Consider the following 56,575-nt stretch of genomic DNA (forward strand, 5'->3'; position numbering starts at 1 on the left):
ACGGCGTCGGCCAGGCCGCCGGGCCCACGCTCGGCGGCGGCCTGGCCACCTGGTTCGGCTGGCACGCCGTGTTCTGGCCGGTCGTGCCGCTGTGCGCCGCCGCCGCGGCGCTGGCCGTCCGGTTCGTCCCGGCCGGGCGGCCCCGGCGCGTCCCGCTGGACCGGCGCGGCGCGGCCCTGCTCACCCTCGCCGCCGGGCTCGGCCTCGGCGCCACCTCCTCCGCCGCGACCCTCGGCGCGGCCTCGCCCCTCGTCTGGGGCGGCGTGCTCGCAGGCCTCCTCACCGCCGCCGCTTACGCCGCGACCTCGCGCGGGCGGCCCGACGCGTTCCTGCCGCCGCGGCTGCTGCTGGAGACCCGCTACCTGCGCTCCTGCCTGAGCGTCCTCGCGCAGATGTTCTGCCTGGGCGCCACGCTGCTCGCCGTCCCCGTCTACCTGACCACCCAGCGGCAGGCCGGCACCCTCTACGCGGGGGCCGTCCTGCTGAGCCTGCCGGTCGTGATGTCGGTGCTGGGACCGGTCACGGGCGTCCTCATGGAACGGCTGTCGCCGCGCGCCGTGCTGCGCGGCGGCCTGCTCGTCCTCATCGCGGGCCAGGTCCTCGTCGCCGCGGTCCTCGCCGCGTCCGGGCCGGTCCCGTGGCTGCTCGCCGCGCTCGCCCTGACCGGCGCCGGCGTCGCGTTCGTCCAGACGCCCGCCGCGACCGGCGCCACCCGCTCGGACGCCGGCCGCCGCGGCGCCGGCCTCGGCCTGTTCAACCTGCTGCGCTTCGGCGGCTCCGCCCTCGGCGCCGCGTGGGTCGGGGCCGTGCTGGACCGGGCCCCCGCCTTCGGCGTCATGTTCGCGGTCTGCGCCGCGACCGCCGCGCTCGGGCTGCTGGCGTCCTTCGCCGGCCCCGACCCCGCCTGATCTGCCGGGAACCGGCGGTGCCTGATCTGCCGGAGAACCGGCGGTGCCTGATCTGCCGGGAACCGGCGGTGCCTGATCAGCCGGGCGCGGCGGCCGGCGGGGCCATCTCCTCGTCGAGGGCGCCGGTGACCGTGGTCAGCGTGTCGATGTGGTGCGCCAGCCAGAACATGAACTGCGCGTCCGCCGACCGGATGTCCATGCGCAGCGCGCGGGACGCCCGGTCGAGCTTGTAGAGCATCGTGTTGCGGTGCAGGCCGAGGTCGCGCGCCGCCGCGTTCAGGTTCCCCGACGTCCTGATGTAGGCGAGCACGATCCGCTCCAGGTCGCCGCCGTTCGCGCGGCGCAGCGGCGCCAGGGTCTCACGGGCGAACGACTTGGCCTCCGCGCTGCGCGCCACGTCCTTCAGCGCGGCGAACACCCGCAGGTCGTCGTAGCCGCAGACGGGCTCGGCGGCGGTGTGCCACGCGAGGCCCATCGTCAGCCGCGCCTCGTGGTACCCCGACGCGACCCCGGCGGCGCCCTGCCCCGGGCGGCCGTGCGCGACCCGCAGGTCGTCGCCGAGGTGCGGGCGCAGCGCCCGGTGCAGCCGCTCGGCGAACCGGGCGGCGTCCGCCCGCTGCCCGTTCGGGTCCGGCCGCGCCGGGACCTGCTGGATCACCACGATCGTCGAGCTGATCGCGGCGGTCAGCGCGCACCCGCCGGGTTCGAGGTTCTGCGCCGTCCGCGTCGCCGACACCGTCCGGCGCAGGTAGTCGCGGCCGACGGGCAGCAGCGACGCCGCCGCCACCACGTGCACGGCGAAGTGCCCGTCCACGTCGAACCCGTGGTGGCGGGCCCGCGCGCCCAGCTCGTGGGAGTCGGCGAACCGGCCGTGCACGAGCGCCTCGACGAAGTCGCCGCGCGCCCGCTCCTCGGCCGCCCGCACCGACCGCTGGCGCAGCATCTCCGACCCGACCAGCGTCGCGCCGTGCTCGGCGACCACGCGGTGCTGCGCCAGGTCGTGCGGGTCGGGCGGGCACGCCCGCTCCACCATCACCATCCGGCCGAACGCCTCCCCGCCCACCAGGACGGGCATGACGATCACGTGCACGGGAGGGCCGTCCGGGTCGGGCCGCAGGCGCGTCTCGGCGGCCTGCGCGTCCGGCCCGGGCTCCTCGGGCAGCGCGGCCAGCAGCGCGTCCGGGTCGATCGGCGCGGCGTCCGGCGCCTCCTCCCAGGCGAGGCGCTCGCCGTCCGCGTCGCAGATGAGGACGCCGCAGCGCGACAGCCCGACCACCGCGCGGGCCATGGCGGGCACCCCCGGGCCCCGCGCGAGGACCTCCGCGAGCGTGCGGTGCACCCGCGACCCGTACTCCAGGATGTGCGCGGACTGCGCCAGCGCCTTCTGCCCGACGAGCCGGCTCACCGCCCGGTAGTCGGCCTCCGCGGGCAGCGCCAGCAGCGGCACGCCCGCGGCCTCGGCGGCCCGCGCCGCCGCGTCGAGGTCGGAGTCGACGCCGGGCGGCCGCCACGCCAGCAGCGCGGCGGCGTCCCGCCGGACGAGGTCGCCCACCACGGCCGCCGCCTCCTCCGGCGCGGCCACCGCCGTCACCGGCAGATGGACGGCGACGCCGGCGAGGTCGCGGTCGGGGTCGCCGGCGCAGCGGCGGGTCTCCGAGAGCGGGAGGCACCAGCCGACGCCGCGCTCCAGCCCCGCCCGTCCGGCGACGAGCGTCCCGCGCAGCAGCGGCTCTGCCAGCAGCGCCCCGACGGGCAGATGCCCGCCGGCGGTCGTGACGATCGCAGGGTGATGTGCCATGTGCCCACATCCCGTCGGGTTCGTTCGGCGAAGTGTACATAGCCCCGATGGACGCGGTCCTTCGAGACTGACGGGGTGGGAAGAGGTACGTGGCGGACGGCGTGACCTGGAGAAACCGTCCCTCACATCCTGCTTTACCGACCTGAATAGGGCAATACCCCTCTGGAGGCCCCGTGCACACCGTCCACCGGCTCACCCTGGAAGACGCCCTCGTCATGCTCACCGCCGCCGAGGCGGAGGCGCGCCGCATCGGCGTCAAGCAGACGATCTGCATCGCCGACGACGGCGCGCACCCGATCGCGGTCCACCGCATGACGGGCGCCCGCCTCACCGGCGTGGACATCGCCATCGCCAAGGCGTTCACCGCCGCCGGCCACCAGCGCGACACCCACACGTTCAACGAGCCGCCCAACGGCCCCGCCCTCCCGGGCAACGAGGCCTTCGGCATCAACCAGATGCACCCGGGCAAGTTCGCCATCTTCGTGGGCGGCTTCCCCATCGTCCACGAGGGCGAGGTCGTCGGGGCCGTGGGCGTCAGCGGCGGCAACGGCGAGCAGGACAAGGCCGTGGGCGCCGCCGCCCTGAAAGCCTTCAGGGAAAAAGTGGCTGTATAGGATTGCTTTTCTCTCCTCCGCCAGGCCCGACGGAGGAGAAAAAGGCATTCAACACAGCCGTTCGTAGGTTGCCGCGGCCGCCAGGGTGAGCAGGTCCTCGTGTCTGCGGGCGACCATCTGGAGGCCGGTGGGGGTGCCGCCTGCCCGGCCTGCGGGGACGGAGATCGCCGGGTGGCCTGAGAGGTTGAAGGGGAAGGTGACGGCCAGGGCTCCCCAGTGGTCCACCGGGCGGCCCGCTATCTCGGTCGGCATCGGGCCCTCGGCCGGGAACGCCGGTGCCTGGGTGGCCGGGGTGAGCAGGAGGTCGAAGCGGGCGAAGCCCTCGGCGAGTGCGGCCACCAGGCGGGCGCGGGCCTCGTGGGCGTCGACGAGCGCGTCGGCGTCCAGGGCGCGTGCGGCGTCGCCGTAGCGGCGGACCGTGGGGTGGACGGACTCCAGGCGGTCGGCCGGGGCGTCGCGGAGTTCGGCGTGGACGTCCGGAACCGACAGCGTCCGGAAGGCGGCCCCGCAGGACTCCAGCGTCAGGTCGGCGGGGACCTGGCGGGCGCCGGTTCCGGCGATGAACGTCTTGGCCGCGTCCTCCACGACGGCGGCCACCTCCGGGTCGCAGGGCGCGTAGCCGAGGTCGGGCGACCAGGCGACCCGGAGGCCGCTCAGGTCGATGCCGTCGAGGGACGTCTCGAAGGGCGCGGCGGGGGCGGGCAGGGAGGCGCGGTCGTACTCGTCCGTCCCGCAGACGCAGTCCAGGAAGCGGGCCGTTTCGCGCACCGTGCGGGTGAGGACGCCGTAGTGGTCGTTCTCGGCCGTGCCCCGGTGCCGGGGCCCGCGGGGGACGCGCCCGTAGGTCCCCTTGAATCCGACCAGCCCGCAGTAGGAGGCGGGGATGCGGAGCGAGCCGGCGCCGTCCGTGCCCGTCCCGAGTGGGACCATCCCGGCGGCCACGGCCGCCGCGGATCCGCCGCTCGACCCGCCCGGCGTCAGCTCCGGGGCGTGGGGGTTGCGGGTCACGCCGTGCAGGGCGGACGCGGTGAACGACGCGCGCCCGAACTCCGGCGACGCGGTGAGCCCGACGGGGACCGCCCCGGCCGCCATCGCTCGCGCCACCATCGTGGAGGTGTGGTCGGCGATCCGGCCGGCGTGCAGGACGCTGCCCATCGCGTACGGCCATCCGGCCACCGCGTGCAGCTCCTTCACCGCGAGCGGCACCCCGGCCAGCGGCCCGGGGTCCGCGCCGCGCGCCACCGCCGCGTCGATGGCCCGGGCGCGGGCGAGCGCGCCTTCGGCGTCCACGTGGACGAACGCGCCGACGGCGCCGTCCGAGCGCTCGATCCGCGCGAGGGCCTCCGCCACCGCCTCGCGTGCCGAGAGCCGTCCGGCGCGGACCTCCTCCGCCAGCTCGACCGCGTTCACAGCGCCACCGCCGCGACCGCCGTCGCCACCACCAGGCCCGCCACGACCGGGAGGAACAGGCGTCGCGCCAGGTCGATGACGGAGACGCCGGTCAGGCCCGCGACGACGATCAGCGAAGACCAGATGACGAGGGTGCCGCCGCCGGTCCAGCTCGCGCCGTTCTGGGCGATGGCCGCGAGCGTCGCCGGGTCCGCGCCCGCGCTGTGGCCGAGCTCCCCGGCGAGCGAGCCGGTGAACGGCAGCCCCGGCCAGCCGTTGCCGTCCAGGCCGATCACCATGCCGACGAGCAGCATCGCGAAGGAGGCGAACACCGGGACGTGCGGGATGTGCGGCTGGACCTTGGCGATCGCGTCCAGCAGGAGCGCCGGGCCCTGCTCGCCGTCCGGCAGCCCGAGGATCTGCCCCGAGTAGTCGGAGAGCCCGACGTAGACGAACCCGGCGATCGGGATGACCACCCCCATCGTGCGGAACGCGAACGCGATGCCCTCGGTGAAATGGTCGGCGCAGTCCTGCAGCCAGGTCCGCCGGTTCGCGATGACGCAGATGGCGACGAGCGCGAGCGACGCCGTCCCGCCCACCAGCGGGGCCCCCGCGCCGTCGTCGATGTCGGGGACGAGGGAGGTGAACCGGCCGAGCAGCATCACCACCAGGAGCGCGGCGAACGCCAGCGGGACGGCGAACGCCACGAGCCGCGTCCGGCCTGAGGGAGCCTCCGCGTCACCGTGACCGTCGCCGCCGGTGGCGGTCAGGGTCGCGGTGCCGCCGCCGGAGGGCTCGGCGCTCACCGCCTGCGTCCCGTCGTCTCCGGCCGCCGCGTGCGCGGAGCCCTCGCCGACCGCCGCCAGGTCGACCGCCTCCGCCTCGGCCTCCGCCGGGTCCAGCAGCCTGCCGCGCACGTCGCGCAGGTAGCAGAAGGCCAGCGCGACCACGCCCGCGATCAGCGAGATGACCAGCGCGCGGCCGGCGATGGCGTCCGCGGGGACCTTGGCCCCCTGCGCGGACAGCCCGGACGCGACGCCCATGACGTAGTCGGAGCTGAGCGCCATGCCCTGCCCGGTGATGGCGATCGCGATGGCGGCGGCCATCGGCGGCAGCCCGACCCGGACGGCCGCGGGGAGCAGGATCGCGGCGATCAGCGGCAGTACCGGCGTCGGCCAGAACGACATCGACAACAGGTAGGTGACGACGGCGAGCACGAGGTAGGCGACGTGCCCGTTGCGGACGAGCCGCTGGAGGGGCCGCACCATCATCAGGTCGGAGCCGAGGGTGCGCATGGCGCCGAGCATCGCCGTCACCACCGCGATGATGACGAAGATCGGCAGCAGTTCCTTCGCGGCGGTGATGGCGGCGTTGAACACCGCGCCGAGGCCGGTCGTGACGCTCCCGCTGTACACGAGGGCGGTGAGGAACGTTCCAAGGAGGGCGAGGGCGACGACGTTCCTCCGCGCGACCACCGTCGCGATGAGGGCGGCCAGGCCGAGCAGGTAGATCCAGTGGGCAGGGGACAACGCGTACCTCCCACCTCCGGGACGCGGTGGGTCCGCGTCCGTGCACGAGGGTTCTGGTGAATGTGCACGATGCCTCCCGGCGGGAGCAATGACGAAACCGCACAGCGCGGGGGCCGTGGATTGTGCAGGGTGTCGCCGTGCGGGGGCGCCGCTCCGGTGGTCTTTCTCTCTGGCGACATGCGTGCGTTGTGGTCAGAACGGTCCCGCTGATCTGTTCCAATGAACTGTTGTGCCGTCTGCTTCCTACCGTCTCGTGCGACGCGCGGGTCCCGCGCGGAGCGTCCCGCCCGTGCTCGACGAGCAGCAGCGGCGGGTGGTCGAGCATGCCGGCGGGCCGATGCTCGTGCTGGCGGGGCCGGGCACCGGGAAGACGACGACGATCGTCGAGGCGGTCGTCGACCGCATCGAGAACCGCGGCGTCGACCCCGAGCGCGTGCTCGTCCTGACGTTCAGCCGCAAGGCGGCGGGGGAGCTGCGGGAGCGCATCACCGGCCGCCTGCACCGGACCACGCGGACGCCCCTGGCGCTCACCTTCCACAGCTACGCGTACGCGCTGATCCGGCGGGACGCCGTGCTGAACGAGGAGCCGGCGCCCCGGCTGCTGTCCGGTCCGGAGCAGCTGCTGGAGGTGCGGCGGCTGCTGGAGGGCGAGCTCGCGGACGGCGCCCGCGACTGGCCGGAGCGCCTGAGGGCCGCGCTGGCGACGCGGGGGTTCGCCGAGGAGCTGCGCGACTTCGCCCTGCGCGCGGTCGAGCGGCAGTACGCCGCGGAAGACCTCGCCGCTCTCGGACGCCTGCGGGGCCGCGACGACTGGGCCGCCGTCGGCGGGTTCATGGAGCGGTACGTCGACCGGTTCCTGCTCGACCCCGTCCCCACCTACGACTACGGCGAGCTGATCCACATGGCCGCGGGCATGCTCGCGGACGAGGAGGTGCGGATCCGGGAGCGCGACGCCTACGACGCCGTGTTCGTGGACGAGTACCAGGACACCGACCCCGCGCAGGAGGCCCTCCTGCACCATCTCGCGGGCGAGGGGCGCGACCTGGTCGTGGTCGGCGACCCGGACCAGTCGATCTACGGGTTCCGGGGCGCCGACGTGCGCGGCATCCAGGAGTTCCCGGACCGCTTCCGCACCCTGGGCGGCGACCCGGCGCCCGTGGTGGCGCTGCGGACGTGCCGCCGGATGGGGCCCGAGATCCTCACCGCCTCGCGCCGCATCGCGCGGCGGCTGCCCGCCGGGTCGGCGGGCGCCGCCGAGCACCGCGCGCTGCGGCCGGTGGAGGAACTGGACGAGGGCGAGGTGCGCGCGGTCATCGCCGACTCCGAGAGCCAGGAGTCCGCGCTGGTGGCCGACGAGCTGCGCCGCGCCCACCTGCTCGACGGGGTGCCGTGGTCGCGGATGGCGGTCCTGGTGCGCAGCGCCGTGCGGCAGGTCCCGGTGCTGCGGCGGGCGCTCGCCCAGGCCGGGGTGCCGGTGGTGGTCGCCGGCGACGAGGTGCCGCTGGTGGGGGAGCCCGCCGTCCGCCCGTTCCTCGTCCTGCTGCGGGCGGCGCTGAAGAAGGGCTTCCTGGACGAGGTCGTGGCCGAGGACCTCCTGACCGGGCCGCTGGGCGGCGCCGACGCGCTCGCCATGCGCCGCCTCAAGCGCGCCCTGCGCGATCTGGAGGAGCTGTCGGGCGGGCAGCGCCCACTGGGGGAGCTCCTGGTCGCGGCGGTGAACGACCCCCGCGAGCTGGTTCTGGTCCACGAGAGGGTCCGCGCCCCGGCGGAGCGGATCGCGAACCTGATCGAGGTGGCGCGGCGGAGCGTGCACGACGGCGGCACCGCCGAGGACGTGCTGTGGGCCGTCTGGCAGGAGAGCGGCCAGGCCGACGTGCTGCTGGAGCAGAGCGTCAAGGGCGGGACGCGCGGCGCGGCGGCCGACCGCGACCTCGACGCCGTGGTGGCGCTGTTCGACCATGCCGCGCGGTTCGTCGACCGGCTTCCCCAGGCGGGGCCCGAGCTGTTCGTCGACAACATCGCGTCCCAGGAGATCGCCGGGGACACGCTGGCCGAGCAGGCGCCCGAGGGCGAGGCGGTCCGGATCCTCACCGCGCACCGCTCCAAGGGCCTGGAGTGGGACGTGGTCGTCGTCGCCGGCGTCCAGGAGGGCGTGTGGCCCGACGTCCGGCTGCGCGGGTCGCTGCTCGGCGTCGAGGAGCTGGTCGAGCACGCGGCCGGGGCCGAGCCCGACGGGGACGCCGCCGCCGGCGCCTCGATGGCCGCCAAGATGCTCGACGAGGAGCGGCGCCTGTTCTACGTGGCGGTCACGCGGGCGCGCCGGCGGCTCGTGGTGACGGCCGTCGGCGGCGACGACACCGAGGAGCGCCCGTCCCGCTTCCTGAACGAGCTGCTCCCCGGCGCGATCGAGCAGTCGCAGCTGGACGAGAAGACCCGCTGGCTGTCGCTGTCCGCGCTGGTGGCCGACCTGCGTTCCGTCGTCGGCGACCCGGCCCGGCCGGAACCGCTGCGGCGCGCGGCGGCCGGGCACCTGGCCCGCCTGGCGCGCGCGGGCGTGCGCGGCGCGCGGCCGGAGAACTGGTACGCGATCACCGCGCTGTCCGACGGCGGGCCCGCGTTCGCCGAGGACGAGCCCATCACGATCTCGCCGTCCCAGGTCGAGGCGTTCACCACGTGCGGGCTGCGCTGGCTGCTCGCCTCGGCGGTCGGCGCCCAGGAGGGCGGGCCCAACGAGTACAGCACCATGGGCAAGGTCGTCCACGCCGTCGCCGAGATGGCGGGCGCGGACGACGGCGTCGACGAGGTCCACGTCGCCCAGCGGCTCGACGAGATCTGGAAGGACCTGGAGTTCCGCAGCTCGTGGTATTCGGAGAAGCAGCGCGAGCAGGCCGCGAGGATGGTCGACAAGTTCCTCGCCTGGCACCGCGACAACCCCAACGAGGTCGTCGCGCTGGAGGAGTCGTTCAAGGTCGACCTCGGCCGCGTCGTCATCAAGGGCCGCATCGACCGCGCGGAACGCGACGACCAGGGCCGCGCGGTCATCATCGACATCAAGACCTCCTCGACCGCCGTCCCGAAGGACGAGCTGGCCCGGCACCCCCAGCTCGGCGTGTACCAGTACGCGGTGATGCTCGGCGCGTTCGAGCGGCACGGGCTGATCGAGCCGGGCGGCGCGAAGCTGATCCAGGTCGGCAAGGCCGCGTTCACGGCGAAGGCGCGCGAGCAGGAGCAGCCCCCGCCCGCCGAGGACGCCGACCCCGAGTGGCCGAAGAGGCTCGTCGAGATCGTCGCCACGGGGATGGCCGGCGACGTCTTCCAGGCCAGGGCGAACGACAAGTGTCGCACCTGTCCCGTACGCTCCTGCTGCCCCGTCCATGACGAGGGCGGGCAGGTGGGTGACTGACTAGCTCGGGGGGAGCGAGGTGATCACGCCGGGAGAGCTGGCCCGGCTGCTGGAGATCCCGGCGCCGACGGAGGAGCAGGCCCGGGTGATCGAGGCGCCGATGGCGCCGATGGCGGTGATAGCCGGCGCCGGGTCGGGCAAGAGCGAGACGATGGCCGCCCGGGTGGTGTGGCTGGTCGCGAACGGCTTCGTCCGGCCGGAGCGCGTCCTCGGGCTGACCTTCACCCGCAAGGCCGCCGCCGAGCTCGGCGTGCGCGTGCGCAAGCGGCTCGACCGGCTCCGCGAGGTCCTGCCGGGCGACGAGCTGGAGCGGCTGGGCGGCGAGGCCCTGTTCGACGGCGAGCCGATGGTGTCCACGTACCACTCGTACGCGGCGCGGCTCTTCGGCGACCACGCCCTGCGCGAGGCCCTCGAACCCACGATGCGGCTGATCTCCCCGGCCGTCGCCTGGCAGATCTGCTCCCGGGTGGTGGACGCCTACCACGGCCCCATGGACCGGATCGACTGGCAGCCCGACACCGTCACCAAGGCCGTCATGGAGCTCTCAGGCGACCTGTCGGAGCACCTGCGCACGGCCGAGGACGTCCGCAAGGTCGGCGCGTGGCTCGACGAGCGGCTCGCCGTGGTGAAGAAGCCGCTCAAGGCGCAGCGCGACATCCTCGCCAAGCACGCCGTCCGCGAGCAGCTCATGCCGCTCGTCGAGGCGTACGGGCGCGCGAAGGCCGACCGCGAGGTCATCGACCACGGCGACCAGATGGCCCTGGCGGCCCGCATCGCCCACAGGCATCCCGAGGTCGGGATGATCGAGCGGTCCCGGTTCTCCGTCGTCCTGCTCGACGAGTACCAGGACACCAGCCAGGCGCAGCTCGTCCTGCTCAAGTCGCTGTTCGCGGGCGGGCATCCCGTGACGGCCGTCGGCGACCCGTGCCAGTCCATCTACGGGTGGCGCGGCGCGAGCGCCGGGAACCTGCTGCGCTTCGCCTACGACTTCCCCTCGCAGCCCGCGGCGGCCCCCGGCGGACGTCCCGTGGCGGCTCCGGTCGTCCAGCTCAGCCGCTCGTTCCGCAACGGCGAGCAGATCCTGGAGGCGGCGGCCAGGGTGCAGGAGGAGCTGCGCGCCGAGACGAAGGCCGTGCCCCGCCTCGTCCCGGGCGCCGGGCGCGAGGGGCGCGGCCGCGTCGAATGCGCCCTCTTCCCCACCGTCGAGGACGAGGCCGACCGCATCGCCGCGCGCATCGCCGGGCTCATGGCCGCCGACCCCGGGGCCGCCCCGGACGGCGGCCCCCAGACCGAGCCGCTCCGCTACTCCGACGTCGCCGTCCTCGCCCGCAAGCGGTCCCAGTTCCCGCTGATCAGGCGGGCCCTGGAGGCGCGCGGGATCCCGGTCGAGGTGGTCGGGCTCGGCGGCCTGCTCACCGTCCCGGAGGTGCAGGACGTCGTCGCCACGCTGCGCGTCATGCACGACCCGACCGCCGGCGCGTCCCTCGCCCGCCTGCTCACCGGCCCGCGCTGGCGCCTCGGCCCCCGCGACCTCGTCGCCCTCGGCCGCCGGGCCCGCGCCCTGGCCCAGGAGACGGCCCGCGACATCACCCGCCCCGAACCCGCCGCCGCGCCCGAGGAGGACCCTGGCCCCGCGCCCGGCGTCGCCGAGTCCGGCGCCGCGCCCCGCGAAGAGGCCGGCCCCTCGTTCGACATGACGTCCGCCTCCGACATCGCGCCTGGTGAGGGGGGCGAGGAAGGCGCCGGGGACGATCCCCTGCGGCAGCTCGTCAGCGAGCTGAACCAGGAGACCGGCAGCCTCGTCGACGCGCTCGACGACCTCGGCCCGCCCGACGCGTTCTCGCCCGAGGGCCACGGGCGCCTGCGCCGCCTCCGCGACGAGCTGCGCGCCCTGCGCGGACAGGTCGGGCTGCCGCTTCCCGACCTGGTCAACGAGGTCGAGCGCACGCTCGGCCTCGACATCGAGGTCGCGGCGCGGTCCGGGCTCGACCCCGTCACCGCCCGCGCCGACCTCGACGCGTTCATCGACGCCGCCGCCACCTTCGCGGGCGACGCCGAAGACCCGACGCTCGGCGCGTTCCTCGCCTACCTCAAGGCCGCCGAGACCGAGGAGTTCGGGCTGGAGGCCGGGCGGGTCGGGGAGACCGACAGCGTCAAGCTCCTTACCGTGCACGCCTCCAAGGGCCTGGAATGGCCGGTCGTCGTCGTCCCCGGGCTGGCCTACACGCCGCAGAAGAACGGATCCCCCGCCAAGGGGTCGATCTTCCCTTCGCCGCCGCAGAACGCCACCCGCTGGACGGCGAACCCGCGCGTCCTGCCGTTCATGCTGCGCGGCGACCGGGCCGACCTGCCCGCGCTGACCGGGCTGGAGAAGGACGACCTCTCCGCCTTCGACCAGGCGTGCTCCGAGCGCGACCTGCGGGAGGAGCGGCGGCTCGCGTACGTCGCGGTCACCCGCGCGTCCAGCCTGCTGATCACCACCGGGTACTGGTGGGGGTCCTCGGGGCGGCCGCTCGGCCCGTCGCCGTTCCTGGAGGAGGTGCGGGCGGTGTGCCTCGCCGGGGCCGGGTCCGTCGCCGTGTGGGCCGACCCGCCGGAGGAGGGCGCCGCCAACCCGCTGCTCGCCGACCCCGACGAGGCGCAGTGGCCCGTCGCGCCGGGGGAGCGGGGCCGGTCCGACCTGTCGGCGCGGGCGCGCTACGAGGCGGTCGTGGAGGGCGCCCGCATGGTCGAGGACGAGATGGCCGGGCGCACCCGCCACTGGGCCGGGGACGCCGGGCTGTCCGACGCCGACCGGGGGCGCATGACGGCGTGGGCGCGCGACGTCGAGCTGCTGCTCGCCGAGCGCGACCGGGGGCGCGGGGGCGACGGCCTGCTCGTCGAGCTTCCCGCGCACCTGTCGGTGTCGTCGCTGGTGTCGCTGGCCCGCGACCCGGTGGCGCTCGCGCGGCAGATCCGCCGTCCCATGCCGCGCCCGCCCGCCCCGTACGCTCGGCGCGGCACCGCCTTCCACGCCTGGCTGGAGGGCCGCTGGGGGCAGCAGCGCCTCCTCGACCCCGACGAGCTGCCCGGCGCCGCCGACGAGGGCGCCGCCGACGACGCGCACCTGGCGACGCTGCGCGAGCGCTTCGAGCGGTCGGAGTGGGCGGCGCGCGAGCCGCTCGACATCGAGGTGCCGTTCGAGACCGTCATCGGCGACCGGCTGGTCCGGGGCCGGATGGACGCCGTGTTCCGGTCCCGGGACGGCGGGTACGAGGTCGTCGACTGGAAGACCGGCTCCCCGCCGCGCGGGGACGAGGCCCGGTTCGCCGCCGTGCAGCTCGCCGCGTACCGGCTGGCGTGGGCCGAGCTCGCCGGGGTGGGGGTCGATCGGGTCAGCGCCGCGTTCCACTACGTCTCCGCCGAGGTCACGGTCCGTCCCGCGGACCTGCTCGACGCCGCCGGGCTCGCGGCGCTGCTGGACGGCGTCCCCGCCGCCTGAGGGTTTCGCCGCCGCCCCCTGTTCACCGTGCGTGGTTTCGGGGATGATCCGGGCAACCATCCGAGGAGGCGACGTGTCGGTGACCCATGACGAGAAGGTGGTACGGGAGTTCTCCAAGCAGGCGGCCGGGTTCTCCGACCCGAGGCTGAACGCGGCCTTCACCCGCCACCTGGACCGGCTCGTCCGGTTCATGGACCCCGAGCTCGACCTGGAGGACGTCGTGCTGGAGGTCGCCGCGGGGACCGGGATGGTGGCCCGCGCGATCGCCCGCCGCGTCCGGCACGTGACGGCGCTGGACCTCACGCCCGCGATGCTCGCCGAGGGCAAGCGCGACGCCGACCACGCCGGCCTCACCAACGTCACCTTCGCGCACGGCGACGCCACCGCCCTGCCCTACCTCGACCGGTCGTTCACCCTCGTGGTCACCCGCTTCTCATTGCACCAGGTCGCCGACCCGGAGGCCGTCGTGCGGGAGATGGCCCGGGTCAGCCGCCCCGGCGCGGCGCTGATCATCGCCGACCTGGTCCGGCCCGAGGGGCTGGACGGCGACCCCGACCGCATCGAGCGCCTCCGCGACCCCTCGCACGGCGAGGCCCTCACCGAGGCGCGGATCGCCGAGCTCGTGGCGGCGGCGGGCGCGGAGGTCAAGCGCGCCGACCGGTTCGACCACACCCGCCCGCTGGACCCGTGGCTGGAGTTCTCGCACACCCCCTCCGACACCGCGGAGCAGATCAGGCGGGAGCTGCGGGACGAGCTGGCGGGCGGCCCCGCGACCGGCATGCGCCCGAGCATGGTCGACGGCGTCCTGCACTTCACGCACTCCTACGTCTTCCAGCAGGCCATCGCCGGGTAGACGTTTTTTCGAGCAAACTTTCGACGCGTGTGACGCGTGTGGTCTATGTTGTCGAACATGGGTTCTAGCACCGCGCGTGCTCTCGACCGCGAGCCGGCCGCGCTGGCGATGCGCATCGGCGTGGTCGCGGCCGAGGCCGCCCTCGCCACCTTCGCCCGCAACCTCGACCTGGACGACCTTGAGGACGGCGTCGACTTCCAGGGCGCCATCGGGCCCGCCGAGTGGCCGGTGTTCTCCCTGGTCATCGACACCCTCGCCGAGGCCGGGCCGGGCGACTTCCGGACGCTGGACGAGCGCCGCGCCGACGCCCTCAACGACCTCGCCCGCATCTGCATGGCCGCCAAGCGGAGCGCCGGCGCCGCCTGACCCTCGGGACGGGGCACGCCCGGGACCTCGCGGCCCTGGGCCCGGGCGTTTCCCTCATCGGTCGCCGGCGGCCGGCCGCTTGACCTTGCCTGTGCTGGTGCGGGGCAGTTCCCGGACGAACCGGATGTCGCGCGGGACCTTGTACCGGGCCAGGTGCGCGCGCACGTACTCCTTGAGCTCGTCCTCGGTGACCGACGCCCCCTCGGTCCTGACGACGTGCGCGGCGAGCCGCTGCCCGAACCTCTCGTCGTCCACCCCGGTCACCGACGCCTCCGCGACGTCCGGGTGGCCGCCGAGGAGGTCCTCCACCTCGGCGGGGAACACGTTCTCCCCACCCGAGACGATCATGTCGTCGGCGCGGCCGTCGATGAACAGCCGTCCCGCCGCGTCGAAGTGCCCGAGGTCGCCGGTGCCGGTCAGGCCGTCCCGCGTCCGCCTGCCGCCGCCCCCCGTGTACCCGGCGAACCGCAGGCCGCCGCCGGTGTAGACCTCCCCGGTCTCGCCGGCGGGCAGCTCCCGCCCGTCCTCCCCGAGCACCTTGATCGTGAGCCGGAAGGACGGCCTGCCGACCGTGCCGGGCGCGGCCCGCAGGTCCTCGGGCGTGGCGATCGTGGCCCACCCGGTCTCGGTCGCGCCGTACACGTTGACGAGCACGTCGCCGAACGCGTCCATGAACGCCTCGGACAGGTGCGGGTGCAGCGCCGCCCCGCCGCAGACGACCGCCCGCAGCGCCGGGGTCGGCGGCGCGTCCCGCACGTCCAGGATCCGCTGGAGCATCACCGGCACCGCCACGAGCGCCTCCGCCCGGCAGTCCGCGATCGTCTCCAGCACCTGCCGGGGCTCGAAGCGGCGGGACAGGACGAGCGGCATCCCCATGGCGAGCCCGACCGTGGTGTAGGCGAAGCCGAGCAGGTGGAAGAGCGGGGGCCCGATGACGATCGGCGCGCCCGACCGGACGGGGACGCGCATCAGGTGGCTCAGGGCCGCGGGCAGCAGCGACGAGGCGGACAGGTCGTGCCGCGCCCCCTTGGGCGTGCCGGTCGTCCCGGACGTCATCAGGACCACCCGGCTCGCCCGCTCGGGCTTGACGGGCTCGGGAGCGGTCTCCGCGACGAGCGAGTCGAGCGCCCCGCCGCCGTCGGCCCAGGCGACGACCCGTTCCCCGCCGAACCCCGACTCCTCGACGGCCGGCCCGAACTCCTCGTCATGGACGAGGAGTTCGATCTCCTCGCGTTCGACGACCTGGCCCAGTTGCCTGCCGGAGAAGTCGGTGTTCAGCAGCACGACGTCGTTGCCGAGCCGCGTCGCCGCGAGAACCGTCTCGACGAACCCCCGGTGATTGCGGCACAGGATCCCGATCTTCCCGTCGCCCGCACGGCCGGCGAGCGCCGTGGCGAGCGACGCGGCCCGCCGTTCGAGCTCCGCGTAGGTCAGCGCCCCGCGCTCGTCGATGAGGGCCGTCCGGTCGGGGAACCGCAGCGCGGCCATCGCGCCGAGCGTCGCGGGGACGGGCCCGTACCGCGCGTACGGGAACAGCAGCCGCGCGGCCCGATCAGGCCGGACGGGCCGCACCAACCCGGCGTCCCGCACCGCCCGAGCCGCCTTGACTCCCGCCTCCGCAGCACCCCGCACCCGCTCAAGCAACAGCACGTCACTCCTCCGATGACCCGGCTTCGCTCCCCGCATACCCGGCTCTCGGCCGAGCAAAGGCCTCTTCTAGCGATGGCCAACGTCGAGTGTGCCGCAGGGCGACGTCGGTCAGGAGGGGAGATCCAGGGCCGCGGGCGGGTTGAAGCGGGACGGGACGGGGTCGCTCCACCGCAGCGGTGACGCTCCGGCCGTCTCGACGACGTCGGTGACGGTGAACTCGACCAGCCGTTCGGCGCCCGGCACCGCGGCTGCGCGCGCGGGGTCCCAGTCGGTGCGGGCGGTGCCGGTGAGCTGGAGGACGCCGCCGGTGCGCCAGTCGCAGAAGAGCAGTCCGGCCCGGGGCCGGACCTCCAGGTTGCCGAGCGTGTTGAACATGGCGTTGCCGGCGTAGTCCGGCCAGCGCAGCACGGTCGGCGACGGCGCGTGCACGAAGCCGGGAGCGCCGCCGCGGTGGGAGGCGTCGGCGTGGCCGTCGGGGCCGGCGGTGGCGATGAAGAAGGTGTCGGCGCCGGTGATCCACCGCTGCTGGTCGCCGGTCAGGGCGCGCGACCGGCGCGGCGCGGACGGCGTGGCCTGCTCCCAGCGGGGCTGCCGCTTCTGGATGTACTTGGGGCAGTTGGAGTACACCTGGTCGAGATCGACGCGCAGGCCGCGCGCGGTCGGGACGGCTCGGCCGTTCATCCGCATCCGGCGGTGCCGGGCCGGTTCGACGGCCAGCATGCCGACCGGGGCCGGTTCGGTGAGCCGGTCGTGCAGCGGGTCGCCGGGCGCGGGACGGGCGTCGATCGCGAGGGTGCGGTCGTCCTCGGCGTGCAGGAAGCCGGGCCGCCCGGTGAGCAGGGTGGCCCACATGCGTTCCCGGTCGTCGGCGGCGCCCAGGACCAGCATCGGCTGCTGGAGCAGGAACCCGCGCGCGACCTCGGGGACCTCCGCGCGGACGGCGCGGGAGGAGAACGCGCCCTGGTCCAGCAGCCCGGCGCGCCGCTGGGCGGCTCGTTCGCCTCGGTGGTAAACGTCGGCCGCCACGGCGGCCTCCTTTCGACGTGCCGGTCGGTCAGAAGAATCCGCAGGTGGGGGCCGCTCCGCTGGGCGCGGGTGCGGTGTCGGCGCCGGAGGGCGCGTAGATCTCCAGGCGGGTCCCGTCGGGGTCGGTGAAGAAGACGCCTCCGGAGGAGGCGCCCTCGCCGTGCGGGACGACGCCGTCGTGGGCGAACGCGGCGTCCAGGTCGCGCAGCACCTGCTCGGCGGCCCCGACCTCCTCGATCGTCTCGACCTGGAAGGACAGGTGGTGCAGGCCCGCCGAGCGGGTCGCGAAGACGGTGTCGCTCTGCTCCCACAGGGTCAGCACCAGCCGCCCGTCCCGGCCGAGGAAGGCCCAGCGGCGGCCAGGCTCGTCGCCCCGGGCCTGCACCTGGAGTCCGAAGACGCGCAGGTAGAAGGGCAAGGACCGATCCAGGTCGTTCACGTTCAGCCCCACGTGCCCCGTCTGCAGGGACTTGATGGCGACCGTCTCCATGACACACCTCGCAAACCCGGGCCGTCGCGCCCGGTCTCGATCTAACTGGCAAACTGAAGATAAGAGGTTAGAGGCGTGGCGTCAACCGGCTAAGGCGGGATAGGCGGGTAGAATCGAGGTGTGCAGCCGGAAGACGGAACCGCCAGGCGGGACGCCGCGGACCCTCGTCCGCTGGTCGGGGAGCCGCTCTGTCTCGACCTGCTCAACACCCGGTGGGTCGAGGACGGCGTCCGGCGCGACCTGCTCGACTCCACCGACGGCCTCGCCGTCTGGCTGCGGTCGGCCGGGCTGGACGGACGCGCGGCGGCCACCCGGGCGGCGCTCGACGCCGCCGTTCAGACCCGCGACATCCTTCTGACGCTCGTGGACGAGGGCCCGTCCCCGCAGGCGGTGGCCGCGCTCAACGGCGTCCTGGAACGCGGCGCGCTGCATCACCGGCTCGGGCCCGACGGCCCGGAGAGCCATCCGCGGACCGACGACCCGGCCTGGCTGCCGTCCTGGTCGGCCGCCGCCGACTACCTGCGCCTCATGGCCGACAGTCCCGAGCGGATCAAGCCCTGCGCGCATCCCAGCTGCGTGCTCCACTTCCACGACACGACCAAGAACGGCACCCGGCGCTGGTGCTCCATGGCGGTCTGCGGGAACCGGGCCAAGGCCGCCCGGCACTACGAGCGCGCGAAGACCGGACGTTAGGCGCGCGGCGGTGGAGCGGGCGTGCCCGGCCTGATCGAGTCGATCAGGGCGGTGCGCACGGCGTGGACGGCGGGGGAGCGCCAGCGGGAGGCCGGTTCGGCGAGCCAGAGGTGGTGCCGGGACAGGCCGGCGGGCAGGGGCAGCTCGACGAGCGCGCCGGCGGCGAGTTCGTCGGCGACCGTGACCGTGGGCAGCAGCGTGACGCCGAGGCCCGCCGCCGCGCAGCGCTTCGCCGTCTCGACGCCGCCGAAGCGGGGCGGGTCCGCCGCGGGGTCGGCGGCCTTGACGAGGGCGGCGAGCTCGTCGCTGTAGGAGCAGCCTTCCTCCAGGAGCAGGACGCCGGTCGCGGCCAGCTCCGCCGGGGTGGGGGGCCGGTCCTGGGGGAGGACCGTGGCCGCCGCCCCGACGAGAGACAGGGGCCGGGCGCCTAGGTCGACGAGGTCCGCCCCGGACGGGTCCGGCGAGGGGTCGAGGACGAGCGCGAGGTCGGCGCGGCGGTCGGCGAGGGCGGTGAGAGCGGTCCGCGTGTCGGCGGGGAACAGCGACAGGGTCACGTCCGGGAGCCGCGCCCGCAACCGGGGCAGGAGGGGCGCGAGCCAGTAGGCGCACACGGACTCCGGCGCCCGGACCCGCACCGGGCCGGACGGCTCGGTGGCGGCGGCGCCGACCTCGGCGAGCATGCGCTCCTGGAGGTCGAGGACGCCCCGGGCGTGCTCGGCGAGCAGCGAACCGGCGCGGGTGGGGGAGACGCCGCCGGGGCGGCGGTCGAGCAGCGGCGTCCCGGCGAGGCGCTCCAGCGCCTGGACGTGCGCGGTGACCGTGGACTGCACGAAGCCGAGCTCCGCCGCGGCGGCGGTCATCCCGCCGGTGCGCAGGACGGCCAGGAAGGTGGTGAGAAGGCGCGTGTCCATCGAGTTTCCCGATGTGCTCGATCAATAACCATCGTTGGACGCGATGCTAGTCCTTGGAGCAGACTGCCCGCATGAGCGACAGCGCACAAGTACTCCGCTACACCGCATTCGACGTGGACGGCGAGGGCGGCAACCCCGCCGGGGTCGTCCTGGACGCCCGGGGCCTGGACGACGCGCGCATGCAGGAGATCGCGGCCGAGGTCGGGTTCTCCGAGACGGCCTTCCTCGTGGACGAGGGCGGCGCGCCCGGCCGGTTCGCGATCCGCTACTTCAGCCCGCTGGCCGAGGTCGCCTTCTGCGGGCACGCCACGATCGCGACCGCCGTCGCGCTGGCCGAGCGCCAGGGGACGGGGACCGTGAGGCTGAGGACCCCGGCCGGCGAGATCGGGGTCGAGACGAGGGAGGCGGGCGGCCGCGTCCTCGCCACCCTCACGAGCGTTCCGCCCACCGTCCGGGCCGTGGAGGAGGCCGATCTCGCCGCCGCGCTGGCCGCGCTGCGCTGGGAGGCCGGGGAACTCGACCCGCAACTGCCGCCGCGCATCGCCAACGCGGGCAACGACCACCTGGTCCTGGCGGCGTCCACGCGCGCGCGGCTCGCCGACCTCGACTACGACTGGGAAGCCCTCGGCGAGCTCATGGCGCGCCGCGGCTGGACGACCGTCCACCTCGTCTGGCGGGAGAGCGAGACGGTCTTCCACGCGCGCGACCCGTTCCCGCCCGGCGGGGTCGTGGAAGACCCGGCGACCGGCGCCGCCGCGGCGGCCTTCGGCGGGTACCTGCGCTCGCTGGGCCTCGTCTCCGCCCCCGCCGAGATCACCGTCAACCAGGGGGAGGACATGGGCCGTCCCAGCCGGCTGCTGGTGGACGTCCCCCCGGGGGACGCGGGCGTCGGCGTGAGCGGCACCGCCGCGCCGATGGGCTGACCGGCGGCGTCCAGTAGCGTCGGGCCATGCCGAACTCGACCGCTGCCGTGACCGCAGACGATCTCGACCTCGCCGTCCAGTTGGCCGTCGCCGCTCTGCGGGAGGCGCCGCCGGAGGCCTGGGACGGGAAGGCCGGGTCGCTCGAATGGAGCTGCTGGGAGACCGTCGAGCACCTCAGTGACGACCTGTTCGCCTACGCCGCCCAGATCGCGCCGAGGACGCCGCCGGCGGACGGCGAGGTGCCGTTCGTCTGGGAGAGCCGGCGTCCCGGCGGGCCGGCCAACGCCGTCCACGCCGACAGGAGCGCCGGGCCCGCGGGGCTGTTGCAGGTGCTGGACGCGTGCGGCGGGATGCTGTCCGCCGTGGTCCGCCGCACGCCTCCGGACGTCCGCGCGCACCACACCTTCGGCGCATCGGACGCCGAGGGGTTCGCCGCGATGGGGATCGTCGAGACCCTCGTCCACATGCACGACCTCGCGGACGGCTTGGGGCTGTCGTGGGAGCCGCCCGCCGACCTGTGCGCCCGCGTGCTGGGACGCCTGTTCCCCGGCGCGCCGCAGGACACCGACCCCTGGTCGACGCTGCTGTGGGCCACCGGTCGCGGGGACCTGCCCGGCCACCCGCGCGTGACGTCCTGGCGCTGGTACGGAAGCCCCCGCGGCTGACGGCCGTCTCGCTCAGCGCCGGTAGTGGAAGGCCGGCTTGGGGTGCATCAGAAAGTCGTGGTGGGAGATGTTCCAGGCGTAGGCGCCGGCCATGGCGAAGGCGATGACGTCGCCTGGCGCGAGGGGCGGCACGAGGACGTCGCGTGCGAACACGTCCTTCGGGGTGCAGAGCTGGCCGACCAGGGTCGCCGGGCGCTCCGGGCCGTTCGCGGTCAGAACCTCGAAAGGCTGATCGTGGCCCTTCGTCACGGGAGTCCGCAGGTGGTGGGTGCCGCCTCTGAGAATGGCGTAGGTCTCTCCGCGCGTGGTCTTCACGTCCAGGACGTCGGTGACGTACCAGCCGTGGTAGGCGGTCATCGCCCGTCCCGGCTCTATGCGGACTTTCGCTGGAATGTGCCTTAGGCCTGCCCCGTAGGTCTGCCAGTCGAAGCGGGCCTCCGGGGAGGTGTAGTCCACCGCCATTCCGCCGCCGACGTTCAATTCGGGGTCGTCCACTCCTCGGGAACGGAGCCAGGGGATCGCCCATTCCGCTATCCGGTGGGCCAGTTCGAGCATCACCGGAGCGTCCAGGCCGGATGCCAGATGGGCGTGGACGCCTCGAAGCGTGAGGTGCGGGTGCTCGGTCAAAAGGCGGGCGCAATGGTCGAAGGCGTCCTCGTCCATGCCGAAAGGGCCGCTCATGGTGAGGGCGGCGTCCGGCACGTTCACGGGCAGATTCGCGCGGAGCAGGACGTCGGCGGGCCCCATACCGGCGAGGCGGACCAATTCGTTAGGGCTTTCCACGTGGATCCGGTCGGCCTTCAGCGTGCGTGCGGACTCCAGTTCGTCAGCGGTCTTCCCTGGGCCGCCGAAAGCCACGGGCTTGCCGGGGAGGGTCTCCCGGACGTGGGCGAGTTCGCCGCCGGACGACACCTCCAGGCCGTCGACGTGGGGCGCGAGAGTCCGGAGGATCTCGGCGTCCGGGTTGGCTTTGACGGCGTAGAAGACCTCCGTGCCGTGCAGCGCGGCACGGATGCCGCGGACGTGGGCTTCGAGGCCGGGAAGGTCATAGACGTAGGCGGGGTACCGGTCGAGGCCGAGCGCGAGGTCGTTCACAGCGGTCGGGACGCGGCGAGCGGGTTGGGGACGGGGACGTAGGCCGCGCCGCGGTCGGCCGTCCGCGACCAGCGGGTGCGGAGGTTGGCCTTGGCGGGCAGCGGCACACCGGCGAGAAGAGCCCTCACCTGCGGGTGGCGGTCATAGGCGGCGAAGTGCTTGCGCGCGGTGCGCCAGAGGGTCTCGTCCAAGGGCGGGTGGAGGTCGGCCACGGCGGCGGCTATCTCGGTGAGGTGGTTGACGAGGAGGCAGTAGACGACACGGTTCCAGCCCTCGTCGGGGGAGTAGGTGAGCCCCTCGGCCACGCGGGAGGGGAGATGCGACAGATCCCACTGGCCGGCGGTCAGTTTGGTGCCCTCCATGTCGCGGAAGACGGCATGGACCGGCATCCCGTCGGCGCCGACGCAGACGAGGACGTTCTGCAGATGAGGTTCCAGGACGACGCCGTGGTCCAGATAGGTGCCCAGGACAGGCGGTGCCACATGGGCTACGTACGCGTCCCACCAAGCTTGGGCGCCCTCCAGAGACGAGAGGGCGGGCAACCCGGCGAGGACCGCGTTATAGGGATCGGCCAGGGCTCCCGCAAGGAGAGGCGTGCCGGGAAGGGATCTGACGCCCTGCCGCAGGATCACCCCTAGGCCCTCGTACAGGCGTCGGTCAGGGAGGGCCACGCTGCGGTAGGCGGGTTCTCTGAGAAACGTGGCGTTCAGCTTCTCCAGGATGGGCGGCAGCACTTCGTCGAGCGTCATCGCCCCGGTCAGCTCGTACCAGGCGTTCTTACGGACGCAGTTGGTGATGCGCACGTCGAGGCTGAACTTGCAGAACACGTCGGCGTCCGGCAGGTACGCGGTCCGGACGGACGAGGTGGGCACCGCCTCCATGCCGGATGGACCGAGATTGACCAGAGAGCCGTTCGCCAAAGCCTTCTGCAAGACGGGATTGTCCGCCAGCAAGGAGAACTGCCACGGGTGAACGGGAAGCAGCCGACGTCCGGGCGGCGCCGAGGGGCCGTGCGCCTCCAAAGCCGCGAACGCCTCCGCGGCCCCCTCCTCGGCGACGAGTTCCGCAGCAACGGCCAGCCACAGCGGACGGAATCGAGCCCTCGCCTCAGGCGCGTAGGCCAGCCACTCCTCCGGCGACCCTTGGCGGGCCTTGGGGGACGGGTGGAAACGGTGCCCCGCGACAAGGGACTGCTCTGACCCGATGTAGTCGATGGAGCGGTCCTCAGCGGACTCGCCCCTGGCGGCGAGGATCGCGGTGAGCGCGGTGTGGCTGTCATCCACCTGGACGAGGAACTCCGCGTTAGGGGAGCCGGTCGCCAGTTCCAGCTCGCCCGCGACCAGGTTCGCCAGCCTGCCCCAGGCGGTGGGTATCCAGTCGTCCTCGCGGCGCTCCTCGTAGGGCGGCGCCAGGCGGTAGGTCGCCCCGACCGGAGGGCGCGCCAGTCCCGCACGCAGCACGACCCCCGCGCGGGGCAGTCGGAACACCAGGCGGGCGCCGTCCGGCCAGACCTGCTGCTCCGGCCCGCACACCTCCCGGATCAGGCAGTTGAGCAGGGCGGTCGCGGTCGCGTCGTCGGCCGTGACGGCCGGTTCTGTCAGCAGCACGTCGTGTCCAGTAGGTAGTTGGGCCCCGGCGGGCCGTAGTGCTTGTTGATGTCGGCCGCGCCCGTCCTCGCCTTGTCGACGAGGGTCCCGGCGGTGACCATGGCCTTGCCGGGCAGCGTGCCGGCGTCGAGCGTGCGGGCGCGCAGGAACGCGTCCTCGGGCCCGAGGGCCGCGTCGAGCCGTTCGCGGATCATCCGGCGCCCGGCCCGCCAGGGGAGCAGGCCGCGCTCGGCCAGGCCCAGCGCGGGCGCCGCGGCGCACAGATGCAGGGTGATGGTGACGAAGACGCGGGCGAGCGCCTCAGGGTCGGACGTCGTCATCCGGTGGTCGACGAGGTCGCGAGGGTCCGTGTCAGGGGTGGGCGTGACGCGCTCGCGGAGGCGGGACGGGTCGATGAGCGCACCGTCGTTGTCCTTGATGAGGAGGCGCAGCGGAGACTCGTCCAGGACGAGCGCCACGTTCTGCTGATGCGCCTCCAGCGCTATGCCGTACCGGAACAGCGTGACGTTCCAGGAGAGCAGTGCCGACAGGTAGGCGCCGAACAGTTCCTCGACGTCCCAGCGCTCGATGACGTGACCGCGGTCCGGTGCCTCGGCGAGCAGGGCAGCGACAGGGACGATGTGTGCGCGCGCGGTCTCGGACGGGAAACGGCGCACGAGATAGCCGAGAAGCGGGTCGTCGGCGTGGCCGTAGGTCTGTTCGTCGGCGAGGAGCACGGCAAGCGACGGCTCCTGCAGAAGTACCTGGCGCAGAATCCGCTCGACGAGCGCGCCGTCCGGGAGGGTGCCGGGCATGATGGTGCGCCGGTTGCGCAGCCCGAGGGTGCTCGTCGGCAGCGGCATCTTCACGTGGTCGAGCGGTGCCGCGGCGACCGTCCGCATCGACAAGGTGGGCGTGACGTGCAAGTACGGCTCGGGCGCGAGGGAAACGCCGGGCCGGGAGCGCACCTGCCGCGCCGCCAGCGGATGGACGGGAAACAGCGCTCCGGCCGCGTCGTCCAAGCGCAGGCCGACGTCGGACGGCCTGGGCCACCATGCGGGGAGCGTCCCGGCCAGCGTCGCGTTCGGCACGGCCGCCCAGCGCAGCGGGAACGACGGCGCGAACTCGGGTGCGTAGCGGCTCAGTTCGCCCAGGGAGAGTCCGGAACGGCTCCGGCCCGTCGGATGCACGGGGTGGTCGTTGTAGGCCGCCAGCGTCTCGTAGAACGTGCCGGGGCCCTTGCGCAGCTCGGCAGGGAGGCGGCCCAGCCGCCTGTGGACGGCCGGACGCGCGTCGTCGTGCAGCTTGATGGTCGCCAGGGCCTCAAGGCACTCGCGCTCGAAGGACGCCGTGTCGTCACGCGGGTCGGAGACCAGGCGAACGGCATGGAAGACGTCGTTCAGCCTCAGGCCCTGCCCAGGATCCACGACGAGTTCCGAGAGGAAGGCGGGCCGGGCCTCCAGAAGACGCACTGTACGGCCCGGAAGCTCCAACGCGTGGCCCCGGACGAATCGCCTCAGGCCCGCGTAGTCCTCCCTCAGCAACGCGTCCAGAACGCGGGCCGCGAGCGGGCCCTCGCCATCGTCGCCCGTCACGCGATCGTCCAGTCGTGGGTCGCGCGGAACCGCGCCAGGGCGGCGTTCACTTCGTCCGGTCCGGGACCGATGGCGCGCACGGTGCCGAGGTAGTCGCGGTTGGTCCGGGTGAGGGAGACCGTGTCGCCCACCGCGCGCTGAGGACGGTACGCCAGCCGCACCGGGCCGTCCTCGAACCGCAGGGGGCCGGGAGCCGCGGTGAGCGTGCCGCAGCGATCGGCGATGACCGGCTCGGCGACGGCATGGCGCGGACGGGGGACCCACCGCCCCGGAAGGGCCGCCCCGAGATGGACCCGCAGGATCTGCTCGAAGAGGGGCGCATCCAGCAGATCGGCCAGCAGGAAGTCGCAGTGGTCGCCGATCAGCCGGTAGTTCACCTCGATGACGCGGGCGCGCCCCTCATGGACGACGAACTCGGTGTGGCACGCCCCGAAGCCGACCCCCAGCGCCTCCAGCTGCCGCAGGACCTCCCCGGTCTCCGGGGGAGGGGGCGCCCACTCAAGCCGTTCCTCCACGAAGAACGGCGGCGGCGAGAGCGTCGTGCGGAACGAGCCCAGCACCCGCAGTTCCCGCCCGTCGCCCAGCGTCTCCAGCGTGTGGAGACGGCCCGGCAGGTACTCCTCGGCCACGAGCGGATCGCCGCGGCGGGCCCTGATCTCCTCCACCCGGGCGGCCAGTTCCACGGCGTCGTGGACGAGGAACACGTCCTCGCTCGCCACGCCCTCGCGCGGCTTGACGACGAGCGGATACGGCGCGTCCGCCGGGACCCGGCCCGCGTCCGCCGAGAAGACCGGGTCGAGGGACGCCAGGTGCCGCCGCATGAGCGCCTTGTTCTTCGCGCGGGTCGCCGCCCGCCAGTCCTTGGCGGGCAGGCCGAAGTACGCGGCGGCCAAGGCGGCGGGCGCCTGCAGGAAGTCGCTGTTGGAGAACACGGCGGCGGGCCGGCCCCCGCCGCGCGCGGTGGTGTCCTCGACGCGCGCGATGATGTCGCGGAAGTCGGAGACGTCGCACTCGACCACCGGCACGCCGGCGTCGTGGTCGGCGGGACGGTCGGTGAGGAGCGTGACGTCGAGGCCCAGGCGCGCGGCGGCGGGCAGGAACCCGTGCGTCACCGAGTCGGTCGCCTTGCCGGCGACCAGGTAGAGAGAGGCGGCCACGACCGGCCCTTCCAGTGAGTGAGGTAAGCCTTGCCTAACTCGCAGTGATCAACCATAGTGGCCGGGGCGCCCTCCGCACGCAAGAACGATGGCACCGCGTGTCCCGGCCCGTCCCGCGATCCGCCAGGATGGGCCCATGGATCTTGTCGACCGGTGGGTGGCGCTGGCGGGGCCCCACACCCGGCACATCGGGACCGAGCTCGACCAGCGCTACGGGGAGCCGCACCGCCGCTACCACACCCGCGCGCACCTCGCCGCGGTGCTCGATCTCGTGGACGAGCTGGCCGGGCACGCCGAGGACCCCGACGCCGTCCGGATCGCCGCCTGGTTCCACGACGCCGTCTACGACCCCGAGCGCGCCGACAACGAGGAGCGCAGCGCCCGCCTGGCCGCGCGCATGCTCGCCGACACCGACCTCCCGGAGGCGGTCGTCGCGCGGGTCGTCCGCCTCGTCGAGCTGACCGCCACGCACGCCCCGGAGGAGGACGACCGGGACGGGCAGGTGCTCTGCGACGCCGACCTCGCCGTCCTCGGCGCGGAGCCCGAGCAGTACGCGGCCTACGCGGCGGCCGTCCGCGAGGAGTACGCGTTCGTCCCCGACGAGTTCTTCCGCGCCGGACGGGCCGAGGTCCTCAACGGCCTCCTGGCCCTGCCCCGGCTCTTCCACACGCCCGCCGCGCGCGAGCGCTTCGAGGAGCGCGCCCGCGGCAACATGCGGACCGAACTCCTCCTCCTCAACGCCTAGACGCCGAGCCGGCCGTCCGGCACCGGCCGGGGCCGGGACGCCTTGCGGCGGCGCAGGCCCGCCTCGGTCAGCCGCAGGAGCAGCTCCTGGCAGCCCACCGCTTCGGCGCCCTGGAGCAGCGCCGCCTCGTACAGCTCCGACGGGACGTCGTAGTGGTCGCGCTCGAACGCCCGCGGCGGCATGCCCAGTTCGGCGGCGAAGACGTGCAGTTCCTCGTAGGACACGTCGCTGACCATGTGCGACCACACGCGGCCCCGCGCGGGCCACAGCGGCGGGTCGATGAGGATCAAGGCCACTCCCGCGATCGAGGCAAGGGGATCCCCTACTGTGATTCTCCAGTCTCGGGGAACCCGAGGGGTCGGGACGTCCGGAGACCCCGGACAGAGGTAACTCAGCCCGACATTACGACATGCGAAGGGGCATGCAGGTGAACGATGTAGTCGCCTACATCCAGGCGGACCGCGACCGGTTCGTCGCCGACCTCAAGGAGTGGCTGGCGATCCCGTCCATCTCCGGGGACCCGGCGCACGCCGAGGATGTGCGCACCTCCGCCGGATGGCTCGCCGAGTACCTGCGAGGGCAGGGCTTCCCCACCGTCGAGGTCTGGGAGACCCCCGGCCTGCCGGCGGTGTTCGCCGAATGGCCCGCCGAGGACCCGGAGGCTCCCGCGGTCGTCGTCTACGGGCACCACGACGTCCAGCCGGTCGAGCCGCTGGAGGAATGGGAGACCGACCCGTTCAAGCCCGTGGAGAGGGGCGACCGGCTCGTCGGGCGCGGCGCCTCCGACGACAAGGGCCAGGTCTTCTTCCACACCCTCGGCATCCGCGCGGCGCTCGCCGCGTCCGGGCGGCAGGCCCCGCCCGTCACCGTCAAGCTGCTGGTCGAGGGCGAGGAGGAGTCCGGCTCGGTGCACTTCGCCGAGCTGCTGCGCACCCACCGCGACCGGCTCGCCTGCGACGCCGTCGTCATCAGCGACACCACGATGTGGGCGGCGGACGTGCCGTCCATGTGCACCGGCATGCGCGGCCTCGCCGAGGCCGAGGTCACGCTGCGGGGCCCGGACGGCGACCTGCACTCCGGCTCGTTCGGCGGCGCCGTCCCCAACCCGCTCCACGCGATGGTCTCGCTGCTCGCCGCCCTGCACGACGACGACGGCCGCGTCGCCGTCCCCGGCTTCTACGACGACGTCGTCCCGCTCAGCGACGAGGAGCGGGAGCTGTTCGCCAAGCTGCCGTTCGACGAGGCCGAGTGGCTGCGCACCGCCGGGAACAGCCGCGCCGCTTACGGCGAGAAGGGCTACACCACCCTCGAACGCGTCTGGGCGCGGCCGACCGCCGAGATCAACGGCATGTGGGGCGGGCACACCGGTCCGGGCGGCAAGACGATCGTCCCCCGCGAGGCGCACGCCAAGATCTCGTTCCGGCTCGCCGCCGGGCAGGACCCCCGCAAGATCCAGGAGTGCTTCGAGGCGTGGGTCGCCGAGCAGGCGCCGCCCGGCGTCGAGGCCGAGGTCCGCGTGTCCGGCGGCGGCGTCCGGCCCTGCTTCTCGCCGATCGACTCGCCCGGCGTGAAGGCCGCCCGGCGCGCCATGGAGCGGGCGTTCGGCACCGAGGTGCTGTTCACCCGCGAGGGCGGCAGCGGCCCCGAGGCCGACATCGCCGACATCCTTGACGCGCCGCTGATCTTCGTCGCGGTCGGGCTGGACGGCGACCGCATCCACGCCCCCAACGAGAAGGTCGAGATCCCCCTGCTGCTCAAGGGCGCCGAGACCGCCGCCTACCTGTGGGAAGAACTCGCGGCCGCGCTGCGCTGAACACGCAGGAGAGGAGCACGATGACCGACGCCCCGACGGACAGTCCGCACGCCCCGCTGGAGTGGCTCGCGCTCGCGCGCGGCACGCTCGACCGCGTCGCGCTGAACCGGCGCGACGAGGCCTGGCTGGACGAGGCGTGGGCCGACCCCAGGACGCGCGTCCTGGTCATCGAGGACGGCCGGTCGCCGGTCGCCTTCGAGCCCGTCCCCGCGCTCGTCCTCGTCCCGCCGGACCAGGCGCCGGACGGCGACCGGTGGCTCCTCGGCGTCGACGGCGACGGCGTCGCCCACTTCGGGGTGAGCGGCCCGCTGCCCGTCATCGAGGGGGCGGAGCCGGCCGGGCTCCGCCGCGTCGGCGCCCTTCTCGGCGACCAGGACTCCGGCCTGCTCACCCACGCCGTCGCCCTGGAGCACTGGCACGCGACCCACCGGTTCTGCCCGCGGTGCGGCGCGGAGACGCGCGTGGCGTCCGCCGGGCACGTGCGCGTCTGCCCCGAGGACGGCTCGCAGCACTTCCCCCGCGTCGACCCCGCCGTCATCATGCTGGTGACGGACGAGGCCGACCGCGTGCTGCTGGCCCGCGGCCCGCAGTGGCCCGCCGACCGCCGCTCGATCCTCGCCGGGTTCGTCGAACCGGGCGAGTCCCTCGAACAGGCCGTCGCGCGGGAGGTGCAGGAGGAGGTCGGGCTGCCCGTCCGGGACGTCCGCTACCTCGGCAGCCAGCCGTGGCCGCTCCCGCGGAGCCTCATGCTCGGGTTCACCGCGAAGACGGACGGGGACCTCCCGCTGCGCCCCGACCCCGAGGAGATCCTGGACGCCGCCTGGTACACGCGCGAGGAGCTGCGCGCGGCGATCGACGCGGGCGAGATCGTCGCGCCGGGCCCGCTGTCCATCGCCGCCCAGATCATCATGCGCTGGTACGGCGGCGAGCTTCCCAAGATGCCGCCGTTCTAGGGGCGTGCGAAAGGCCCGCCGACCGTCCGGTCGGCGGGCCTTTCTCGTGGGTCTCAGCCCGCGTCGGCGATCTGCGCGAGGCGGCGCTTGACCTCCTTGGCGCTGGGGTTGGTCGCGGCCGTGCCGTCGGGGAACACCAGGGTCGGGACCGTCTGGTTCCCGCCGTTCACGCTCATCACGAACTCCGCGGCCTCGGGGTCGCGCTCGATGTCGATCTCCACCATATGGATGCCGTCGCGGGCCAGCTGGCTCTTCAGCCGCCGGCAGAAACCGCACCAGGACGTCGTGTACATGGTGAGCTGGCCGGCCGCGCCCTTGGCCCGGTCGGTCGTCGGCGTCGCCATCGCTTCCGCGTCTCCTTGCGCTCGGGGGTGTACCTCCGGAAGAACAGTAGACAGCCGTTTCGCATTCCGCGCCGTCCACAGGCGGCGGGATGGCCGATGCAGGTGAGGCGGGCTGCGAGTATGGGGGAATGTCAGCTGAGTCGGTGCTGGAGGGACTCGACCCCGAGCAGCGGGCGGTCGCCGAGGCGGTGAAGGGCCCGGTCTGCGTCCTCGCGGGCGCCGGGACGGGCAAGACCAGGGCCATCACCCACCGGATCGCCTACGCCACGCTCACCGGCGTCGTGACGCCGCAGCGGGTGCTCGCCGTGACGTTCACCACCCGGGCGGCGGGGGAGCTGCGCAGCCGGCTGCGGCAGCTCGGCGCGCCCGGCGTGCAGGCCCGCACGTTCCACGCGGCCGCGCTGCGGCAGCTCGGCTACTTCTGGCCGCGCGTCGTCGGCGGCGAGCCGCCGAAGATCGTCGATTCGAAGATCGGGCTCGTCGCGGACGCGGCGCGGGCGTGCCGGCTCTCGCTCGGCCGCACGGAGCTGCGCGACGTCGCGAGCGAGATCGAGTGGGCGAAGGTCACCCAGAACCGCCCCGAGGACTACCCCGCCGCGGTCGTGAAGGCGAGCCGCCGCCCGCCCGCCGAGATCGTCGACGTGGCCCGCGTCTACGCGATGTACGAGCAGCTCAGGCGCGAGCGCAACCTGCTCGACTTCGAGGGCATGCTGGAGCTGACCGCCGCCGTGATCACCGAGCACCGCGAGGTCGCCAACCAGGTCCGCGAGCAGTACCGGTACTTCGTCGTCGACGAGTTCCAGGACGTCAACCCGCTGCAGAAGATGCTGCTCGACGCCTGGCTCGGCGACCGCGACGACCTGTGCGTCGTCGGCGACCCCAACCAGACGATCTACTCCTTCACCGGCGCGTCCCCCTCCCACCTGCTCGACTTCACCCGCGAGCACCCGGACGCCAAGGTCGTCAGGCTCGTCCGCGACTACCGCTCGACGCCGCAGGTCGTCCGGCTGGCGAACGGGGTGATCGGGCAGGCGCGGGGCGCGCGGCACAAGCTGGAGCTGGTCGCGCAGCGCGAGAACGGGCCCGAGCCCGTGTTCAACGAGTACGACGACGAGGTCGCCGAGGCCGACGACGCCGCGCGGCGGGCCCGCAAGCTGATCGAGGAGGGCGTGCCCGCGCGGGAGATCGCGATCCTCTACCGGATCAACGCGCAGTCCGAGACGTACGAGTCGGCGCTCGCGGCCGTGGGCGTCCCGTACGTGCTGCGCGGCGCGGAGCGCTTCTTCGAGCGGCCCGAGGTGCGCGAGGCCGTCGTCCGGCTGCGCGGCGCGGCCAGGGCGGGCGCCGACGCCGAGACCGACGGGATGGGGCTGATCCAGACCGTCCGCCACGTGCTGAGCGGGGCGGGGTTCTCCGACCGGCCGCCCGAGGGCGCGGGCGCGGCCCGCGCGCGCTGGGAGTCCCTCGCGGCGCTGGCGCAGCTCGCCGAGGACATGGCCGCCGACGACCCCAGGGCCGGGCTCCCCGAGTTCGTCGCCGAGCTGGAGGAGCGCGCCGCCGCGCAGCACGCGCCGCCGCTGGAGGGCGTCACCCTCGCCTCGCTGCACGCCGCCAAGGGCCTGGAGTGGGACGCGGTGTTCCTCGTCGGGCTGGCCGAGGGCACGCTGCCCATCGTCTACGCCAAGACGTCCGAGCAGATCGAGGAGGAGCGCCGCCTCCTGTACGTCGGCGTCACGCGGGCCCGCGTGCACCTGAACCTGTCGTGGGCGCTGGCGCGCTCGCCCGGCGGGACGCAGGCGCGCCGCCCGTCCCGCTTCCTCGACGGCCTGACCGGCAAGACCACCACGCACACGCCCGCGCGCGTCGACCGGTCGAAGCGGCGCCCCGCCAAGGGCCCGCAGCCGTGCCGCGTCTGCGGGCGCCCGCTGACCGCGGCCGTCGAGCGCAAGCTCGGCCGCTGCGAGGACTGCCCCTCCGAGCTGAACGAGGAGCTCCTCCTCGCGCTCAGGGACTGGCGCGCCGGTGTGTCGGCCGAGCAGAAGGTGCCCGCCTACGTGGTGTTCACGGACGCGACGCTCCAGGCGATCGCCGAGCACGCCCCCGAGTCCATGGAGGAGCTGGCGCGCATCCCCGGCGTCGGCAGGGTGAAGCTCGACCGCTACGGCGACGCCGTCCTCGGCCTGTGCGGGCACTAGCGCCGCGGGCGTGGCGGGGCGGCGCGGAGGCGCCGGTGACGCGGGGTGAGACCTGGCTCACTCGCACCGATAGGGAAGACTGGCCGCCGTGAAGGAATCGCTGAAGGCACTGCTGGACCTGCTCGACCTGGAGCAGATCGAGAACGACATCTTCCGCGGCCGCAGCCCCGAGGAGCGGCGGCAGCGCGTGTTCGGGGGGCAGGTGGCGGGGCAGGCGCTCGTCGCCGCCGGGCGCACCGTCCCCGCGAACCGGCCCGTCCACTCGCTGCACGCCTACTTCATCCGCCCCGGCGACCCGCTGGTCCCGCTCGTCTACACCGTCGACCGGGTCAGGGACGGGCGGTCCTTCACCACCCGCCGCGTCACCGCCGTCCAGCACGGCAAGGCGATCTTCACGCTGTCGGCGTCGTTCCAGATCGTCGAGGACGGCCCGTCCCACCAGGCGCCGATGCCCGAGGCCCCCGCACCGGAGTCGCTGCCGGACGGCCTGACCCGCCTCACGCCGCTGTTCGGCGAGGTCGGCGCGCGCGAGTTCGTCACCCGCCGCCCGTTCGACATCCGGCACGCGACGCCGCTGACGTGGGAGGCGGCCAAGGACCCGGCCCTCGCCACGCCCGAGTCGAAGGTGTGGCTGAAGGTCGACGGCGAGCTCCCGGACGACCCGCTCCTGCACGTGTGCCTCATGACCTACGCGTCGGACATGACGCTGCTCGACACCGTCCTGCTCAACCACGGGCTGGCCTGGGGCGACAAGCGGACGATGGGCGCCAGCCTCGACCACGCGATGTGGTTCCACCGGCCGTTCCGCGCCGACGACTGGCTGCTGTACTACCAGGACACGCCGTTCGCCGGCGGCGCCCGCGGGCTCGCCCGCGGCCAGGTGTTCACCCGCTCGGGGGAGCTGGTCGTGTCGGTCATGCAGGAGGGCCTGGTCCGGGTCTCCGACACCGGACGCGAGGCGCCCGGCGGCCCGTCCGTGAAATGATCGTTCCGTAAGGGGCGCCCGGGAGTTTCGACGCTCGCGGGGCGCCCGGGGTTCTGCGGAATCCGGGTGAGGTCGCCCACGAAACCGCAGGTCAAAAATATCTTGCTTGATTCGGCGGAGTCCCCGTACGCTCGACGCGAGCAATCAACCGGCCGACCGGTGTGGATCTTGGATCCGCCGGACACGGCCCGAGGAGCCCGAGAGGTGGTGTGCAGTCCGGTGAGCAACACGTTGATCAAATTCGCGTCCTGGACCGCGGCCTGCCCCGGCACCTCGATGCTCGGCACCTCCGTGCCCGCCCCGATGACCCGTGTCTCGAAGCCCGGCGAGTCCGCCGCGTATGTCGAGGCGTCCGTCTTCGAGGCGTCCGCCCTGCGGCAGCGTGAGCGCGGCATGTGGCGGCGCGACGAGCGCGGGCTGCGCGGCACGAATCTGTGCGATCTGCGCTTCGAGCAGCGAATCCAGGACGACCAGGGGCGCAGTGTCTTCGAACACCTTCTCGAGGACATGAGCGTTCCGGCTCCGGCCACGGCCCACACGGGCGTCACCTTCACGGGTGGCGTGTCGGGTCCGTACCCCTGGAGGCGACGACCGGTCTAGAACAAGGCCGGCAAGCCCCCAGGCCGCGGATCCGACACCGGATCCGCGGCCTTCTTCTTTGTCCAGACCCACCGACACGCCCGTTGAGATCCAACGAGAGGAACAAGGGTGACTGTGATGCAGGGGGCTCTCGCAGTAAGCGAGGAGGACCTCACGCTTCCGTGCCGGACCGATCCGGAGCTGTTCTTCGCCGAGGCTCCCGCCGACGTCGAGCTCGCCAAGGCCCTGTGCCTGGAGTGCCCGCTCCGCAAGGAGTGCCTCGCCGGGGCGCTGGAGCGCAAGGAGCCCTGGGGCGTCTGGGGCGGCGAACTGTTCGTCCGCGGTGTGATCGTGCCGCGCAAGCGGCCGCGCGGCCGCCCGCGCAAGCACCCGCGGCCCGACGAAGTGGCCGTGTGAGGCGACGATGCCCAGCACGCCGGTGATCGGCCGAATCGAACCCGTGGACGCGGTCCCCGCGCGGGGACCGCGCCCACGGGCGGCCGGGGAGAACGAGATGACACCGCTCAGCGAGATGACGTTGCTCAGCCAGGACCTGTCCCGGGAGCGACCACCCGTGCCCGACGAGCTCGCCGCCCGCGTGGTCGCGCTCAGGCGCGCCCGCCGGGAGGCGCGGACGAGGGCGTCGCGGGTGCGGCGCGTCCTGCTGGCGCCCACCGCGGCCGGCGAGGCGTACGCGCACCCGCAGCGGCCGCGGCACCGGGACTGACCGACGGACCGGGCCCGGATCCCGATCCGGGCCCGACCGCCCACCGTGCCCGGCGGACGAGCCGGGGCCGGGAGACGGCACAGGCTCGACGGACGACGCAGGCTCGACAGACGGCGCAGGCTCGACAGACGACGCAGGACCGAAAGGCTTCAGACCCGCCGGTCGCAGGCCGCCGTCCGTCCTTTCTTGGATGGTTTGGCGGACGGCACGCCTCCCGGCGGGCGCGTGGAGCGCGTCCGGTGACCCACTCGCCGGCCGCGCGAAGAGCGGGGCCCCGCGCACCTCATCAGTGCGCGGGGCCCCCGAGCTTTTCCGGCGCCTCCCGGACGGGGCCGTCAGCCGCCGACCAGCTCGCCGTCCGCGTCGTCGGCGAAGCCGGGCACCCACTTCAGCGACTCGGCGCGGGCCGGGATCTCGCACTCCAGCTGGCAGAGCACGCCGGTGCCCGCCGACAGCACCCGGTGGATGATCACGTACTCGGGCGGCAGGTTCAGCTGCCGGACGACGTTGGACGGCCGCAGGTCGGTGACCTGGGCGGCCATGTCGCGCAGCCACTCGCGGTTGAACTTGAACGTCTCGGTGACGAACGGCTCGGTGATCGGCGCGAGGAACGCCTGCAGCGACTCGGCGTCGATCTCCACGCCCTCGCGGATGAAGTCCTCCCGGCGCAGGGCCTCCTCGACCTCGTCGATGTCGGCCATCGTGCCGATCCGCAGCAGCAGCCCGAGGCGCCGCTGGAACCCGCCGGGGATGCGGTCGACGGCGCCGAAGTCCAGGACGCCGAGCCGCCCGTCCTCCAGCAGCCGGAAGTTGCCGGGGTGCGGGTCGCCGTGCAGCATCCCCGACCGCTTCGGCCCCGACAGCAGGAAGCGGCAGTACAGCAGGGCCGCGTGGTCGCGGGTCTCCTGGTCCCCGTCGCTGATGATCTTCGAGAGCGCGGTGCCGTCCATCCACTCGGTGATCAGGATGTTGCCGGACTGCGCGACGACCTCGGGAATGGCGAAGTCGGGGTCGTCCAGGTAGGCCTCGCGGAACCGGGTCTGCGACTCGGCCTCGATCGTGTAGTCGAGCTCCTCGACCACCCGCTCCTTGAGCTCGGCCAGCATCGACTTGACGTCCAGGCCCGGCATCAGCACCCCGAACAGCCGCCCCAGCCGGGCGAGCTGGTTGAAGTCGCTGATCAGCGCCTTGCCCGCGCCGGGGTACTGCACCTTCACCGCGACGGCCCGGCCGTCGTGCCAGACGGCGCGGTGCACCTGGCCGATCGACGCGGCGGCGGCCGGCCGGTCGTCGAACGACTCGAAGTAGTCCCGCCAGTCCTCCCCGAGGAACTCCTCCAGCACCTTGTGGACGGTCGACGCCGGCAGCGGGGGAGCGGCCTCCTGAAGCTTGGTCAGCGTGGCCCGGTACGGGCCGGCGATCTCCGGGGGCAGCGCCGCCTCGAAGATCGACAGCATCTGGCCGAGCTTCATCGCGCCGCCCTTGAGCTCGCCGAGCACCTTGAACAGCTGCTCGGCGGTCCGGGTCTGGATCTCCATCGCGACCGTCTCCGCCGGCCGGCCGAAGGTCCGCTTCCCCACGCCGAGGGCGGTGCGTCCCGCGAAGCCGATGGGGAGGGACGCCAGCTTTGCTGACCGCGTCACCGCGCGGCGGGGAAGATCGCTCACGACGACCATTGTCGATGATCCACTGTCGTTCACGCCACAACCATCCCGAACTCTCCCCGCAGCCGGAACCGGTCCACCGATCTGACCTGCTCAAACACGGTAAGTGTGCGCTTTCTCACGCGGGTCCGGGGCCGCGCGCCGCGCGCCGCGGCGGGCACGGTACGGTGCCGGACATGTCCGCGGAGCCTGCCGATGTGCTATTGATCGACCGCCGTCCCGACGGGATCGCCGTCCTCACCCTGAACGACCCCGGCCGCCGCAACGCGATGGCGGACGAGCTCACCGCCGCCTGGAAGCGGGCCGTCGAGGACCTGCGCGCCGACGCCGCGCTGCGCTGCGTCGTCGTGACCGGCGCCGGCACCGCGTTCAGCTCCGGCGGCGAGCTGTCCTGGCTGGCCGGAACCGGCGACGTCGCCGTCCCGCCGCTGCGCGACCGGATGCTGGAGTTCTACCGGACGTGGCTCGCGATCCGCGGCCTGGAGGTGCCGACGATCGCCGCCGTCAACGGGCACGCCGTCGGAGCCGGCCTCTGCCTCGCGCTGGCCTGCGACCTGCGGTACGCGGCGCGGGACGCCAAGCTGCTCGCCCCGTTCACCGCCCTCGGCCTGCACCCCGGCATGGCCGCGACCTGGCTGTTCCCCGAGGTCGCCGGGCTGCCGCTGGCCCGCGAGATGCTGCTGGCCGGACGGGTCCTCACCGGCGCCGAGGCCGCCGGGCACGGCCTGGTCAACCAGGCCTTCCCGCGCGAGGACGTGCTGGCGGAGTCCCTCGCCGTCGCCGAGCGGATCGCCGCGCAGGCGCCGATCGCGACCCGGCTCACCAAGGTCGCCCTGGCGAACGGCGGCCACCCCGACATGGAGTCGGCGCTGCGCTGGGAGTCCCTCGCCCAGCCGGTGACGATGGCCTCCCGGGACATGCGCGAGGGCCTCGCGGCGCAGCGGGAGAAGCGCAGCCCGCAATTCTCAGGCGAGTAAAGTGCGCGGGCGCACCGCCGCAACGGTCCGCCGAGATTGGTGGAACCGCTGGAGAACTGTCTAAAACGTAGGGGTTGACCTGCGGTAACGTCAAACACCCCCTGTGGATTCGGCAAAAATTCGAGTACGGTTCTGACCGTGCCCCCTAACGTTGAGGTCCGCCGCAGCCCGAGGCGCAGGCGCACCGTGTCCGCCTACCGTGAGGGCGACAAGGTGGTGGTGATGGTTCCGTCAAGGCTGAGCAAGGCCGAAGAGGAACAGTGGATCGCGACCATCCTGGAACGCCTCGCGGAGCGGGAACGCCGGCGGCGGCCCACCGACGCCGACCTCCAGTCCCGCGCCCGCGAGCTGTCCCGCCGCTACCTGGCCGGCCGCGCCGACCCGGTCAGCGTCCGATGGGTCGCCAACCAGCGCGCCCGCTGGGGATCGTGCACCCCCGACGACGGCACCATCCGGCTGTCCACGCGGCTGCGCGGCATGCCCGGCTGGGTCGTCGACTACGTCCTGGTCCACGAGCTGGCGCACCTGCTCATCCCCGGGCACGGCGCCGACTTCTGGGAGCTGGTCGGCAACTACCCGAAGGCCGACCGCGCCCGCGGCTACCTGGAGGGCGTCGCCGCCGCCGCCCACCTGCCGCTCGAAGCGGACGCCCCCGGCGACGTCGCCGACATCCACCACGGCGACGGCCTGCACCCCGGCGAGGCGTACCCGCACGAGGCCGCCGGGTGACCGACCAGGTCGCCACGGGTCACACGCCCGAAGGGCCGGCGCGCTGCGCCGCCGTGCTCGCGTGGCCGCTCCGCTCCGCCGTGCCCCCCGGCCTCGACCCGGAGGACTACCGGCTCGCGCTCCTCGAGGACACCTACGAGGTCGTCGCCGGACTCGAACTCGTGACGCCCGCGCTCGTCCTGGACCCGCCGGACCAGCCGGACGCCGAGGCCGTCACCTGGCCGGGCACGCCGATCGTCCGGGAGGGCACGCTCGCCGGCGCGTTCGCCGCCCTGCACGCCCTCGGCGCCGAGACCGCCGCGCTGATCGCCCCCGACGCCCCGGACCTGCCGCCGCTGCTGCTCGGCAAGCTCTTCCGCGCCCTCGGCTCCGCCCCGGCCGCCGCCTGCCAGGCCGAAGGCGCCGCCGCCCTCGGCAACGGCCTGGTCGCCCTCGCCGCCCGCCTCCCGCTGCCGGATTGGCTGGCCGGCGCCCTGCGCGAGGTCGACCTCGACACCCCCGACGCCCTCGCCCGGCTCCGGGCCGCCGCGCCGCGCCCCGGCCTCGTGCCCCAGGGCCCCGGCTGGCACCGCATCCGCACCCCCGACGACCTGCGGTTCCTCGACCCCGGCCTGGAAGGCTGGGAGAACACCCGCGCCCTCCTCGAAGGCCACCCGCTCGGCCGCTGACCGGGGCGTCACGCTCGCGCGGCGATCGCCCGGGCCACCAGCCGCCGGACCGCCGCGTCGGCCGACTCCGGCAGATCGTCCACCGGGAACCAGCGGAGATCGTCCGACTCGTCCGAGATCGCGTGCCGGGCGCCCTCCGGGGCGACCGCGACGTACTGCACGTCCAGATGCCAGGTCCCCCGCGGGTGGCAGGGGACCTCGTGCCGGTCGAGCTGGACGGGCCCCGGGAACAGCCGGAGGCCCGGGATGCCTGACTCCTCCGTCGCCTCGCGGAGCGCCGCACCCGCGAGCGCGACATCGCCCGGCTCGCAGTGCCCGCCGAGCTGGAGCCACGCCTTCACCTTCGAATGCAGTGTCAGCAGGACCCGGGTACCGGACGCGTCGAGCACGGCGGTGCTGGCCGTGATGTGCGCGTCAGCGCACTCGCGCCACAGGCCGTCGGCCGGGTGCCGCTCCAGATGCCGCAGGAACTCCTGCCGCAGCCCGTCCTGGCCGGAATCGGGCGCCCGCCAGGACGAGAGGACGCGCACCGCGTCCCCGTAGAGGACCCCGGCCGTCACGACCGCGGGCCCGGTGAGCGCCTCATGCGCGGCCGACGCGGGGGTAGCGGGAGTTGGCCGGATGGCGGCGGCGGCGTTCCTGGTCGAGCGGGCGCTGCCAGCACAGGCTCGCCCGCGCGACCCGCCTCCGGATCGCGTTCGTGGACGAGCCCGGCTCGTAGCGGCAGCCGTTCACCCGCGACGGGCGCGACCGGCTCATGCGCGCGGCCCCTCGTCGCCGGGCCCCCGTTCGCCGCCGGGCTCCCCCCCGGGCTCCCCGCCGTCCGGCCCCTTCGCGTCGCCGGACTCCTTCTCGTCGGGCTTCTCGTCGGGCTTCTCGTCCTCGTCCAGCCCCCGGGTGAGCTTGGACAGGTCGATGTCGGACAGGCCCTCGATCTCGTCGCGGCCGTGGACGAAGCCCTCCGGGTCGTCGAGGTCGTCGGACGTCGGCAGCAGGTCGGGGTGCTCCCAGACCGCGTCCCGGCCCTCGGCGCCGCGGGCCTCGGTCAGCGACCGCCACAGCGCCGCGGCCTCCCGCAGCCGGCGCGGCCGCAGCTCCAGGCCGACCAGCGTCGCGAACGTCCGCTCCGCCGGGCCGCCCGTCGCGCGGCGCCGCCGCACCGCCTCCGCCAGCTTCACCGAGCCGGGAAGCCGGCCCTGCGCGGCCTCGTTCACGACCGTGTCGACCCAGCCCTCGACGAGCGCCAGCGTCGTCTCCAGCCGGGCCAGCGCCGCCTTCTGCCGCGGCGTCTCCTCGGGCTGGAGCTGGATCTCCCCGCCGAGCGCCTCCTGGATGGCCTCCGGGTTGCTCATGTCGAGCCCCTGCACGGCCTGCTCGATGCCCGACAGGTCGACGGTGATGCCGCGCGCGTACTCCTCGACCGCGCCCAGCATGTGCGCGCGCAGCCACGGCACGTGCGTGAACAGCCGCTGGTGCGCGGCCTCGCGCAGCGCCAGGTAGAGCCGGACCTCGTCGGAGGAGACCTCCAGGCCCTCCCCGAACGCCTCGACGCCCGCGGGCAGCAGCGCGCCGACGCCGTCGGGCGCCAGCGGCAGCCCCACGTCGGCGGAGCCGGTCACCTCGCGGGCCAGCCCGCCGAGCGCCTGCCCGGCCTGGCCGCCGACCATCGCCCCGGCCATCTGCTTGACCATCCCGATCAGCGGGCCCGCCATCGCCTGCATCTCGGCGGGGATGTCGCCGCCGCCGAGCGCCCCGCCCATCGACTCGACCATGCGGGCCGCGATCGGGTCGCACACCTTCGCCCACACCGGAAGCGTCTGCTCGATCCACTCCGACCGGCTCCACGCCTGCGGCGTGCGGATCCCGGCGGGCAGCGTCGTCCGCTCGTCGAGCCACAGCTCCGCCAGGCGCAGCGCCTCCTCGACCTGGCGCCGCTCGGTGTCCACCACCGACGGGTCGCCCTGCTCCACCACGGTGTGCCGGGCGATGTTCTTGGCCAGGTCCCAGTTGAGGGGGCCGCCGCCCTCGCCGCCCGCACCCTGCGCGCCGATCATGTCCGCGAACCGGTGCAGCATGTCGGCGAACTGGGCCATGTCGCCGCCCATGCCCTTGAACGGATCCTGGGGCCGGTCGTCGTCGTCGCCGTCCCCGGGACGGTTGAAGCCGAACGGAGTGTCACTCATCGGTTTGCCCCTGGGATGCATGATGGGCTCATATCCGCAACGTTAGCCGGTCCCGGCAAGGTCGCGTACTCAAGGAAGGGGGCACCCCCGTGGCAACGGGCAAGGTTCGCCCTCGGCGTAGCAAGGGCCCGGTCGTCGCCGTCACCGGCGCGGCCACCGGCGCGGGGCGGCTGCTGGCCGCCCGGCTCGCCGAACGGGAAGAGATCCGCAAGGTCGTCGCCATCGACGGGCACCGCGGCGACGTGTCCGGCGTCACCTGGCGTGTCGTCGACATCAGGGATCCGCTGCTGCCCGGCCGGCTCTCCGACGTCGACGTGATCGTCAATCTGGACCTCGAACGGTCCCCGGACGCGGACCCGCGCGAGCGCCGGACCCACAACGTCCGCGGCGCCCAGACCGTGGTCACCGCCGCGGCGGCGGCCCGCGTCCGGCGCGTGGTCCTCGTCACGTCCGCGATGGTCTACGGAGCGGGGCCGGACAACGAGGTGCCGCTGAGCGAGGACGCCCCGCTGCTCGCCGAGGCCAGCACCTCCATCGCCGGCGACTACCTGGAGATCGAGGAACTGGCCGCCACGGCGCACCTCACCCACCCGGGGGTCGAGGTCACCGTCGTCCGGCCGGCCGCGCTCGCCGGGCCGGGCGTGGACACCGTCGTCACCCGCCACTTCGAGGCGCCGCGGCTGCTGTCGGTCAAGGGCAGCACGCCCGGCTGGCAGTTCTGCCACATCGACGACCTCGCGTCCGCGCTGGACGTCGTCGTCACCGAGAACGTGCCCGGCCCCCTCGCGGTCGGCTCCGAAGGCTGGCTCGGCCCCGAGGAGGTCGCCGAGATCACCGGCAAGCGCCACTTCGAGCTGCCCGCCGCCCTCACCTTCGGGATGGCGCAGCGCCTGCACCGGCTCGGCATGACCCCGGCGCCCGCCACCGACCTGCACTACGTGGCCTACCCGTGGGTCGTGGACTGCGCGCGGCTGCGCGCCGCCGGCTGGAAACCCCTCCACGACAACGCCGCGGCCCTGCGCGCCGTGATGGAGGAGACCGCCGGACGGCACGCCGTCGTCGGCCGCCGCGTCGGCGGCAAGGAGGCCACCATGGCCACCGCCGCGGGCGCCACCGTCGCCGCGATCGGCGCGGCCGCCGCCATCCGCCGCGCCCGCAGGCGCCGCCGCTGAAACTCCCGCCCGCCCGCCCCGGAGGGCGGGCGGGCGCCGTCAGCTCGCCGGCGGCGTGGCGCTCGGCGAGGCGGACGGCGACGCCGACGGGCTCGGCGACGGGCTCGGGGAGGTCTTCGGCTCCTCCTTGCCCGCGGCCGACAGCGCGGCCTGCGCGTCCTTGATCCGCTTCCAGGCCTCGCCCATGCCCGGGTAGTCGCCCTTCTTCTGGGCGTTCTCGTAGTCGGCCACGGCGGCCTTCAGATCGTCGATCGCCTTCTGCGCCGACGCGCTCAGCTCCTGGCCCGGCGGGGCCTGCGGCCCCGGCTGGGCCGGCGCCCCGGCGCCGCCGAGCACCTGCTTCAACGCCTCGTCGAGCGTGTCGGCCGCGGCGATGCTCTCCCCGTACCGCACCAGGATCTTGCCGCGGATCGGGTAGGGCTGCTGCTCGGAGCCGCCCGCCGCCTTCGTGTACATCGGCTCCACGTACAGCAGGCCGCCGCCGAACGGGATCGTCAGCAGGTTGCCCGCGACGGTCTTCGTCCCGCCCTGCCGCAACGCGAACAGGTCGGCCTTCACCTTCGGATCGGTCTCGAAGGAGTTCTGCACCTGGCCCGGCCCCGCCGGCTGCGCGTTGCGCGGCATCTGCAGGATCTGGATCTGCCCGTAGTCGCGCCCCGGGTTCGACCCCACCGACATGAACGCGGCGAGCTGGGGGTTGCCGCGCGGGTTGAACACCGTGGTCAGCGAGAAGGACTGGGCGTCCTGGCCCGGCATCCGCAGGCTCTGGTAGTACGGGGGCTGCTGCCTGCCCTTGGCGGACGGGTCCTCGGGCACCTCCCAGAAGCCCTCCCCGTTGTAGAACGCCGACGGGTCCGTCACGTGGTACTTCGTGAGGATCTTCCGCTGGACCTTGAACTGGTCCTGCGGGTAGCGGAAGTGCGACTCCAGCTCCGGCGGGATCGACGACCGCGGCTGCACCGTGCCGTCGAACACCTTCATCCACGTCTTGGTGATGGGGTCGTTCTCGTCCCACTGGTACAGGTGGACGGTGCCGTCGTAGGCGTCCACCGTCGCCTTCACCGAGTTGCGCAGGTAGTTGACGTGGTCGTTGGCCTGCCGCGCCACCGCCGACCGCGTGTCGGTGATCGTGTCGCGGGTGGCCTCCCCGAGGCTCATCTCCTCCGAGTACGGGTAGCTGTCAGACGTCGTGTAGCCGTCCACCACCCACAGGATCCGGCCGTTCACCACCGTCGGGTACGGGTCGCCGTCCAGCGTCAGCCACGGCGCCGCCTTCTGCACCATCTGCCGCGGCGACCGGTCGTAGAGGATCTTCGCGTTCTTGTTGATCGCGCCCGACAGCAGCAGGTTCTTGTCCTGGAACTTCGCCGAGTACAGCAGCCGGTGCGCGAACGAGTCGACCGGCACGCCGCCCTGGCCGTCGTAGGTGCTGCTCTGCTGCCCCGACGGGCTGTTGTCCGGGTAGTTCAGCTCCTGCTGGCCGCGCCCGCCGACCACCGAGTACCGCGGCGAGCGCTCCCCGAAGTAGATCTCCGGCTGCGCCACCTTGATCGGCTGGTTCGGGGACGCCGGCATGTCCGGGGTGATGAAGGCCGGCTCGGTCGAGTCGAAACGGTCGCCGTACGCGGAGACGAACCCGTAGCCGTGCGTGTAGACCATGTGGTCCTTCACCCAGCTGCGCTGCCCCACCGGCGCCCCGGAGAGCTCGCGGAGCGCCACCACCGTGTCGACGAGCTTGCCGTCGACCTGGTAGCGGTCCACGTCCAGCGTGTCGGGGAACCGGTAGAACGGCCTGATCCGCTGCAACTGCTGGAACGTCTCGCCCACCACGTTCGGGTCGAGGACGCGCACCCCGCTCTGCCCGAGCTTGGCGGCCTCGTCCTGGAGGGCCTTCTTGTCGGTCACCGGCTGCGACCCGTACGGGACGACCCGCGCCCCGTCCACCCCGTAGGCCTTGCGCGTGAACTCGATGTTGCGCTGGATGTACTGGCGCTCCTTGGCCAGCTCGTCAGGCTTCACCTGGAACTGCTGGATCAGCAGCGGGTACACCCCGCCCAGCAGGATCGCCGACAGCACCAGCAGCGTGAACCCGACGCCCGGCAGCATCATGCCGCGCCGCAGCAGGTTGCCGAAGAACATGGCCGCGCACAGCAGGGCTATCACGGCCAGGATCGTCTTCGCCGGCAGCAGCGCGTTCACGTCCGTGTAGGACGCGCCCGTCGCCACCCCGCGCTCCGAATGCACCAACCCGTACCGGTCGAACCAGTACGCGACCGCCTTCAGCAGGATGAACAACCCGAACAGCACCGACAGGTGCGCCCGCGCGGGCGGGCTCGCCTTGTCGCCCGGCCCCTGCAGCCGCAGCCCCCCGTACAGGTAGTGCACCATCACCGCGGCCAGGATCGACAAGATCACCGTCGCGAAGACCACCCCGATGACGAGGCGCAGGAACGGGTACGTGAAGACGTAGAACGAGACGTCCTTGTGGAACTGCGGATCCTTCACGCCGAACGGCGTCCGGTTCAGGAACGCCAGCCACACCGGCCACTGGCCCGCCACCGACGACCCCGTCAGCATCCCCAGCACCCCGAGCAGCCCCCACGCGATCAGCCGCCGCCGCGGGTCGATCACCGCCCGGTAGCGCTCCAGGCCCTGCTGCTCCACCGACAGCGGCCGGTACGCCGGGCGCAGCCGGTACGCCACCGCCACGTTCGCGCCCACCACCAGCGCCATCAGCAGCCCCGCCCCGAAGAACAGGACCACCTTCGCCCGCAGCTGCGTCGTGTAGACCGACGAGAAGCCGATCGAGCGGTACCACAGCAGGTCCGTGTACACGGCCGTGAACGTGAGGAACGCCACCAGCAGCGCGGCCAGCGCCACCAGGACCGGCAGCAGCGGCCGCGTCCGTCCGGTACCGAGCCGGCGCCCGAAACCGGGAGTCCGGAAGGTCAAGTGGCCCCTCCGATCGAGATCTCTCCCACCGGCCGCCCGCCGGTGCTGTAGATGCAACTTACCGACTGGGACGGGGGTTCCCGCACTTCCCCGGGCTGAATGGGGGAAAGATGGGCCCGTGAGTCTTCTGGAAGAAGTCGTGCTGGACCTAGAACGTCACTCGGCCCAAGAGGGCTGGGACAGCGCGCCCCGCATCTACGCCCTCGTCCGCAGCTCCGAACTGCGCCGCGCCGAGCCCGAACTCGCCGAGCAGCTCGGCCTGCGGGAAGGCGCCGACACCCTCGCCGCCCTCGAACAGCCCGCCCTGCCCGACCAGGCCGGCGTCGAGGACGCCCTCGCCACCATCGCCTGGCCCGACACCGTCGAAGGCTGCGCCCTCGTCCTCGAACGGATCGTCCTGCCGCCCGAGGTCGAGGAGCAGATCCCCGAGGACGAGGCCCAGGCCGCCGAGTTCGCCGCGTCCCACCCCAAGCGCGAGGACGTACGCATGATCGTCGGCGTGCTGCGCGACGGCGCCCGCCACTCCGCCCTCCGGCTGCGCCGCCACGACGCCGACGACGAGGTCCTCACCGGACCCGACCTCGTCCCCGCCCTCGCCGAAGCCCTCGCCGCCACCCTCGAACCCGACGAGCCCGGCGCACCCGAGTGAACGGCGCCGCCCCGGAGAGGTAGCCTGCGGGACGTGAGCCAAAGCGTTGCCGGCGGAGACGTCATCCGGCTGATCGGCGTGCGCGACACGCCCCTGTCCGTCGACGAGGTGTACGCCGCCGTCGGCGCCTCCGGCGCCGGCGGCACCGCCGTCTTCGCCGGCACCGTCCGCGACACCGACCACGCGCGCGCCGTCACCGCCCTCTCCTACAGCGCCCACCCCACCGCCGAGCGCGAACTCCGCGCCGTCATGGAGAAGGTCGCCGCCGACTTCCCCGTCCTCGGCCTCGCCGCCGTCCACCGCGTCGGCGACCTGCGGGTCGGCGACATCGCCGTCGTCGTCGCCGCGTCCTGCCCCCACCGCGAAGAAGCCTTCGCCGCCTGCCGCCGCCTCATCGACGACCTCAAGGCCACCGTCCCCATCTGGAAGCACCAGACCTTCGCCGACGGAGGCGACGAGTGGGTCGGGGCCTGCTGAGGGCCCGAACCGCATAGAGTTTCCGGCATGTCTCGTCGTGCCGCCACGCTCAGCCTCGCGAGCGTGCTCGTCCTCGTGCTCGCCCTCGTCGGCTCCGTCATGCGCGTCCCCTACGTCGCCCTGATGCCCGGCCCCACGAGCAACACCCTCGGCACGAACGACAAAGGCCAGCCCCTCATCCGGATCGAAGGCCGCCAGACCTACCCCGACCAGGGCCACCTCAACTTCACCACGGTCACCTACCGCGGCGGCCCCGGCGGGCGCATCGACCTGTTCACCGCCCTGCGCGGCTGGTTCGCCGGCGACACCGCCATCGTCCCCGAAGAGACGATCTTCCCGAAGAACGAGTCGCCCAAGCAGGTCGACCAGGAGAACACCCGGGCGATGCAGGACTCCCAGCAGAACGCCGAGGCCGCCGCCCTCCACGAACTCGGCGTCCCCCTCACCACCCGCGTCGTCGTCGACGGCGTCCAGAAGGGGCGCCCCGCCGACGGCGTCCTCAAGCCCGGCGACGAGATCACCACCCTCGACGGCGCCGCCGTCACCAGCGTCTCCCAGGTCACCGGCACCATGGCCAAACGCCCCATCGGCGCCCCCGTCACCCTCACCTACATCCGCGACGACAAGCAGGCCAAGGCCACCCTCAAAACCGTCGCCGACCCCAGCGGGAAGCGCGCCGTCGTCGGCATCGTCCTCTCCGACCAGTACAAGTTCCCCTTCAAGATCGACATCAGCATCGGCGACATCGGCGGCCCCTCCGCCGGCCTCATGTTCTCCCTCGCCATCGTCGACAAACTCACCCCCGGCGCCCTCACCCAGGGCAGGTTCGTCGCCGGCACCGGCACCATCACCCCCGACGGCAAGGTCGGCCCCATCGGCGGCATCCAGCAGAAGATGATCGCCGCCCGCCGGGCCGGCGCCACCGTCTTCCTCACCCCCAAGGACAACTGCGCCGACGCCGCCGGCTCCCGCCCCGACGGCCTCCGCCTCGTCCGCGCCGACACCCTCCACGACGCCGTCCAGGCCCTCAACGCCCTCACGAGCGGCAAAGGCGCCGTCCCCGCCTGCACCCGATGAGCGCCCCGTACGAACCACCCCCTCCCATGCCATAGACTTGAGACATCACCGCGGGGTGGAGCAGTTCGGTAGCTCGCTGGGCTCATAACCCAGAGGTCGCAGGTTCAAATCCTGCCCCCGCTACTGGTCTGGGGTCCCCTGGTCGCCGCTTGCGGCTTCCCGGGGACCCTTCGCATTTCGCCCGGGGGACGATCCCCCGGAGCCCCCTGGTGCCTCCGCCATCCCCCACCCGCCCGCCCCTGGGGCTTCGCCCCTAGACCCCCCTCGGGCTTCGCCCATCGATTTCCCCCCGGCTTCGGTCTTCGATTTTCCTCGGGCCTCGGCCTTCGACTCCTCTCGGGTTCGGCTTCCATTTCCCCTCCAGGTTCTGCTCCTCGTCCCCCTTTTCGGGGGTGGTGTGGGGATTGGGGTGGGTGGTTATGATCTGTCCCACTTGCTCTCACCTGCGGCTTTGTGGGGAAGGTGGCGGTTGTGTCGGTCGTTGCTCGGGCTCGGCGGCATTCGGTGGGGGATCTGCTGCATCGGACGGCGCGGCGGGATCCTCGGAAGCTGGCCGTCGTCAGCGGGGAGTTGCGGGTCACCTACGCGGAGTTCGACGCCGCGGTGAACCGGGCCGCGCACGCTCTGGCGGCGCGGGGGCTCCGCAAGGGGGACCGGCTGGCGCTGCTCAGCCACAACTGCTGGCAGTACGCGGTGACGGTGTTCGCCACGGCCAAGCTCGGCGTGGTGCTCGTCCCGGTGAACTTCATGCTGAACGCCGAGGAGATCGCCTACATCCTCGGGCACTCGGGGGCGTCCGGGATCGTCGCGGAGGACGCGCTCGCCGCGACCGCGGAGAAGGCGCTCGCCGCGGCCGGCGTCCAGGACGGGGTGCGCGGGTGGATCCCCCTGTCGGGCGCCGCGCCGGGCGAAGGGTGGGAGGACGTCGACGCCTGGTGGCGCGACGGGCCCGCGACGGCGCCGGACGTCATGGTCGAGGACGACGACCCGCTGCGGATCATGTACACCTCGGGGACCGAGTCGCGGCCCAAGGGCGTGGTGCTGACCAGTCGGTCACTCGTCGGCCAGTACGTGAGCTGCGTGATCGACGGCGAGATGAGCGCCGACGACGTCGAGGCGCACACGCTGCCGATGTACCACTGCGCGCAGCTCGACTGCTTCTTCTCCGTCGACGTCTACCTCGGCGCCACCAGCGTCATCCTGCCGGGGCCCGACCCCGCGGCGCTGCTGGAGACGATCGAGCGGGAGAAGGTCACCAAGCTCTTCTGCCCGCCGACCGTCTGGATCTCGCTGCTGCGCCACCCCGACTTCGAGCGGCGCGACCTGTCCAGCCTGCGGAAGGGCTACTACGGGGCGTCGCCCATGCCCGTCGAGGTGCTCCGGGAGCTGATGCGGCGGCTGCCGGACGTGCGGCTGTGGAACTTCTACGGGCAGACGGAGATGGCGCCGCTCGCCACCATCCTCAAGCCGCACGAGCAGCTCGAACGGGCCGGGAGCGCGGGGCGTGCGGCCGTCAACGTGGAGACCGTCCTCGTCGACGACGCGGGCGAGCCGGTGAGGGCCGGGGAGGTCGGCGAGATCGTCCACCGCAGCCCCCACGCCGCGCTCGGGTACTACCGCGACGAGGAGAAGACCGCCGAGGCGTTCCGGGGCGGATGGTTCCACTCCGGCGACCTCGGGATCATGACCGAGGACGGCTACCTGACCGTCGTCGACCGCAAGAAGGACATGATCAAGACCGGGGGCGAGAACGTCGCCAGCCGGGAGGTCGAGGAGGCCGTCTACGAGCTGGACGGGGTGGCCGAGGTCGCCGTCTTCGGGATCAGCCACCCGCACTGGATCGAGGCCGTCACGGCGGTGGTGGTGCCGAAGCCGGGCGCCGCTCTGACCGTGGACGACGTCCATGCCCATGCTCGTGAGCGTCTCGCCTCCTACAAGCGCCCCAAGTACGTCGTGCTCGCGGACGCCCTGCCCAAGAACCCCAGCGGCAAGATCCTCAAGCGGGATCTGCGGGAACGGCACGCGGGGCTCGCGCAGGACTGAGCCCTCACCCTCACGCCAGGTGGGGGGCCAGTGTCAGGGCCAGGTGGAGGGTCAGGCGGTCTTGGCCGTCGGCGAGGGTCAGGGACGTCAGTTCCTCTATGCGGCGCAGGCGGTGGTAGAGGGTCTGGCGGTGGATGTTCAGGGTCTTCGCCGTTTCCTGGACGTTGCCCGCCAGGTCCAGGTAGGTGCGGGCCGTCGCGGCGAGATCCTTGTGCTGCAGGAGGCGTTCGGTTCCCGGCGTCTGGGTCGTCTGGGCCAGCGCCTCGTCGCCCGCGGTGCGGAGCAGGCGCAGCACGCCCAGGGACGTCCAGTCGCGGGTTTCGCCGGGGGCCGCGGTGCGGGCGGCCACGCGGGCCCTGAGCCAGCCCTCGTGGACGTCGTCCAAGGTGGGGCAGGGCGAGTGCACACCCGTCTGGACCGGGGCGTTGCGCTCTTCCAGAAGGCGGCGTGCGCGGGCGAGGGCCGCCGGGGCGTTGCCCGCGGGGAGGAGCAGGACGTGGTCGCGCTGCCACACCGTCGCCAGGACGGAGTGGGGGAGCAGCCACGGGTTCAGGGGCTCGGGGCTCGGGGTGCGCAGCACCGCCACCGTGAGGGGCGTGTCGACCGCCCCGGCGTCGGTGAGGTCGTCGGCCGCCTGGGTCCGGACGTCGGGATGCGTGGACAGCAGGTCGGCGACCTTCCAGCCGAGGTCGTCGCGCTCGCGGGCCTGGCGGGCCATGAGGAGGCCGGCGCGCTCGCACAGGGGCATGGCCCTGGCCGCCTGGGGGTCGGTGATGCGCTGCCGGTCGTCCAGCAGCCAGAGGTAGCCGTAGGTGACGTTGTTCCAGCGGACGGGCAGGCACAGGCGGGCGAGCTGGCCCAGCGCGGCGTCGGCCGGGATGCGGACCGGGCCCGTGGCGCGGGCGATGCCGTGGCGCTCGAAGCGGGCGCGGACCGCCCCGGTGGCGCGGCGGTGCAGGATCGAGTCCATCCGGACGGGGTCGATCGTGTCGCCGTGCGCGGCGTAGGCGACCAGATGGAAGTCGCGGTCTTCCAGGGTCGCGGGCGCGCCCAGGAGGTCGGCGGCCTGTTCCACGATTTCCTGGAGGTCGAGTGCCATCGCGCTTCCTTCGTACATCTGTATGAGGACTGGCCACCCTGAAAGTGGCGTTTGACTATAGGGGCTGCGCGGCGGTGCTCCTAACGTGCGAGGTGTTCCTTGACGTTGGAGGGTTCCATGCTCAGCCCGCTTCTTCTCGCCGCCGCGCGCAGCGGACGGATGCGCGATGTCATCACCTCCGTGCCGCTGACCAGGGGAGTCGTCGACCGGTTCGTCGCCGGGGACGATCTCGACGCCGCGCTCGAGGCCGTGCGGGAACTGCGGGACGGCGGGCTGGAGGTCACCCTCGACCACCTGGGGGAGGACACCCGCGAGCCCGCCCAGGCGCGGGCCACCCGGGACGCCTACCTGCGCCTGTTCGAGGCGTTCGACGAGCACGGGCTCGCCGGGGGCTCCGACGCCTCGGTGAAGCTGTCCGCGCTCGGGCAGGCGCTGCCCGGCGACCTCGCGCTCGACCACGCGCGGGAGATCTGCTCCGCGGCGGAGCGGGTCGGCATGACCGTCACCCTCGACATGGAGGACCACACGACCGTGGACTCCACGCTGGAGATCCTCGGGAAGCTGCGGGTCGACTTCCCGTGGGCCGGGGTCGCCGTCCAGGCGATGCTGCGGCGCACCGAGGGCGACCTGCGGGACCTCGTGGGCGAGGGGTCGCGCGTGCGGCTGGTCAAGGGCGCCTACGCCGAGCCCGCCTCGGTCGCGTTCCAGAGCAGGCACGAGGTGGACCGGGCGTACGTGCGGGCGCTGCGGCGGCTCATGCGGGGCGACGGGTACCCGATGGTCGCCAGCCACGACCCGCGCATCATCGAGATCGCGCTCACCCTGGCCGCCGAGCGGTCGCCCTCCTCCTACGAGTTCCAGATGCTCTACGGCATCCGGGCCGCCGAGCAGCGGCGGCTCGCCGAGGCCCACCGGATGCGCGTCTACGTCCCCTACGGGGCCGACTGGTACGGCTACTTCATGCGGCGGCTCGCCGAGCGTCCCGCCAACCTCGCCTTCTTCCTCCGTTCGTTCGTCTCCCGCTAAGGAGTTTCCATGGACGCCGTCACCAACGTTCCGACGCCGGTGAACGAGCCGGTACGCGGCTATGCCCCCGGCAGCGCCGAGCGGGCCCGGCTGGAGGCGAAGCTCGCCGAGCTGACCGCCGAGACCCCGATCGACCTGCCGATGACGATCGGGGGCGAGCGGCGCCTCGGCGCGGGCGCCAAGGTCGCCGTCGTCCAGCCGCACCGGCACGCGTCGGTGCTCGGCACCTTCGGCACCGCCACCGAGCAGGACGCGCGGGACGCGATAGACGCGGCGCTCGCGGCCGCGCCCGCGTGGCGGTCGATGGCCTTCGACGACCGCGCCGCGATCTTCCTGCGGGCCGCCGACCTGCTCGCCGGGCCGTGGCGGGAGACGCTGCTGGCCGCGACCATGCTCGGGCAGTCCAAGACCGTCCAGCAGGCGGAGATCGACAGCCCCTGCGAGCTCGTCGACTTCTGGCGCTTCAACGTGCACTTCGCCCGGCGGATCCTCGCCGAGCAGCCGATCAGCAGCCCCGGAGTGTGGAACCGGTCCGACCACCGGCCGCTGGAGGGGTTCGTCTACGCGATCACCCCGTTCAACTTCACCGCGATCGCCGCGAACCTGCCGACCGCGCCCGCCCTGATGGGCAACGTCGTGGTGTGGAAGCCGTCCCCCACGCAGACGTACTCCGCCGTGCTGCTCATGAGGCTGCTGGAGGAGGCCGGGCTCCCGCCGGGCGTGATCAACCTCGTGACCGGCGACGGGCTCGCGGTGTCGGACGTCGCGCTCCAGCACCGCGACCTCGCCGGGATCCACTTCACCGGCTCCACCGCGACGTTCCAGCACCTGTGGAAGACCGTCGGCGCCAACATCGAGAAGTACCGCGGCTACCCGCGGGTCGTGGGGGAGACGGGCGGCAAGGACTTCGTGGTCGCGCACCCGTCCGCCGACCGGGCCGTCCTGAAGACGGCGCTCGTCCGCGGCGCCTTCGAGTACCAGGGCCAGAAGTGCTCCGCCGCGTCTCGCGCCTACATCCCGCGTTCCATCTGGGAGGACGGCTTCAAGGAGGAGCTGGCCGCCGAGGTCGACGAGCTCACCATGGGCGACGTCGCCGACCTGTCCAACTTCATGGGCGCCGTCATCGACGAGCGGGCCTTCGCCAAGAACAAGGCCGCCATCGAGCGCGCCCAGGGCGACCCGGACGTCGAGATCGTGGCCGGCGGGACCTGCGACGACTCCGTCGGGTACTTCGTCCGGCCCACCGTGCTCGTGTCCGGCGACCCGGAGAACGAGATCTTCCGGACCGAGTACTTCGGGCCGGTCCTCGGCGTCCACGTGTACGAGGACGACGCCTACGACGCGATGCTCGCCCAGATGGAGTCGGTCGCCGACTACGCCCTGACCGGCGCCGTCATCGCCACCGACCGGGCCGCGGCGGCGCACACCGCCGAGGTGCTCCGCTACGCCGCCGGCAACTTCTACATCAACGACAAGCCCACCGGCGCCGTCGTCGGGCAGCAGCCGTTCGGCGGCGCCCGGGCCTCCGGCACCAACGACAAGGCCGGCTCGGTGTTCAACCTGCTGCGCTGGACGTCCCCCCGCTCGATCAAGGAGACGTTCGTCCCGCCGACCGACTACCGGTACCCGCACATGGGGTAGGCGGTTCCCCTGGTCCTGGCGGGCCCGCACCCCGGGGGGTGCGGGCCCGCCCGCGTCACGGGGGGCAGGAACCCCTCACCCGTCACAGCTAGTGTCCGATCATTACTTTGAGTAATCTCTGCGGTGTGGGGAACCGTGCGACCAGGGCAGGCCGACCGCGTACGCGGGCGATGCGCGCGTGGGTGCTGGCGGCGATCCCCTTGGTGCTGCTGCTGCACGGGGTGAGCCACTCCAGCGGACATCGCGGCAGCGCCGCGTACATCGCCGACGCCGACCGCTCGGCCGCCGCCGTGTCCTGCGCGACGTCGCCCGCCCATGGCGCGGACGCCCTCCTCCAGCCGTCCTTCGAGCACTGCGAGGCCGGCCACGGCTCCTACTTCGGAGGCGCCGCGCACTTCCCGCCGAGCCGGACCGCCCCCACGGTGACCGCCGTGGCCCGGCGCCCCGTGGCCGGCACCGGCAGGCCACCGGCGGCCGGGGGTCCGGCGGCGCCGCCCCGCAACCGATCGCAGATCCTGCGCTGCTAGAACCGGACGCCCACGCGGATAGGCGCGCGGTCGAGCGCGTGCGAGCTCCGCGTGCCCGCACCCGGCCCCGTCTGGTTCGTCATCGGAACCGAAGGATCTGCTCCCCATGCAACCCCTGATCGACCATGCCCGCCTCGCCCCGCAGCGCCAGGGCGGCCACCGGACCGGCGGCGCGCCGGCCCCGGCGCCCCGCGCGATGTTCATCGCCTGCTCCGACGCCCGGCTCGTGCCGACCGAGCTGACCGGCGCCCGGCCGGGCGAACTGTTCGAACTCCGCACCGCCGGCAACGTCATCCCGCCGCACCGGATCGGCCGGCTCACCGCCGAGGCCGCGACGGTGGAGTACGCCGTCAACGTGCTGCGCGTCACCGACCTGATCCTCTGCGGCCACACCCAGTGCGGCGCCGTCCAGGCGCGGACCCGGTCGCAGGCCCCGCGGACGGCGCCGACGATGTGGCTGTGGCTGCTCCAGACCCACCACTGGCGCCGCCTGCACACCCCCGACGCGGATCCCGGGCACCAGCATCTGCTCGCCCAGGCCGACAAGCTGCGCCGCTACCCGGCGGTGACCAAGAGCCTGCGCGCCAGACGCCTGCGCATGCACCTCTGGTACTACGACGTCGACACCGCGACCGTCTCAGCCTGCCAGGAGAACGGAGCCTTCGCCCCTCTCTGACGGCGGCCGCCCTTCACGACGTCCGCGGCGGCCCCGCGACGCCCGTCGCCGGAAGCGAGACCCAGCCGCGGGTGAAGGGCGACTGGATGCGCACCGCGTTCTCCAGGTCCACCCCGATGTGGGGGTGGGCCTGGAGAAGCTCCTCCAGCGCGACACGGGCCTGAAGCTTCGCCAGATGCGACCCGATGCAGAAGTGGACGCCGCTGGAGAAACCCAGATGGCGCGGAATCTCACGGGTGACGTCGAGCTCGCCGGCCGACGGGCCGAACTCGCGCTCGTCCCGGTTCGCCGACCCGAACAGCATCATCACCTTCTCGCCCTCCGGGATCCGCGTCCCGTGCAGCGTGACCGGGCGCGTGGTCGTCCGGGCCAGCGCCTGCACGGAGCTCTCCAGGCGCAGGAACTCCATCAGCGCGTTCGGTATCAGCGACGGGTCGGCCGCCAGGCGCTCGCGCTGCCCGTGGGCGCCGTCCAGCAGCGCCACGCCGTGCGAGATCAGGTTCCCGGTCGTGTCGTTGCCGCCCGCCACCATGACGAAGCAGAACCCGAGGACGTCCCAGTCGGTGAGGCGCTCCCCGTCCACCTCCGCGGCCGCCAGCGCGCTGACCAGGTCGTCGGACGGATCGGCGCGGCGCGCGGCGATCACGTCGCTGAAGTAGCCGAACATCTCCGCCACCGCGTTCACCGCCCCCTCCCGCGCCGAGTGCGGGCCGAACCCCTCGTCCTGCAGGGTCGTGAGGGCGGACACCCACGGATCGAACCTCGCGCGGTCGGCCTCCGGGACGCCGAGCAGGTGCGCCAGCGCGAACGTCGGCAGCGGCGAGGAGAAGTCCCGGTGCAGGTCGGGCGTCTCGCCGTCGGCCGCCCTGCGCTCCATCACCGCGATCCGGGACCGGACGAATTCCCGGAGCAGGCCTTCGAGCGCGGCCGTCCGGCGCGGCGTGAACCCGTGGCTGATCAGGCGCCGCAGCACCGTGTGCCGCGGCGGATCCAGCATCACGATCGTCGGGGCCAGGCCCAGCGTGCCGATCTCGTCCGGGTGGAACGTCAGACCCTGCGCCGACGAGAACGCCTCCGCGTCCCGCGTCGCCGCCCAGACGTCCTCGAACCGCGACAGCGCCCAGAACGGCGGCTCCCCGTGGCGGTGCACCGGCTCCTCGTCGCGGAGCCGCCGGTAGGCCGGATAGGGATCGGCCTGGAAGCCGGGATCGAAGGGATCGTAGACGTCCGCCATGCCCGCCTCCGGTTATAACAGGCGTCGTTATTAACGCCCCCTGTTAGTATCACCGGCGTGCCGAAAGACGCAAGAGCCACCCGCGACGCCCTCATCCGCGCCGGCGCCCACCTCTTCGCCGCCCACGGCATCGACGCCACCCGCACCCGCGACATCGTCGCCCTCGCCGGACAGGCCAACGACTCCGCCGTCACCTACCACTTCGGCTCCCGCGACGGCCTCCTCCACGCCATCCTCCGCGCCGGCATCACCCGCATGGAACCCGCCCGCGCCGCCACCCTCCCCACCCTCCACCCCGACGACCCCCACACCATCGTCGACGCCATCGTCCGCCCCACCGCCGACGAACTCCGCACCCCCCACGGCCGCGACTTCCTCCGCATCACCGCCCAACTCGCCGGACGCGCCGGAATCCGCGACCACCAACCCCCACCCCTCCTCCACGACACCGCCCTCCAACAACAACTCCACCTCCTCGAAACCGCCTGCCGCGCCACCCTCCCCGAACCCATCGCCCTCGAACGCATCTCCCTCTTCATCGCCTTCCTCACCGCCGCCCTATCCGACCGCGCCACCCGCACCCACCACCCCCCCACACCCCCACCCACCCCCGCACACGACACCTTCACCACCGACCTCACCGCCATGCTCACCGCCGCCCTCCAAGCCCCCCCCCCCAACCCGTTTGCCTAACCACCCCCCACCCCATACAGTTAAGACATCACCGCGGGGTGGAGCAGTTCGGTAGCTCGCTGGGCTCATAACCCAGAGGTCGCAGGTTCAAATCCTGCCCCCGCTACTGGTCTGGGGTCCCCTGGTCGCCGCTTGCGGCTTCCCGGGGACCCTTCGCATTTCGCCCGGGGGACGATCCCCCGGAGCCCCCTGTTCCTCCGCCTCCCCCACCCGCCCGCCCCTGGGGCTTCGCCCCTAGACCCCCCTCGGGCTTCGCCCATCGACTTCCCCCGGGCTCCGGTCTTCGATCTCCCCCCGGGCTTCGGTCTTTGATTTCCCTCGGGCTTCGGCCTTCGTTTTCCCTCGGGCCTCGGCCTTCGGCCCCTCTCGGGCTTCGCCCTTCGCCCTCCCTCGGGCTTCGGTCTTCGATCTCCCCCGGCTCGGCCCTCGTGCCCCTCCGCTTTGCTCCCGGTCAGGGTGCGGGGGTGGCGGGGATGGGGGTGGTGCGGCCTTGCTGGAGTTCGGCGTTCAGGGTCTGCTCGCCTAGGGCGGCTTGCAGGGCCTTCATGGTGCGGTCCACGTCGGTGCCGGCGGCTGCGGGTCTTGGGGCGCCCGTCGCCTCCCTCGCTGCGGTGG

Annotated in this window: 51 protein-coding genes and 2 tRNA genes (1 of these 53 cut by a window edge); 32 read left to right on the forward strand and 21 right to left on the reverse strand. The window is 73.4% G+C overall.

Translation table 11 applies throughout. From position 1 onward, the window contains the following. Positions 1-908: MFS transporter (locus ABWI04_RS06435; protein WP_353831741.1), on the forward strand; the 908-nt coding region annotated here is incomplete at its 5' end. 76 nt (positions 909-984) lie between these two features. Here the strand turns inward: ABWI04_RS06435 and ABWI04_RS06440 are convergent. Further along, entirely contained in the window at positions 985-2,706 is a 1,722-nt protein-coding gene (locus ABWI04_RS06440; RefSeq protein ID WP_353831742.1) for a PucR family transcriptional regulator, read from the reverse strand. A gap of 173 nt (positions 2,707-2,879) precedes the next feature. Between ABWI04_RS06440 and ABWI04_RS06445 the strand changes: the two genes are divergently transcribed. Further along, positions 2,880-3,320 carry a GlcG/HbpS family heme-binding protein gene (locus ABWI04_RS06445; RefSeq protein WP_353831743.1) on the forward strand — a complete coding sequence of 147 codons (441 nt, stop codon included), beginning with the start codon at positions 2,880-2,882 and terminating at the stop codon, positions 3,318-3,320. A 48-nt stretch (positions 3,321-3,368) separates the two neighbouring features. On the opposite strand, the gene ABWI04_RS06450 is transcribed toward ABWI04_RS06445, so the two are convergent. Both ABWI04_RS06450 and ABWI04_RS06455 read right to left on the reverse strand, forming a co-directional pair. Then, complete coding sequence (locus tag ABWI04_RS06450) at positions 3,369-4,730, reverse strand: amidase (RefSeq protein ID WP_345184512.1); 1,362 nt, start codon at positions 4,728-4,730, stop codon at positions 3,369-3,371. After that, positions 4,727-6,238: a hypothetical protein gene (locus ABWI04_RS06455; RefSeq protein ID WP_345184510.1), complete on the reverse strand. Its 1,512-nt coding sequence runs from the start codon at positions 6,236-6,238 to the stop codon at positions 4,727-4,729. Before ABWI04_RS06455 ends, ABWI04_RS06450 begins: the two co-directional genes overlap by 4 nt. A 289-nt stretch (positions 6,239-6,527) precedes the next feature. Here ABWI04_RS06455 and ABWI04_RS06460 point away from each other — a divergent pair, with 289 nt between their 5' ends. From ABWI04_RS06460 to ABWI04_RS06475, 4 genes are all read left to right on the forward strand, one after another. Further along, on the forward strand, positions 6,528-9,641 hold the full coding sequence (locus tag ABWI04_RS06460) for an ATP-dependent helicase (RefSeq protein WP_353831744.1): 3,114 nt from the start codon (positions 6,528-6,530) through the stop codon (positions 9,639-9,641). Between the two features lie 19 nt (positions 9,642-9,660). After that, positions 9,661-13,122, forward strand: a complete 3,462-nt coding sequence (locus ABWI04_RS06465; protein ID WP_353831745.1) for an ATP-dependent helicase — start codon at positions 9,661-9,663, stop codon at positions 13,120-13,122. Between the two features lie 73 nt (positions 13,123-13,195). Then, positions 13,196-13,975, forward strand: a complete 780-nt coding sequence (locus ABWI04_RS06470; protein WP_353831746.1) for a class I SAM-dependent methyltransferase — start codon at positions 13,196-13,198, stop codon at positions 13,973-13,975. A 57-nt stretch (positions 13,976-14,032) separates the two neighbouring features. Then, a complete protein-coding gene (locus ABWI04_RS06475; protein ID WP_353831747.1) occupies positions 14,033-14,341 on the forward strand; it encodes a hypothetical protein in 309 nt (102 codons plus the stop codon). Positions 14,342-14,395: 54 nt separating this feature from the next. Here ABWI04_RS06475 and ABWI04_RS06480 read toward each other — a convergent pair whose 3' ends face one another. The 3 genes from ABWI04_RS06480 to ABWI04_RS06490 form a co-directional block, all read right to left on the reverse strand. Next, positions 14,396-15,991, reverse strand: a complete 1,596-nt coding sequence (locus tag ABWI04_RS06480) for an AMP-binding protein (RefSeq protein WP_353831748.1) — start codon at positions 15,989-15,991, stop codon at positions 14,396-14,398. Between the two features lie 108 nt (positions 15,992-16,099). After that, positions 16,100-17,017: a pyridoxamine 5'-phosphate oxidase family protein gene (locus ABWI04_RS06485; protein ID WP_353831749.1), complete on the reverse strand. Its 918-nt coding sequence runs from the start codon at positions 17,015-17,017 to the stop codon at positions 16,100-16,102. 28 nt (positions 17,018-17,045) lie between these two features. After that, positions 17,046-17,507, reverse strand: a complete 462-nt coding sequence (locus ABWI04_RS06490) for a VOC family protein (RefSeq protein WP_353831750.1) — start codon at positions 17,505-17,507, stop codon at positions 17,046-17,048. A gap of 120 nt (positions 17,508-17,627) precedes the next feature. Between ABWI04_RS06490 and ABWI04_RS06495 the strand changes: the two genes are divergently transcribed. Further along, positions 17,628-18,200: a CGNR zinc finger domain-containing protein gene (locus ABWI04_RS06495; RefSeq protein ID WP_353831751.1), complete on the forward strand. Its 573-nt coding sequence runs from the start codon at positions 17,628-17,630 to the stop codon at positions 18,198-18,200. Here ABWI04_RS06495 and ABWI04_RS06500 read toward each other — a convergent pair. Next, positions 18,197-19,111 carry a LysR family transcriptional regulator gene (locus tag ABWI04_RS06500; RefSeq protein ID WP_353831752.1) on the reverse strand — a complete coding sequence of 305 codons (915 nt, stop codon included), beginning with the start codon at positions 19,109-19,111 and terminating at the stop codon, positions 18,197-18,199. The genes ABWI04_RS06495 and ABWI04_RS06500 overlap by 4 nt on opposite strands. Before the next feature lie 71 nt (positions 19,112-19,182). Between ABWI04_RS06500 and ABWI04_RS06505 the strand changes: the two genes are divergently transcribed. Together ABWI04_RS06505 and ABWI04_RS06510 are read left to right on the forward strand one after the other, a co-directional pair. Continuing rightward, on the forward strand, positions 19,183-20,034 hold the full coding sequence (locus ABWI04_RS06505; RefSeq protein ID WP_353831753.1) for a PhzF family phenazine biosynthesis protein: 852 nt from the start codon (positions 19,183-19,185) through the stop codon (positions 20,032-20,034). Between the two features lie 26 nt (positions 20,035-20,060). After that, positions 20,061-20,699: a DinB family protein gene (locus ABWI04_RS06510; RefSeq protein ID WP_345184486.1), complete on the forward strand. Its 639-nt coding sequence runs from the start codon at positions 20,061-20,063 to the stop codon at positions 20,697-20,699. 12 nt (positions 20,700-20,711) lie between these two features. Here the strand turns inward: ABWI04_RS06510 and ABWI04_RS06515 are convergent, their stop codons facing one another. Genes ABWI04_RS06515 through ABWI04_RS06530 form a run of 4 tightly spaced genes read right to left on the reverse strand, consistent with a single transcriptional unit; the run spans position 20,712 to position 26,132 of the window. Further along, complete coding sequence (locus ABWI04_RS06515) at positions 20,712-21,794, reverse strand: alanine racemase (protein WP_353831754.1); 1,083 nt, start codon at positions 21,792-21,794, stop codon at positions 20,712-20,714. After that, positions 21,791-23,401, reverse strand: coding sequence for an IucA/IucC family protein (locus ABWI04_RS06520; protein ID WP_353831755.1), 1,611 nt, complete (start codon positions 23,399-23,401; stop codon positions 21,791-21,793). Before ABWI04_RS06520 ends, ABWI04_RS06515 begins: the two co-directional genes overlap by 4 nt. After that, positions 23,392-24,975 carry an IucA/IucC family protein gene (locus tag ABWI04_RS06525; protein ID WP_353831756.1) on the reverse strand — a complete coding sequence of 528 codons (1,584 nt, stop codon included), beginning with the start codon at positions 24,973-24,975 and terminating at the stop codon, positions 23,392-23,394. Before ABWI04_RS06525 ends, ABWI04_RS06520 begins: the two co-directional genes overlap by 10 nt. Beyond that, the gene (locus ABWI04_RS06530) at positions 24,972-26,132 is read right to left on the reverse strand and encodes an ATP-grasp domain-containing protein (RefSeq protein ID WP_353831757.1); all 1,161 of its coding nucleotides are present in this window, start codon (positions 26,130-26,132) and stop codon (positions 24,972-24,974) included. The genes ABWI04_RS06525 and ABWI04_RS06530 overlap by 4 nt, the downstream gene beginning before the upstream one ends. A gap of 136 nt (positions 26,133-26,268) precedes the next feature. On the opposite strand from ABWI04_RS06530, the gene ABWI04_RS06535 reads away from it, so the two are divergent. After that, a complete protein-coding gene (locus tag ABWI04_RS06535; RefSeq protein WP_345184475.1) occupies positions 26,269-26,877 on the forward strand; it encodes an HD domain-containing protein in 609 nt (202 codons plus the stop codon). Here ABWI04_RS06535 and ABWI04_RS06540 read toward each other — a convergent pair. Next, positions 26,874-27,167, reverse strand: a complete 294-nt coding sequence (locus ABWI04_RS06540; RefSeq protein WP_353831758.1) for a DUF4031 domain-containing protein — start codon at positions 27,165-27,167, stop codon at positions 26,874-26,876. The genes ABWI04_RS06535 and ABWI04_RS06540 overlap by 4 nt on opposite strands. A 131-nt stretch (positions 27,168-27,298) precedes the next feature. Between ABWI04_RS06540 and ABWI04_RS06545 the strand changes: the two genes are divergently transcribed. Further along, positions 27,299-28,690 carry a dipeptidase gene (locus tag ABWI04_RS06545; protein WP_502913122.1) on the forward strand — a complete coding sequence of 464 codons (1,392 nt, stop codon included), beginning with the start codon at positions 27,299-27,301 and terminating at the stop codon, positions 28,688-28,690. A gap of 20 nt (positions 28,691-28,710) precedes the next feature. Further along, the gene (nudC, locus tag ABWI04_RS06550; protein ID WP_345184469.1) at positions 28,711-29,643 is read left to right on the forward strand and encodes an NAD(+) diphosphatase; all 933 of its coding nucleotides are present in this window, start codon (positions 28,711-28,713) and stop codon (positions 29,641-29,643) included. 53 nt (positions 29,644-29,696) lie between these two features. Here the strand turns inward: nudC and ABWI04_RS06555 are convergent, their stop codons facing one another. Beyond that, positions 29,697-29,987, reverse strand: coding sequence for a mycoredoxin (locus ABWI04_RS06555; RefSeq protein WP_345184466.1), 291 nt, complete (start codon positions 29,985-29,987; stop codon positions 29,697-29,699). A gap of 128 nt (positions 29,988-30,115) precedes the next feature. Between ABWI04_RS06555 and ABWI04_RS06560 the strand changes: the two genes are divergently transcribed. The 5 genes from ABWI04_RS06560 (at position 30,116) to ABWI04_RS06580 (ending at position 34,473) form a co-directional block, all read left to right on the forward strand. Then, a complete protein-coding gene (locus ABWI04_RS06560; RefSeq protein WP_353831760.1) occupies positions 30,116-32,182 on the forward strand; it encodes an ATP-dependent DNA helicase UvrD2 in 2,067 nt (688 codons plus the stop codon). A gap of 88 nt (positions 32,183-32,270) precedes the next feature. After that, positions 32,271-33,167: an acyl-CoA thioesterase II gene (tesB, locus tag ABWI04_RS06565; RefSeq protein WP_345184460.1), complete on the forward strand. Its 897-nt coding sequence runs from the start codon at positions 32,271-32,273 to the stop codon at positions 33,165-33,167. A gap of 219 nt (positions 33,168-33,386) precedes the next feature. Next, positions 33,387-33,767, forward strand: a complete 381-nt coding sequence (locus ABWI04_RS06570; protein ID WP_345184457.1) for a hypothetical protein — start codon at positions 33,387-33,389, stop codon at positions 33,765-33,767. A 117-nt stretch (positions 33,768-33,884) separates the two neighbouring features. Next, the gene (locus tag ABWI04_RS06575; RefSeq protein ID WP_052357680.1) at positions 33,885-34,163 is read left to right on the forward strand and encodes a WhiB family transcriptional regulator; all 279 of its coding nucleotides are present in this window, start codon (positions 33,885-33,887) and stop codon (positions 34,161-34,163) included. Between the two features lie 97 nt (positions 34,164-34,260). After that, positions 34,261-34,473 (forward strand): hypothetical protein, encoded by a 213-nt coding sequence (locus tag ABWI04_RS06580; RefSeq protein ID WP_345184455.1) that lies wholly within the window; start codon positions 34,261-34,263, stop codon positions 34,471-34,473. A gap of 335 nt (positions 34,474-34,808) precedes the next feature. Here the strand turns inward: ABWI04_RS06580 and ABWI04_RS06585 are convergent, their stop codons facing one another. After that, positions 34,809-36,140 carry an ABC1 kinase family protein gene (locus tag ABWI04_RS06585; RefSeq protein ID WP_345184450.1) on the reverse strand — a complete coding sequence of 444 codons (1,332 nt, stop codon included), beginning with the start codon at positions 36,138-36,140 and terminating at the stop codon, positions 34,809-34,811. 173 nt (positions 36,141-36,313) lie between these two features. On the opposite strand from ABWI04_RS06585, the gene ABWI04_RS06590 reads away from it, so the two are divergent. The 3 genes from ABWI04_RS06590 (at position 36,314) to ABWI04_RS06600 (ending at position 38,511) form a co-directional block, all read left to right on the forward strand. Further along, positions 36,314-37,114, forward strand: a complete 801-nt coding sequence (locus tag ABWI04_RS06590; protein ID WP_353831761.1) for an enoyl-CoA hydratase/isomerase family protein — start codon at positions 36,314-36,316, stop codon at positions 37,112-37,114. A gap of 186 nt (positions 37,115-37,300) precedes the next feature. Then, positions 37,301-37,843, forward strand: a complete 543-nt coding sequence (locus tag ABWI04_RS06595; protein WP_345184542.1) for a M48 metallopeptidase family protein — start codon at positions 37,301-37,303, stop codon at positions 37,841-37,843. Beyond that, complete coding sequence (locus ABWI04_RS06600) at positions 37,840-38,511, forward strand: hypothetical protein (RefSeq protein ID WP_353831762.1); 672 nt, start codon at positions 37,840-37,842, stop codon at positions 38,509-38,511. The genes ABWI04_RS06595 and ABWI04_RS06600 overlap by 4 nt, the downstream gene beginning before the upstream one ends. Before the next feature lie 8 nt (positions 38,512-38,519). Here ABWI04_RS06600 and ABWI04_RS06605 read toward each other — a convergent pair whose 3' ends face one another. From ABWI04_RS06605 to ABWI04_RS06615, 3 genes are read right to left on the reverse strand one after another with little or no spacing between them, the layout of a single operon-like run. Then, complete coding sequence (locus tag ABWI04_RS06605; protein ID WP_345184445.1) at positions 38,520-39,071, reverse strand: NUDIX hydrolase; 552 nt, start codon at positions 39,069-39,071, stop codon at positions 38,520-38,522. A 22-nt stretch (positions 39,072-39,093) separates the two neighbouring features. After that, on the reverse strand, positions 39,094-39,270 hold the full coding sequence (locus ABWI04_RS06610; RefSeq protein ID WP_345184443.1) for a hypothetical protein: 177 nt from the start codon (positions 39,268-39,270) through the stop codon (positions 39,094-39,096). Beyond that, a complete protein-coding gene (locus ABWI04_RS06615) occupies positions 39,267-40,694 on the reverse strand; it encodes a zinc-dependent metalloprotease (protein WP_353831763.1) in 1,428 nt (475 codons plus the stop codon). Before ABWI04_RS06615 ends, ABWI04_RS06610 begins: the two co-directional genes overlap by 4 nt. Positions 40,695-40,783: 89 nt before the next feature. On the opposite strand from ABWI04_RS06615, the gene ABWI04_RS06620 reads away from it, so the two are divergent. After that, positions 40,784-41,866, forward strand: coding sequence for an NAD-dependent epimerase/dehydratase family protein (locus ABWI04_RS06620; RefSeq protein WP_353831764.1), 1,083 nt, complete (start codon positions 40,784-40,786; stop codon positions 41,864-41,866). A gap of 39 nt (positions 41,867-41,905) precedes the next feature. Here the strand turns inward: ABWI04_RS06620 and ABWI04_RS06625 are convergent, their stop codons facing one another. Further along, positions 41,906-44,818 carry a UPF0182 family membrane protein gene (locus tag ABWI04_RS06625; RefSeq protein WP_353831765.1) on the reverse strand — a complete coding sequence of 971 codons (2,913 nt, stop codon included), beginning with the start codon at positions 44,816-44,818 and terminating at the stop codon, positions 41,906-41,908. Between the two features lie 118 nt (positions 44,819-44,936). On the opposite strand from ABWI04_RS06625, the gene ABWI04_RS06630 reads away from it, so the two are divergent. From ABWI04_RS06630 to ABWI04_RS06650, 5 genes are all read left to right on the forward strand, one after another. After that, positions 44,937-45,467, forward strand: a complete 531-nt coding sequence (locus tag ABWI04_RS06630; protein WP_345184433.1) for a PPA1309 family protein — start codon at positions 44,937-44,939, stop codon at positions 45,465-45,467. Positions 45,468-45,500: 33 nt separating this feature from the next. Beyond that, a complete protein-coding gene (locus ABWI04_RS06635; RefSeq protein WP_345184431.1) occupies positions 45,501-45,944 on the forward strand; it encodes a molybdenum cofactor biosynthesis protein MoaE in 444 nt (147 codons plus the stop codon). A 27-nt stretch (positions 45,945-45,971) separates the two neighbouring features. Beyond that, the gene (locus ABWI04_RS06640) at positions 45,972-47,021 is read left to right on the forward strand and encodes a YlbL family protein (RefSeq protein ID WP_353831766.1); all 1,050 of its coding nucleotides are present in this window, start codon (positions 45,972-45,974) and stop codon (positions 47,019-47,021) included. A 49-nt stretch (positions 47,022-47,070) separates the two neighbouring features. Continuing rightward, positions 47,071-47,144, forward strand: a tRNA-Met gene (locus tag ABWI04_RS06645). A gap of 348 nt (positions 47,145-47,492) precedes the next feature. Beyond that, positions 47,493-49,064: an acyl-CoA synthetase gene (locus tag ABWI04_RS06650; protein WP_353831767.1), complete on the forward strand. Its 1,572-nt coding sequence runs from the start codon at positions 47,493-47,495 to the stop codon at positions 49,062-49,064. A 10-nt stretch (positions 49,065-49,074) separates the two neighbouring features. Here the strand turns inward: ABWI04_RS06650 and ABWI04_RS06655 are convergent, their stop codons facing one another. Beyond that, the gene (locus ABWI04_RS06655; RefSeq protein WP_345184424.1) at positions 49,075-50,163 is read right to left on the reverse strand and encodes a PucR family transcriptional regulator; all 1,089 of its coding nucleotides are present in this window, start codon (positions 50,161-50,163) and stop codon (positions 49,075-49,077) included. Between the two features lie 117 nt (positions 50,164-50,280). Here ABWI04_RS06655 and ABWI04_RS06660 point away from each other — a divergent pair, with 117 nt between their 5' ends. From ABWI04_RS06660 to ABWI04_RS06675, 4 genes are all read left to right on the forward strand, one after another. Then, positions 50,281-51,189 (forward strand): proline dehydrogenase family protein, encoded by a 909-nt coding sequence (locus ABWI04_RS06660; protein WP_345184422.1) that lies wholly within the window; start codon positions 50,281-50,283, stop codon positions 51,187-51,189. A 9-nt stretch (positions 51,190-51,198) separates the two neighbouring features. Then, complete coding sequence (gene pruA / locus ABWI04_RS06665) at positions 51,199-52,830, forward strand: L-glutamate gamma-semialdehyde dehydrogenase (protein WP_345184420.1); 1,632 nt, start codon at positions 51,199-51,201, stop codon at positions 52,828-52,830. Positions 52,831-53,000: 170 nt separating this feature from the next. Further along, the gene (locus ABWI04_RS06670; RefSeq protein WP_353831768.1) at positions 53,001-53,357 is read left to right on the forward strand and encodes a hypothetical protein; all 357 of its coding nucleotides are present in this window, start codon (positions 53,001-53,003) and stop codon (positions 53,355-53,357) included. A gap of 106 nt (positions 53,358-53,463) precedes the next feature. Next, complete coding sequence (locus tag ABWI04_RS06675; protein ID WP_345184416.1) at positions 53,464-54,033, forward strand: carbonic anhydrase; 570 nt, start codon at positions 53,464-53,466, stop codon at positions 54,031-54,033. Between the two features lie 13 nt (positions 54,034-54,046). Here ABWI04_RS06675 and ABWI04_RS06680 read toward each other — a convergent pair whose 3' ends face one another. Beyond that, the gene (locus tag ABWI04_RS06680) at positions 54,047-55,267 is read right to left on the reverse strand and encodes a cytochrome P450 (protein ID WP_345184414.1); all 1,221 of its coding nucleotides are present in this window, start codon (positions 55,265-55,267) and stop codon (positions 54,047-54,049) included. 57 nt (positions 55,268-55,324) lie between these two features. Between ABWI04_RS06680 and ABWI04_RS06685 the strand changes: the two genes are divergently transcribed. Both ABWI04_RS06685 and ABWI04_RS06690 read left to right on the forward strand, forming a co-directional pair. Further along, positions 55,325-55,960, forward strand: a complete 636-nt coding sequence (locus ABWI04_RS06685; protein WP_353831769.1) for a TetR family transcriptional regulator — start codon at positions 55,325-55,327, stop codon at positions 55,958-55,960. A 32-nt stretch (positions 55,961-55,992) separates the two neighbouring features. Beyond that, a tRNA-Met gene (locus ABWI04_RS06690) sits at positions 55,993-56,066 on the forward strand. A gap of 345 nt (positions 56,067-56,411) precedes the next feature. Here the strand turns inward: ABWI04_RS06690 and ABWI04_RS06695 are convergent. Then, a protein-coding gene (locus ABWI04_RS06695) for an AfsR/SARP family transcriptional regulator (RefSeq protein ID WP_353831770.1) crosses the window boundary here: on the reverse strand, positions 56,412-56,575 show its 3' portion. Its footprint extends 3,016 nt past the window's final position; only the last 164 of its 3,180 coding nucleotides appear in the window; its start codon lies beyond the right edge, outside the window; its stop codon occupies positions 56,412-56,414.

This window comes from Actinomadura sp. NPDC000929, assembly GCF_040492065.1.
GTDB lineage: Bacteria > Actinomycetota > Actinomycetes > Streptosporangiales > Streptosporangiaceae > Spirillospora > Spirillospora verrucosospora.

Bases quoted from the DNA above. Each gene is read 5' to 3' on its own strand.
- ABWI04_RS06560 (WP_353831760.1), top strand. From the start codon at position 30,116: ATGTCAGCTGAGTCGGTGCTGGAGGGACTCGACCCCGAGCAGCGGGCG.
- ABWI04_RS06670 (WP_353831768.1), top strand. From the start codon at position 53,001: ATGCGCGCGTGGGTGCTGGCGGCGATCCCCTTGGTGCTGCTGCTGCAC.
- ABWI04_RS06580 (WP_345184455.1), top strand. From the start codon at position 34,261: ATGACACCGCTCAGCGAGATGACGTTGCTCAGCCAGGACCTGTCCCGG.
- ABWI04_RS06535 (WP_345184475.1), top strand. From the start codon at position 26,269: ATGGATCTTGTCGACCGGTGGGTGGCGCTGGCGGGGCCCCACACCCGG.
- nudC (WP_345184469.1), top strand. From the start codon at position 28,711: ATGACCGACGCCCCGACGGACAGTCCGCACGCCCCGCTGGAGTGGCTC.
- ABWI04_RS06490 (WP_353831750.1), bottom strand. From the start codon at position 17,507: ATGGAGACGGTCGCCATCAAGTCCCTGCAGACGGGGCACGTGGGGCTG.
- ABWI04_RS06655 (WP_345184424.1), bottom strand. From the start codon at position 50,163: ATGGCACTCGACCTCCAGGAAATCGTGGAACAGGCCGCCGACCTCCTG.
- ABWI04_RS06615 (WP_353831763.1), bottom strand. From the start codon at position 40,694: ATGAGTGACACTCCGTTCGGCTTCAACCGTCCCGGGGACGGCGACGAC.
- ABWI04_RS06575 (WP_052357680.1), top strand. From the start codon at position 33,885: ATGCAGGGGGCTCTCGCAGTAAGCGAGGAGGACCTCACGCTTCCGTGC.
- ABWI04_RS06440 (WP_353831742.1), bottom strand. From the start codon at position 2,706: ATGGCACATCACCCTGCGATCGTCACGACCGCCGGCGGGCATCTGCCC.
- pruA (WP_345184420.1), top strand. From the start codon at position 51,199: ATGGACGCCGTCACCAACGTTCCGACGCCGGTGAACGAGCCGGTACGC.
- ABWI04_RS06510 (WP_345184486.1), top strand. From the start codon at position 20,061: ATGCCGAACTCGACCGCTGCCGTGACCGCAGACGATCTCGACCTCGCC.
- ABWI04_RS06505 (WP_353831753.1), top strand. From the start codon at position 19,183: ATGAGCGACAGCGCACAAGTACTCCGCTACACCGCATTCGACGTGGAC.
- ABWI04_RS06500 (WP_353831752.1), bottom strand. From the start codon at position 19,111: ATGGACACGCGCCTTCTCACCACCTTCCTGGCCGTCCTGCGCACCGGC.
- ABWI04_RS06640 (WP_353831766.1), top strand. From the start codon at position 45,972: ATGTCTCGTCGTGCCGCCACGCTCAGCCTCGCGAGCGTGCTCGTCCTC.
- ABWI04_RS06675 (WP_345184416.1), top strand. From the start codon at position 53,464: ATGCAACCCCTGATCGACCATGCCCGCCTCGCCCCGCAGCGCCAGGGC.
- ABWI04_RS06475 (WP_353831747.1), top strand. From the start codon at position 14,033: ATGGGTTCTAGCACCGCGCGTGCTCTCGACCGCGAGCCGGCCGCGCTG.
- ABWI04_RS06545 (WP_502913122.1), top strand. From the start codon at position 27,299: ATGCAGGTGAACGATGTAGTCGCCTACATCCAGGCGGACCGCGACCGG.
- ABWI04_RS06555 (WP_345184466.1), bottom strand. From the start codon at position 29,987: ATGGCGACGCCGACGACCGACCGGGCCAAGGGCGCGGCCGGCCAGCTC.
- ABWI04_RS06610 (WP_345184443.1), bottom strand. From the start codon at position 39,270: ATGAGCCGGTCGCGCCCGTCGCGGGTGAACGGCTGCCGCTACGAGCCG.
- ABWI04_RS06680 (WP_345184414.1), bottom strand. From the start codon at position 55,267: ATGGCGGACGTCTACGATCCCTTCGATCCCGGCTTCCAGGCCGATCCC.
- ABWI04_RS06660 (WP_345184422.1), top strand. From the start codon at position 50,281: ATGCTCAGCCCGCTTCTTCTCGCCGCCGCGCGCAGCGGACGGATGCGC.
- ABWI04_RS06590 (WP_353831761.1), top strand. From the start codon at position 36,314: ATGTCCGCGGAGCCTGCCGATGTGCTATTGATCGACCGCCGTCCCGAC.